The organism is Christensenella hongkongensis (assembly GCF_000981035.1).
Lineage (GTDB): Bacteria > Bacillota > Clostridia > Christensenellales > Christensenellaceae > Christensenella > Christensenella hongkongensis.
In genome coordinates this window covers 1-57671 of the sequence record NZ_LAYJ01000123.1, presented here as the reverse complement: position 1 = coordinate 57671, position 57671 = coordinate 1, and the positions used below count along the sequence as shown (strand labels likewise).

Genomic DNA, 57671 nt, shown 5'->3' with positions numbered 1-57671 from the left:
TATTTTGATTACAGCATATTAATTCATGGCGCCGTATGGCCAGGCAGCCGTAAAGGTTTGCCGCATAGCAGTTTCTAACAAAAGCCTGCTGCGCGATCATTTAACAAACCGCAATAAAGTTTGCTTGACAAGCTAGTGAATACTAGCTATACTGGGGCTAGTGATCACTAGCCTTGGAGGATGAAATGGAAAAACGGAATACAAAACAGGCAATACTGGACGAAGCACTGGGATTGTTTTCGGTTCATGGATATGACGGCGTATCTGTAAAGGATATTGCGAATGCCGTCGGCATAAAGGACAGCTCGCTTTACAAACACTTCAAAAGCAAGAATGAAATTTTTGAAACGCTGCTTGACGGCATGAACAAACGCTTTGAGCAGACTGTGACGTTTTACAGGCTTCCGCAGGGCGATATCGAAAAGGTATACAGGCAGTATGGCGAAAACGACCTGGACTGGCTGAAAAAGGCGGTGGACGCGATCTTCCTGTTTTTTGTTGAGGATGCGTACGCGGTTAAATTTTTACACCTCCTTATGATCGAGCAATACAAGAATAACGATGCGGCGAGAATGTTTGAGGAGTGGTTTATAGACGGCGCGTTATCGTTCCAGACGGCCTTGTTTGACAAAATGATGCAGGAGGGGTATTTCAGGAGGGCGAACCCCCGCGCGGTGGCAACACAATTTTACGGGCCAATTTTATTGCTGGTGCTGATGTATAATTCCAAGCCGGAACGGCAGGGAGAAGCGCTCGACCTGCTGCATCGCCACATTGAGGAATTTGCAAACAACTACCACATATCACATGGAGAATAAATATGGATTTGAATCGATTTATGAATCAGGGAATCGCCCAGCTTGTAAAGTCTGCGGGCCGCTATTATCTGAATAACCCAAAGGGAATTGCCTTTTTGGCAAAAATTGCCCCGGAGATCAAAAAGAGCGCGAAGCGAAGGCAAAGAAACGAAGAAACGGGCCTCCATGTACCGCCGCTGATCATCGCAAGTATTGCGTCTCGCTGCAACCTTCATTGCGCCGGGTGCTATTCGCGTGCGACGGGGGCCTGTTCCGAGCATACCGAAGAAGAGATGACAGCCGCGCAGTGGGAAAAAATACTGCGGGAAGTGTCTGGCCTGGGGGTGACGTTTGTGCTGCTGGCAGGTGGGGAACCGCTTATGCGCAGAGATGTGATGGAAGTGGCGGCAAGCTTCCGGAACATAGTTTTCCCGGTCTTTACCAATGCGACGATGATGGATCAGGAATATTTTGCGCTATTTGAGCAAAACAGGAATTTCATCCCTGTTTTTAGCATTGAGGGCGGGAAAGAGATGACGGATAAACGGCGCGGGGAAGGCGCATATGAGGTGGTGCATGATGTGATGTGGCATTTTAAGAAAAAGAAAATGCTGTTTGGGGCGTCCGTGACGGTAACGAAAGAGAATATGGACAGCGTCGTGAACGACGATTATGTGCAAAGCCTGCGAAACGACGGATGCGGCGTATTGTTTTTTGTGGAATACGTGCCTATAGAGGCGGGGACGGAGCACCTGATGCTGGATAAATTCGACATTGAACATATGCAGGAGAAGGTTGAACGATTCAAACAGGGATTTGACGACATGATATTTGTTTCGTTTCCGGGCGATGAGGAAATGATGGGCGGCTGCCTCGCGTCAGGCCGCGGCTTTTTTCACATCAACGCAAACGGCGGGGCGGAGCCGTGCCCGTTTTCGCCTTATTCCAAGCTGAACCTGAAAACGGATTCTATTGAAACCGTACTGCGTTCCGGATTTTTCGGGGAGCTGCGTAAAATTGCCGCGGACGCGGAACACCACGGCGGATGTACGCTATTTGACCATGAACGGGAAGTGGCGGCGTTGCTGAATGGAGAGCGGGATTTTTGAAAGGAAAGCGTTTGAATTACAGCGTTTCTGTTTTGACAGGCCTCCGGCAACTTATATATAACGCACGATAACATAATGACGGAGATGTAAACATGGAAATTGGTTTTGTAGCGAGCGTTATCATTCTTTTGGCGGGGATTGTACTGATGGGGATCGGCGGTATTGTTTTCAGATGGCGGGCCTTTACAAACCAGCGTGCATGGGAAGGGGCCACGCGTCCGATGCTGATCATTGGCCTCGTGACCTTTGCCGTTGGGATTGTGCTTGTTTATGTAATGTATCCATGGCGTTGAGAACTGCCGGTCAAAAAAACGAGAGCCTGATTTTCAGGCTCTTTTTTGTGTTGGAAAACGGTATATCACGCGTTGAGCATAAAGAAAAGGCCGGATGGGAAGAGTACAAAATACCCGTCCGGAGTATGTCGGGCGAATTCGCCTCCTGTTTTTGCTCGCTATCCCACCAGAATATCGCAGTCGTCCGGGTGTTCGTCAAACCAGCGTACTGCGTAGACGCAGCTCACCTCGGCTTTTTTACCTGTCTCACGGATTTGGTCTGTGGCGGCACGCACAAGCTTTGCCGCAACGCCCTGCCCGCGCAGCGAGGGATCGACAAAGGTATGGTCTATGATTACAGTATCGTCTGAAACGGGCGGGAAGGTGATCTCGGCAATCAGGTTACCGTTTTCGTCGTTTGCATAAATGCGGTTTTCTTCATATTCAAAATTCATCGTACGCCTCCCGAAATTTGATTATTATATTGATAACCATTCTATCATACCATATGCAAAATGAAACGACAAAATGATGCGAAAGCGTGATATAATAGTAACAAACGAACTTATTTGAGGAGGCTGCCAGAATGAGCAAGACGCAGGAAGTGCAAAAAGAAATGGTCGAGGCAATGAAGGCGAAGGACGCGCAGCGCAAGGAAACGTTGACGCTGCTTCTTTCAGCGCTGAAAGCAAAGGCAAAGGACAAACGGGAGGACCTCACAGAGGAAGAAGAAAACACGATTATACTGAAGGAAATCAAACAGGCGGAGGAAAGCCTTGCAGGAGCAGAAAAAGCGGGCAGGGAGGACCTTGTGGAAATGAACCGCAGCCGTAAAAAGGTTCTGAGCGAGTTTGCACCAAAGCAAATGGATGAAGCGGAAATTATGGCAATCATAAAGGAAGTACTCCAAAAGCTTGGGATCGAAAAACCAACCGCGCAGGATAAGGGAACGATCATGAAAAACCTGATGCCACTTGTGAAGGGTAAGGCGGACGGCGGGCTTGTGAACAGGCTCGTGGGCGAGGTTATGAAATAAGAATTATTTTTTGAGCAATGTAAAAAGGCTCCCACCGGAGCCTTTTTGTTTATTTTACGGTTGCAAGATGCTTTTTTATGAAAGAGACGATGAAGCTGGCCGCTGCGCCGAGCATCGCAAGGCCAATGCCGGTATACAGCATTCCCAGAACAATATGGGGCAGCAGGCCCGTCATCCTTAAAACAATGCCGAACGTGATCATACAGGCCATAATGATGTAGCCCTTTACGTCAAAAAAAGCAAACGCGCATATCTTTTCCTGCTCAAATGCGTCGATGCGCCCCATGTGTTTGCGAAACAGCCGGAAAAAGATAAATTTAAAAAACAAAAAGAAAACGACAGCGGTGATTAGCAGGGATATCCATGGGAGCTGCGCGTAATTGGAAACGAGCGCAGGAAGGCCGATGGATAAAACGGCTGTGCCTGCAATGCTCCATACAATCCCCGCGAGAAGCGGCAAATATTTTTTTCTGACGCGCGGCGCGTGCGTGCTTAGCGTACCCTGTTTTTGAGTCATCTGTTTACTCCGGTTCCTTATTTATTACTATATATAATAGTAACCTTTTTGAAAACGGAATATCAATCCGGTAATGATTCTTCGTCCGCACCGTCAAAAAAATGCTCTGTAAGCGTAAGTTTTCCGTCTTCATCGCGGCAATATGCCGTAAAAACATCCGCATCCAAAAGGGGAATAACAGCGGGATCGTAATGCGCCATCGTATTGAGCGGAAACGCGCTCATATTGCCGGGCGTATTCATGTAATCCGCATCTTCATCCCCGGCGAGGAATACCCAGCCTGAATCTGCGACGTCAGGAAGGGGCTCGTCCCGGTACATACACCCGATTTCATATCCTTCCACTGAGATTTTATTGCTGACAACGCATCCCAAATCAGGATTTTGAATTAAAATTTCGTCAATATTTTTTAAATCCGGGAAATAGTTTTTTTCCCCTGTTTTTTCGTTCTCTGTAAAAGCCATAAAAAGCCCTCCCTTACTGCTTTTAGGATACATCAAATGATGTGGGGGATCAAGACTGAAAAAGAAGCGTTTTAATAATAGTCATCCCTAAAAATATGTGAATTTATTGTAAAAAAGCTTGCCAATATGGAAAAGTTATACTATAATGCAAAAATAGTCTTTTGGAAAGTTGAAGGTGTTGAATGAATCGAATCATGAGAAGCATTACGGGAACGGTCCTTGCGGTCGTCGCCGTATGCGTTATCGGACTGACAGGAACAACGACAGCAAAAGCGGCGGAAATGCCGCGGGAGGACGCAGCACAGGAAACGGCAGGACAAGCGGAGGTAACGCCCGCTGAAGAACAGGAAGTCAATGAGCTGGCAATGGACGTCTCGGAGATTATTCTGGAACTATCACAGGAAAATGAGCAGCCGCCTTACAAATACGAGTATATGGGTGATTTGACTCAGGTCACAGGGTTTTCAGCAGAAGAGCTGGAAGCGCTGGTAGAAGGAACGGGACTTGAGGGCCTTGGTGCATTCTATGCAGAAAAGGAGCAGACACACGGAATCAACGCATTGTTCCTGATTGCCGTGGCAAAGCTGGAGAGCGGCTTTGGAAAGAGCAGCCTTGCAAGGAACAGCAATAACCTTGGCGGACTTAAGAACGGAAAAGGCGGATATATGAAATTTGACAGCAAGGAAGACTGTATCGAATATCAGGCAACCCTGCTGCGCGACAGATATCTCAGCGAAGGCGGAAAATACTATGCGGGAAAAACCACAAAAGCAGTCAGCAAACGCTACTGCGAGGGTTCCTCGTCATGGTACGGACAGGTGGAAAGCCTGATGGAAAAGGGATACAATAAAATCATAGAGCTGCGCGAAGCGGTTTAGGTAAAAGGCCCGGTAAATTTGCCGGGCCTTTTTTGTTGACAAAAGCACAAGGCGTATGTTACTATTTTTTTACAGTCAAACAAATATTCCGTGGGGGAGTAATTGGCATACGGCACTTTTGTATGCGGCACGTCAACATACTGACCGGAGACGGTCTGGCTTGCCTTAATTAATGAGACTCATGTATTGCTTCGCAAAGGAGCGTGCATGGTCTTTTTTATTGGATTTAAGACCCGGTACGGCTTTTGCGCCGCAACGGGTTTTTTGTTTGTAAAAAACATTGGGAGGTCTGGGAATGAAAGCGTTCATGGAGTCAGGACACGAAACGCTAAAGGAGCTTGGAGTAGACGAAGCCTGCGGATTAAGCGAAGCACAGGTGGAGGAAAATGCGCGCACCTATGGGAGGAACAGCTTTACGAGGGAAAAGCCCTTATCCCTTGGAAAGCGTATTGCACAGGCTGCGGCGGAGCCGATGATCATTATGCTGATCATGGCGGCAGCGATTGCGCTGATTGTTAATATCATCCGCGCCGTGACAGGTGGGGAAGCGGATTTTATCGAATGCGTGGGCATTTTCGTAGCGATTTTCCTGTCGGTTGTGATTACCGTTATTATGGAAGGAAAAAGCGCGAAGGCATTCGAAGCCTTAAACCGGATCAATGAAGATATCATGGTGAAGGTGGTGCGCGGCGGACAGGTACAGATGATCCTGCAAAAGGATATTGTGGTAGGAGACATCGTGTGTGTGGAAACAGGCGACAAAATTTCTGCGGACGGTAGACTTATTGAAAGCTGCGCCCTGCATGCGGACGAAGCATCGCTCACCGGCGAAAGCGAGCCGGCGGCAAAGGATGCCGACGTTGTGCTAGAAAAAGAGGATACGCCTGTCGCAGAGCGTTTGAATATGCTGTATTCAGGCTGCTTTATTACAAGCGGCAGCGGCAGGATGGTAGTGACTGCCGTGGGCGACAGGACGGAATTTGGGAAGATTGCACGGGAATTATCCGCAACAGAGAAATCGAGCACGCCCCTTCAGGAAAAAATGGCGAAGCTTGGCAAGCTCATTACGCTGCTCGGAGCGATTGCGGCAGGGATTGTATTCCTGATCCAGCTGTTTACGTTCCTTGCGAATGGAACCGCGTCCCTGGACACGATATCTGAAGCCTTTATTACAAGCATCATTCTGATTGTCGCGGCCGTGCCGGAGGGGCTTCCCACGATTGTGGCGGTCTCGCTTGCAATCAACATCATCAAAATGGCAAAGCAGAACGCGCTTGTGAAGAAAATGATCGCCTGCGAAACGGTAGGCTGTATCAACGTGATCTGCTCGGATAAAACAGGCACGCTGACCGAAAACCGTATGACTGTGACCGATATCGGCCTTGAAAGCGGAATGTGCGTACCGGATGAACTCCAAAACGAGCATCTGCTGTTTAACTTCTGTATTAACAGCACGGCAGACATATCATTGGAAGAGGAACCGATGAAATTTATCGGCAATCCAACGGAATGTGCGCTGCTGGTGGCGGCGTACAAGGCCGGGTGGGACTACAGGAAAATTCGTTGTGCAAACGAGCCGGAGTTTTCCTTCCCGTTCAGCTCGGAGACCAAGAATATGACGAGTATTGTCGTGAGGGACGGGGTTAAGACAGCCTATACAAAGGGCAGCCCGGAAAAGATACTCGCGATGTGCGGCATTGACGATTCGTTGAAAAAGGAGATAGAATCGGGAATCACCGGATTCCAGGAGAAGGCCTGCCGGGTGATTGCATTTGCACACAAGGAGATTGGGACGCCGTGCGGTTATGAGGACAACAGGGAAAAGATCGAAAGCGACATGGTCTACGACGGTTTTGTCGCAATTACAGATCCATTACGCGAAGATGTATTTGCCGCGGTGAAGCATTGCAGGAGCGCGGGCATTGACCTTAAGATGCTGACAGGGGATAATATTGTCACTGCGACGGCGATTGCAAACGACCTTGGTATACTGGATAATGGGCATATTGCCGTTGAGGCGGGAAGGCTCGAAAAGGCAACCGACGAGGAGCTTGCGCAAATGCTGCCCGGAATCCGCGTGATTGCCCGCAGTACGCCCGTGGTCAAGATGCGCGTGGTGAACGCGCTTAAAAAAATGGGAAATGTGGTTGCGGTTACGGGGGACGGCATCAACGACGCGCCTGCAATTAAAAATGCGGACGTAGGGATCGCAATGGGGATATCCGGAACGGAGGTTTCCAAGGAGGCCAGCGATATCGTGCTGCTTGACGATTCTTTTTCTACGATTGTAAAAGCGGTGCAATGGGGCCGCGGGATATACGAGAATTTTCAACGGTTTATCCAGTTCCAGTTGACGGTAAACCTGTCTTCTGTCATTGTGGTGCTTTGCTCGATCCTCGTGGGGTTCGCCTCGCCGTTTACCGCATTGCAGCTGTTGTGGATCAACATTATTATGGACGGTCCTCCGGCCCTTACGCTTGGGCTGGAACCGATCCGCGGGGACCTTATGGACAGAAAGCCAACCCGCAGGGATTCGAGTATCGTAACGAGGAGTATGCTTTCGCGGATTCTTTTTAACGGTATTTTTATCTCGATTGTGTTCCTGTGCCAGCATACGTGGAATTTTATGGGGGCTAGCGCCGTACAGGAACCCACCGTTCTCTTCACGCTGTTTGTGGTGTTCCAGCTCTTTAACGCGTTTAACAGCCGTGAGCTGGGCGATGGGAGTATGTTCCGCAATATCGGCAACAACAAGCTGATGCTGCTTGTATTCGCGGTAACATTTTCGCTTCAGGTCCTGATTACGCAGTTTGGCGGGGCGCTGTTTAATACGGTGCCGCTTCCGCTTGAAATGTGGCTTAAGATTATTGCAATCGCATTTACCGTTATTCTTGCGGCTGAGCTTGCGGGGCTTGTGAAGCGTACGGTAAAAAAACGCAAAAGAGAATAGTTCGAATGGCACGGGATTTGCTGCCCGCACGCCTGCGGGCAGCAAAAATTTAAGGATGGCAACCATAGACGAATGGCGTTTATCCTGTTACAATATAATTCTAAAAAGGTATGATATGGAGCTTGCATTTTTACAGTTTTTTACAGCAAATAAATGAAACGAATCACATAGCGCCGCGAATGCAATTAACGCATGTTGTACGAGGTGAATCGGCCCGAAAAGGCAAGTGGGGTTCTCTTGAGGGTAGCAGTTTCCTGCAAATGTTGCTTACGCATTCATTTGATAAACTGCGATAAAACGGAAGGTCGAAATCCAGCAGTGAAGGAAAAGAATATCACAGGCAGCGCGGCGCAAAGGCCGGCTGTGGTTTTAAAGGGAAAAACGAATATCGATTCAACGGGTATGATCAAAAATTTGCCGGTTGGAGTCTGCCGGATTTTGATGGATGAATTTTTTACCCTGGTTTTTGGCAATGAACGTTTTTACGCTATGTACCAGAGAACGCCTGAGCAAATAGAACGTGAGCTGCAAAACAGCATGATCGGCATGATTATGCCAGAGGATCTGCAGTTGGTCAATAAAACGGTCTGGGACGCAAAAGAGGCGGGACGCGGCGGCTTTCGTTCCGAACACCGGATTTTGTGCAGGGACGGCTCGGTGCGCTGGGCGCTTGTCGAGGGGAATTTTCTTTGTGTGGACGGGCTTGATATGGCGGACTGCATTGTTGTGGATATTACGGATCGCAAAAAGATAGAAGAAGAGCTCCGCATCAATGAAGAACGGTTTCGCCTTGCGCTTGCACAGACTGATAATACGATTTTTGATTATAATATCCAAACGCGTGTGATGATTCATGCGTACCGTTCGGCGGAAATGTATGGAATACCCAACCATATGGAAAATGTGCCGGATTCGCTGGTGGAAAACAGGACGATCCATCCGGATACCGTGGAGCCGTTTTTGGAGATGTACCGGAAGATACGCGAGGGGGCGCAATCTGCGTCGTGCGTTGTCAGGACGCGTCTCGTGAAGGGGCGCTACCTGTGGAGAAAAATCACGCTCACCAACATTTACGACGACGAAGGCAAAGCGGTACGTGCGATTGGAATCCTTGAAGATGTAGAGGAGCAAAAGCGGCGCGAGGAGCTCTTGCGCGACCAGCTGGAGCGCGATACCCTTACGGGCCTTTTCAACAGGGGAGGCATTGAAACGAAAATCCGCTCATTTCTGGCGGAACCGCCGGATCAAACTCCCAAGGCGCTTTTGGTGATTGATATCGACCTGTTTAAAAATGTAAACGACCATTACGGGCATCTTTTTGGAGATCATGTGCTTGCGGAAGCTGCGGGCAGGATATCAAAGCTTTTCCGCAGGGATGATATTGTGGGCCGGATAGGAGGAGACGAGTTTATCGTCTTTGTAAAATCCATCCGGGACGCGCAGGAGACAGAGAAAAGGGCGCGTGCAATCTGCACAGCGCTGTTTGAAAGCGAATTTGAAAACAACGGAATTTATGCAAACGTGACGTGCAGCGTGGGCGCCGCACTGTGGCCGGAGGATGGGGAAAGCTTTGAAGAGCTTTACCAGAAGGCAGATATCGCCCTTTACGAGGCCAAGAAAAAAGGCAGGAACCAGGCCTGCCTGTATGCACATGGTATGGGGGACGAAATGGAGTGGACTCCGTACAGCAGCACAAGGATTGACGGGTAAGAGACAGTAAAGCGCAACCCGCAGGCTGGCTTTAAGATTGCTGCTTTTTACGGAATTGCTCCAGAATCCATTCATTATCTACAAACTGAAAGCATGATGGGCGGTCGATGGCGAGCCGGTCCAGCTCGCCGAGCATCTGCTCATAGAGGCCCAAAGGCGTTTTCAGTATAAAATCATTTCCATCCTTTGCGAGCGCAAAAAAGCTGAGTGCATCCTCGCTTGTATCCGCAAGAAGAAGCACGTCCGGATCGTGCGCGTCAAAGCGTTCCGGATTTTGCTGGACGGTCAGTATTTTTAAAAGCTCGATTGCACGGTCGTCCATGCTGCGGTCAAAGATGAGTATTTTTTCACGGAGGCTATGGATCGAACGTACGTCGCGCAGGGTATCCTCGTCTTCGTTGTGGACGGGTGCGGCAGGAAGGTCGTATACCGTAAATTGATCCGGAATAAGCCGGATCATTATTTTTTTATCAGGATCGTGGTAAAAGCAGGGATAGGGAAACATCAAATCTGCCCCGCATTCACCGCATTTCACACGAAAAAGGGACAGATCCAGCGCCTGTTGCTTTAGGACAGGATGCTTTTTTACATCGATCACAGGGATACGTTCAAATGAAAATTCGTTTCCGCATTTTGGGCAGGTAACCAGTTCTTCCATAATAAAATTCCTTTGCTGTGTTTTGCGTCAGGTCGTCCCATTGCATTGAAAGCCTGCTTATTGCGTGCGCAAAGGCGTTTTCATACAATAGGCATCGTGACAATATTCTGAATCCGCTTTTGCCGTCTTGCCGCAGAGCATATAACCGCCGCTTACAGGCTGAGGTAAGCGACGCTGTTGCCATGTTCCCTGACAAGAGACTCCAAATCTGAAAAATCAAGGAACAGGGTAGCCGTATTTTCGCATGGATGCACGCCGATGTTTTTTTCGTTCTTGAAATCACTGTCAAAGATCACCTCGACAGCCGCGCTTTTGTCATAAAGTACGCCAAGCGGCGTGACGGAGCCTTTGGTGAGGTTTAAATATCTGGCAAGGCGTTCCTCAGATGCAAAGCTAAGCCGCGCGCCAATTTTTTCGCCCAGCTTTTTGAGATCAGCCGTTTTGTCTTTATGGATACACACCAAAAAATGCCGCTTGCCTTTTCCGTCGCGCAAAAACAGGTTTTTACAGACGTTTCCGTGGCTGCACACTCCGAGCCGCTCCATATCCTCAATAGTAAAGGCGGCCTCGTGCTCCACAATTTTATAAGCGACGCCCTTTTCATCGAGCAGGGCGCATACCTCTTCCTTTTTACTCATCGCCTAAAGTTTACCCTTTTCTTTCAATTTGCTACAAATATATCATATTTTCGGAAGAAAATCCAGAAACAAAACATATGAAAAGGGAGCGCCAAAGGCGCTCCCTTACAGATGCAATAGTATCACAGACGCTTATTCGCTGACACGTCCGTCGCTGATTGTTATGATGCGTTTACTCGCCTGTGCCACGGAAATATCATGGCTGATCATGACGATCGTATTTCCCGCGTCATTCAGCTCGCAGAACAGTTTCAGTATTTCCTTTCCGGTTGTGGAGTCAAGGGCGCCGGTTGGCTCGTCGGCAAGGAGCAGGGCGGGCTTTGTAACAAGTGCCCGCGCGATTGCTACGCGTTGCTGCTGTCCGCCCGAAAGTTCGCTCGGACGATGCCTGATCCTGTCTGTAAGCCCTACGAGCCGAATGCTTTCCTCTGCTTCCTCGATTGCCTGCGCGCGTGCGTAGCCGCGCAGCAAAAGAGGCATAATTACATTTTGCAATGAGGTATACTGCGGCACCAGATGGTATTTCTGGAAGATAAAACCGATCTTCCTGTTGCGGAGCAGGGTAAGCTCGTTGTCGCCTTGCTCGTGCACGGCCTCGCCATCCAGAAAATAGGTTCCGGAGTCGAGCGTATCCATACATCCAAGGATATTCATCAGCGTTGATTTACCACTGCCGGACGGACCGAGCACCGTCAGGTACTCGCCCCGTTCCACACAAAGTGTGATATCCTTTAAAACATGCAGGCTCTCTTCGCCGACCTTATAGGATTTATTTACATTCTCAACCGTCAAAAAGCGTTCCATTGCCTACTCCATGACGATGATGGACTCGATAGAGCCGTCCTCGCCCTGCATCACCATCAGCACATTACCCTCTTTTAAGTCGGACATTTTGATCTCCTTGCCTATAGAGTCGTAAATCTTCAGGCCTGCGGGAATGGTAAGTTCCTTTGTTTCTCCCGTGTATTCCAGCTCCAATTTGGGCATGTCCTCCGGATTTACCTGGATCATGTTGCCGTTTGAGTCTTCGGAAAAGTAGCCGATATGTGCCTCGCCACCTTCTCCTTCGCTTCCGCCCTCTTCGTCGCCGCCGGTAACGGTGACGCTTTTGCTGCTGCCTATAGACGCTTCGTATTCGTCCGCAGGTGCGCCGCCGGTATCCGGCACCGCGCCATCCGGTATGACCGTCGACGCATCGCCGCCCTCCGGCTGTTTGGCGAGGTCGAGCGTCAGGCTGTTGCCCACAAGGGATTTGACCTTACCGTACAGGGGCGTTACAGTCTGGGCGTTCGTGCCGTCGGCGCCTTCGGAGGGGGAAGCCTCGCCCTCTGCGGGGGCGCTGCTTTCGGAGGAAATGCCGGAAGCTTCCGGCGCAGCGGGCGCGGAGCACGCTGCGAGGGAGAGGAGCAACATGGCCGAGAGGGCCACCATAAGAATCTTTTTCATGTTTTTTGTTTTCCTTTCATGGTTGTTCATTCATAATTCAAAGCGTCGATCGGTTTTAAACGGGACGCTTTGTATGCGGGGTAAAAACCGAACAGGGTACCCGTCACCACCGCAAACAGCAGCGCGATGACCTGCCCGTCTATCGATGGCAGCACGGGGATGTCGGTGTAGTCCATCAGCGGCATGCAGGCATAGGATAAGGCCACGCCCACAAGCCCGCCGAACAAACTGATGATAACGGATTCCAACAGGAACTGCGTCATGATATCCTTTTTGGAGCTGCCGAGCGCCTTTAGAATGCCAATCTCTCTGGTGCGCTCTTTGACCGATACGAAAAGCACGTTCATAATTCCGATGCCGCCGACGATAAACACGATGGTTGCCACGGAGATCAAGAGCACGTTCATGGTGCGGGCGGATTCCATGGCCGCGTCTATACGGCTGCCCGCATCCTCGAGCATATAGGCGCTGCCGTCCTCCAGAATATAGTCGAGCGTGCCCTGCATTTGCTTCATGGCAGCCTGCACATGGCCTATATTATCCGCCATGGCGACGATCTGGGGAATGGTGTAATCGTCCCCCAAAAAGCGCTCGCCCGTAGAAAAGGGGATAAAGATGGTATCGTCCGGATTTACGCCCTGCATGCCGTCGCCTTTGCGTTCCAAAACGCCGATGATTTTGTATTGCTGCTCGCCGACCTTGATGGATTTGCCGATTGCGTCCTCCGGGCCTTTGAAATACTTTTGCGCCAGTCCGTCGCCGATGACGGCTACGCGGGCCTCGTTTTCTACGTCTGCGTCGGAGATGTTTACGCCCTGCGCGACAGCAAGGCTATTGATCTTTTCATAATTTTCGAGCACGCCCGTTATTTGCGAGGATGCTTTTTGGCCATTAATGACGGCTTCGGCATAATAGCTGGCGCGCAGGGTGATATCCTGCAAATAGCTGTTTTCGTCAAGCATTTGCTGCATATTTTCAAGCGTCAGCTTGGGGATTGCGGACATATCCATATCCGAACCAAACATCTTGCCGTAATCAGGATTGACATAGATGGTTTCTGCGGAAAGGCCTTTGAACTGTCCGGCGATTTCTGCTTCGCCGCCTTTGCCGATGGCAATGACCATAACGATGGTGACCGCGCCCACAATGATCCCAAGGGACGTTAACAGCACCTTGAATTTGTTCTGCATCAGGTTGATCCACACGATGCGCAGCGTTTCAATCAGTCTCATAATGTCAACCTTCCACGACAACGGTGTCGCCCTCGGAAAGGCCGCCGGTGATCTCGCTTACCTTGCCGTCTGAAAATCCCGTTTGGATTTCCACGTCGCGCAGGGTACCGTCGTCGTTTTTCATCTTAACGTATTGTTTGCCCTCGTGGACAAAGATAGCCTTGTTGGAAAGCTGCAATACGTCTTTTTGCTGCTTTAAGACGATGGTTGCGTTGGCGCTCATGCCGTCCAGCATTTCCGCCTCGTTTGGATCGACGGTAATTGTGACGTTATAGGAAATGGGATTGCTGTCCTTGATCGGGACAAGGTTGCGCGAGAGAACCTTGCCGGTGAATTTCTGGTCGCCGAACGCATCCAGCGTAAATTCCACAGCCTGCCCCTCCTCGATTTTGCCGATATCAGACTGTGAGATGGGAACAACGACTGTTTTCGCATTGGGATCGCCGATGACGGCGACAGGGGATTCAGGCTTTGTCTCAGCACCCGCCGCCGCGTCGAGGGAAAGGACAACGCCGTCCGTACTTGCGTAAAGGTAGGGATCGTCCTTGATTTGTTGCAGTTGGTCGACCTTCTTTTGCGCGGCGTCCACATCGAGCTGGGCGAGGTCAATGGCGCTGCTGAGGCTGCCGGAATTGGCGCCGGCGATCTTTTTGTCGATCGCCTCATTTTTGGCCTGCGCTTCCTCCTGCCTGCTTTTTGCGTCTTCCAGAGAAGAGCGGTTTTGCTGCGCGCTTTCAAGCTCCTGTCTGGCAGCTTCAAGCTCTGTTAAGAGGGCTTCGTGTCTGGCATTGAGCTCTGCGGACTGCGGATCGCCCTCGGGAAGGGCGGCTATCTGCGCGTCAAGCTCACCGACCTGTGAGGTCAGAGAATCGACCTTTTGCTGGAGAGAATCGACTGCGTTTTTGGCCTGCGTGAGCTGACCATCCGCTTCCGCGCTGCCTGCGTCCTGTGAGGCTGCCTCTTTTTGTACATTGAGTTCGCCCAACGTTTTTGCGCTTTTTGCCTGCTTCAAAGCAATGCGGGCTTTTTCAAGCTCGCTTTGCGCAGCTTCTACGGCTTCGTTTAATTTTTTCTCGTCCGCCACAGCGAGCTTGTCGCCCGCTTTGACGGTCTGCCCGGCCTTTACCAGGGCTTCGCCGATGGTGACGACGTCGCTGAAATTCTGTGGCGTGGAGTCGTAATGCAGCACGCCCTGTCCGCTGACGCCGGCGGTGATATCGCCGCGGGTAACGGGATATTCGCGTAGTATGGTCTCCGGCAGGTCGCTGCCGGCGGCGTTCGTTACGCCGAAGTAACTGGCGATACTGATCCCGGCGATGACGATTGCCAGTGCAACGATCATTTTTTTAGATGGTTTCTTTACTTTCATGCTATCCTCCAAAAGCTTTTCTTTGCTTATCATACAGCAGGGAGGATTAAGAAATGGTTAAGGGAAGGAGGCGAATCGTAAACAAATCATGTCCGCGAATACAGGCGCGCAGGGAAAACGCATCGCAATCCGCATATAAAAAGCATCCGGAACAATCCGAATGCTTTTGACGTTTGCCCGGTTAGGCTTTTATTCCTGTTCCTCGCGCAGTACGGGAAGCGTAACAGTAAATAGACTGCCGCCTTTTTCTGCGGAGGATACGTCCACCGTGCCGCCGTGCCTGTCGATAATATCCTTCGCGATTGCAAGCCCAAGTCCTGCGCCGCCCGCCTTGCGCGAACGTGAATGATCCGCGCGGTAGAAGGGCTTGAAGATGTGTTTTTGCTTTTCCTCAGGGATACCGATACCGCTGTCCGCAACCTTGATGATATAACGATGTCCGTCCTGCGCCATGGATACGTCGATGCTGCCGCCGTCTATATTATATTTGATGGCGTTTTCGATCAGGTTGGAAAACGCGCGGGTGAGCATGACGCAGTTGCCCTTTGTGGTATGGTTACAGCCGGCTNTATCAACGGACAGGTTTTTTCCACGATGCGCGGCTTTAATTGGCTGATGATATCGTGAAACATATCGTCAAAGAATATGGTGTCGTTGAAATCATAATCGCGCTGCGCGGACATGGTAAAGAGGTCGTCCACCAGACGGATCATTCGTCCGGTTTGCTTTTTCACAACCTCGATTGTCTCTTTGTATTCCGAGGAGGTTGGATCATCGTCAAGCTGCAATACGTCAATGTTGGTCTTGATTGCGGCAAGGGGCGTCTTTAGTTCGTGGGCAGCATCCGATGAAAATCGCTTTTGGTCGGAAAAGGCTTTGTCGAGCCGCTCAAGCATGGTGTTAAATGAACGTGCCAGCTGCCCGATCTCGTCGTTCCGGTCAGACTCCGCCACGCGTTCCGACAGCTCGTTTTCGGTGATGCCCTGTATCTCTTTGCTCAGCTCCCTTACAGGCGCAAGCGCCCGCCCCAGTAGAAAATAAGTGAGCAGGCCGCCTCCTGCGATTACGCCGAGCATAATAAACAGGCTCGTGTTATTAAACCGCGAAGCGGAAGCCGTGATCATCGATACGCTTTGGTCAAAGTCCATGGTGGATTCGTCCGGCGGTTGATAGGCGCCGCCCGGAAAAGAAGCTTCAGTGGAAGTGGAAGACGATATAGCCGCCTCGGGGAGCGCCTCCTGCGATTGACCGTCCGGCGGGACTGGAAGGTCCTGGTCTTTTATCGCAGCGCTGTATGTGATATAAGGGACGACAAAAGAAAGATTTGCGTTGTACATGGACGACAATGTGAAAACAATCGCAACGCAAGTGAGCAGCAGGATTGTAAACAGTGTGAGCCGCATCCGCAGCGACATTTTTTTCAACCTTGGTTCCTCCGTTTCAAAATTTGTTCCGGTTCAGCCTGGAAGCGATATCCTGCACGGGCTTCCTGATGCAGTAGCCCGCACCGCGCAGGTTTGTAATCAGCTCTTTATCGGTATGCGCCGCCAGCTTTTTGCGGAGCGCGCTGATGTGCACCTTGATGGCATTGGAAAACAGGTCGTTGTCACTCGCCCATATGTGCTCGATGAGCTCTTCGGCGCTGATGGCCTTGCCGCGGTTTAAAAGCAGGTATTCCAATATGGCATATTCTTTTGGGGTGAGGTCAACCGGTTCGTCCGCGTCGGTAGAAAGCCGGTGCGCGCATGTATCCAGCCGGAACCTGTCAAAAGACAGCACGACATTGTTTTGTGTGAAGCTGCGGCGCAAAAGGGAACGAACCCGCGCCTCCAGCTCGCCGAAATCAAACGGCTTCACAAGGTAATCATTCGCGCCAAGATCCAGTCCCTCAATGCGCTGGCCGTAATCGCTGCGCGCGGAAAGGATCAGCACCTTTTGCTTCAGGTCATACTCGCGTACTTTCTCTAAAATTTCCAGCCCGTCCATGCCGGGCAGGTTGAGGTCGAGGATAATAAGGTCGTAATTGTTGATGAACGCAAGCTCCAGCCCGTCCAGTCCGTCCGTCGCAATATCCACAATATAATCCTTTTTGCGAAATCCTGCGGCAAGCGCGTTTGCAAGATCCTCTTCGTCTTCTATAATCAATAACTTCATTTCAATCGTTCCTTTGCTGTTTATGATAATCATACACCTATATAACAGGTAACACCAATATAGCAAACGTAACGTTAAGAAAAGGTTAACTTTTGAGGATTTGCGGAAAAAACAGGTTTACAGGCTGCGCAGCTGCTTAAGAATAAAGAGTGAGAAAACTATTGACAGGAAAAAATGAGGGATTTATAATAAATCTAAATCAATAGGAAATCCGTAGAACAGAAGTAAGTAGCTGGCAACACGGTGTCAAGAGAGCGGGCGGTTGGTGTGATGCCCGTACATACGCTGACAGTGAATGGATCTGTGAGGAGCAGGGGGAAAGGCTTTAAGCCGAGTATACTTCGCCGTAATTCCTGCGTTAAAGGAAAGGATATAAGCGCTTTGCGCCGTATCTGGAAACGAGCGGATTTTTATTAATCCGGAATTTGGGTGGTACCACGAGCTTTTCGTCCCTTAGCGGGAGGAGAAGCTTTTTTTATTGGAAAAACGCCCGGACAGCCTGTACCAGGATATTGCCTGACGAGTTCTTCCGGAGGGTGCTCACTGTTGTTACTCTCTGCTTCGCATCCGCAAGCAGAGCGGCGTACGGAACAATAAAAGCGTTCCTGAGATCGCCAGGAATCAATTCGTTTTGCGAGGTGGAAACCGGCGCAAAACATCCTCTGGCAATGAGAGCCCGCGAGAGAAGCACAGTTTCTTTTGTGAAGCACCGAAGGTGCGCTATGCGGTGCGGGGAAGGCAATGCCTGTGCAGGCCGCCGCACAATTTTGCGAACAGACCGACCAAACAGAAAAGGAGAACGAAACCAATGCTATATCCCGACAGAAAAGAAACAGAAGCATATTTGGACGAATACGACGTCGTGCCGGTTTTTTATGAAATACTCTCGGACAGCTGTACGCCGATCAATATTTTTCACTCGCTGAAACAGGACGAGGAAAATTGCTTTATATTGGAAAGTGTGGATAATTCGCAGCAATGGGGGCGTTATTCCTTTATCGGAATCCATCCAAAAATGGAGATCAGGATCAAAAACGGCAGGGCTGTCACGCGTGAGGGAAAAGAGGAACGGGAGACTGAGATTAAAAATCCGATCACGTTTTTGTCGGGCATCATGGACCGCTACAAATCGCCGGTCTTCCCAAACAGGCCGAAAATGACGGGTGGCCTGATCGGGTATTTTGGCTATGATACAGTGCGTTACATGGAAAAAACGCTGGTGAACCCGCCGGAAGACGACCTCGATATGCCGGACTGCCACCTGATGATGTATGACGAAATTGTGGCGTTCGACCATCTCTCCAATAAAGCGGTGATTATCCTTAACATCTATAAGGACGGCGACATTGCACGGCAGTATGAAGCATGCGGGCAGCGTGCTGAGCAGATTGCAAAAAAGATCAATTCCTTCATGCCTGTGCAGCGCACGCCGCACAAGGGAGAGATCAGCGTATGCTCCAATATATCAAAAGAGCGGTACATGGAAAACGTGAAGACCGCAAAGGAATATATCCGCAACGGCGATATCTTCCAGGTGGTGCTTTCACAGCGGTTTGAAGTGGAAAATCCGCCGGATCCGTTTGACGTATACCGTGTGCTGCGCGCGGCGAACCCGTCGCCTTACCTGTTTTATTTCAAGCTGAAGGATTACAGCATCGCGGGCGCGTCGCCGGAAATGCTGGTGAACGTAACAAAGGGCATTGTGACGACCAAACCGCTTGCGGGAACCATCGTGCGCGGGAAGACGGAGGAAGAGGACGAGAGACTTGAGCAGGTGCTCCTTTCCGATCCCAAGGAGCGCGCGGAGCACACGATGCTTGTGGATCTTGGCAGGAACGACGTGGGAAAGGTCAGCAAATTCGGTACGGTGGAAGTGACAAAATTTATGCAGGTGGAAAAATATTCCAAGGTGATGCACATTATGAGCGACGTAAAGGGAATACTGCGCGAGGACATCACCGCGGTGGACGCGCTGATGTCCGTACTGCCGGCCGGCACGCTTTCCGGTGCGCCCAAGGTGCGCGCGATGGAGATTATTGACGAGCTTGAAAACAAAAGGCGCGGGCTTTACGGCGGCACGGTAGGGTACCTCGGCTTTGACGGCAACATCGATACCTGCATTGCAATCCGTACGATTCTGTTCAAAAATAATAAGGCTTACGTACAGGCGGGCGCAGGCATTGTGGCGGATTCCGAACCGGAAAAGGAATTCAGGGAGACGGAGAATAAAGCGCTTGGCGCGGTGAACGCAATCAGGGAGGCGGCGGAATTATGATATTATTGATCGATAACTACGATTCCTTTACCTATAATTTATACCAGGGCATCGGCCAGTTGTACGCTGATGTGAAGGTTGTACGCAACGACGAGATTACGCTGGATGAGATTGAAGCGCTGAAGCCGGAAGCGATCGTGATATCGCCCGGGCCGGGCTATCCGGATTCTGCGGGGATATCGGCCCCGGCGGTGCGGGCTTTCAGCGGAAGGGTGCCGATCCTCGGCGTGTGCCTTGGGCATCAGGCCATTGCGCAGGCGTTTGGCGGGAAAATTGTGCACGCAAAGCAGCTGATGCACGGGAAGGCGAGCATGGTGCGTATTACGGAACACAACCCGCTTTACTACGGTATGTCGGATGAAATAGAGGTGGCGCGCTACCACTCGCTGATCGCGCAGGAGCCGCTGCCGGAAAGCCTTGTCGTTACGGCGAGGGATGAAGCGGGGCAGGTGATGGGGATACGGCACAACGAGCATCCAACCTACGGCGTACAGTTCCACCCGGAGTCGATCCTTACCAAATGCGGCGAAAAGCTGATAGAGAATTTTCTTTCGCGCGTTGCCGGAATGAAGATCACACCGCTTGATTATGACGAGGAGCTTCTCCCGCCCGAGCAGCGTAATATTTTGAAACCGTATATTTTTAAGGTGATCGAAGGCGCGAACCTCTCGCAGGAGGAAGCTTACGAGGCGATGGACTGCATCATGAGCGGCGGGGCGACGGACGCGCAGATCGGCTCGTTTATTACCGCCCTGCGTATGAAAGGGGAGACCACGGACGAGATTACGGGCTTTGCCCGCGTAATGCGGAATAAGGCTGCGGTAATGCCGCACAGCGCGGTGGCGATCGATATCGTAGGTACGGGCGGAGACCTTGCAAATACGTTTAATATTTCCACCACGGCGGCGTTTGTGGTAGCTGGCTGCGGGCTTCCGGTGGCAAAGCACGGGAACAGGAGCGTATCCAGCAAAAGCGGCAGCGCGGATGTGCTGGAGGCCCTGGGAGTAAAAATCGGTATGACGCCGGGGCAGGCAAGCGAGTGCCTTGAAACGTGCGGGCTGTCCTTCCTGTTCGCGCAGAAGTTCCATGGCTCCATGAAGTTTGCCGCCATGCCGCGCAAGCAGATCGGCGTACGCAGCGTGTTCAATATCTTAGGGCCGCTCGCGAATCCTGCGTTTACACAGTATATGCTGATCGGCGTATACGACGAAGCACTCATGGAGCCAATGGCGATGGTGCTGCGTAATCTTGGGGTAAAAGGGGCGATGGTCGTGCACGGAAACGACGGGCTTGACGAAGTCACAATTTCAGATAAAACAAAAATTTGTGAGATAAAAGACGCGAAACTGATTAAATATGAATTGGATCCGCGCGATTATGGAATGGAGCTTACAGACCTTTCGGAGGTCGTCGGCGGGACTGCAAAGGAAAACGCGCAGATCACCCTTGATGTGCTCAGCGGAAAAGACAGGGGCGCGCGCAGAAACATTGTCCTGCTCAATGCGGCGTGCGCGCTTGTAGTCGCGGGCGTAGCGGAAAATGCAGGTGATGGGATCGAAAAAGCGGCAATGTCGATTGACAGCGGCGCAGCGCTTGAAAAGCTCGAGGAACTTAAGCGCATGACGAACCAGTTTGAATGAATCGCGGAAAACGCGGAACGGAAAGCGAGGAAACCAATATGATACTGGATGATATTTTGGAATACCGGAAGAAACAGCTTGCCTATGAGAAAGAGGTTCTGGGTGAAAAACAGATTATGGACAAAGCGGCGGAGGACGAGCGCATTCCTTACGACTTTGCAGCCGCTTTGCAGAAAAAGGGCCTGTCTGTGATTGCCGAGGTCAAAAAGGCGTCGCCTTCAAAGGGTGTAATCTGCGAAGATTTCACGCCGGTCGGCATTGCGCAGGAATATGAGAAGGCGGGCGCGGACGCGCTCTCTGTGCTGACGGAAGAGCACTACTTTAAAGGAAGCAGCCAGTATTTGCAGGCGATCCGCAGCAAGGTGCGTATTCCCATCCTGCGTAAGGATTTCATCATCGACGAGTACCAGCTGTACGAATCCCTGGTGATCGGCGCGGACGCGGTGTTGCTGATTGCGGCAATACTGGACGAATTTACCATCACGCGGTTTTTGCGTATCGCCGATACGCTTGGCCTGCAATGCCTTGTGGAGGCGCACAACAAAGAAGAACTGCAAAAGGCGGTGGACGCAGGCGGCAGGATTATCGGCATCAATAACCGCGACCTTAAAACCTTCGATGTGGATCTGCACACGACGCAGGAGCTCGCAAAGCTTGTGCCGGAGGGGCGGATTATCGTATCGGAAAGTGGAATTGTAACGAATAATGATATGAAGGAAGCCGCATCCTACGGCGCGGACGCGGTGCTCATTGGTGAAACGCTGATGCGCAGCGCGGATATCGGGCAGGAACTGAAAGCCCTGCGGCAGGGCGTATGAAGGTAAAGCTTTGCGGTCTTCGCCGGGAGGCTGATATCATGTACGCAAACCGCTACCTGCCGGACTATGCGGGGTTTGTTTTTGCGAAAAGTCCCCGGCAGGTAAGCGGGAAACAGGCGGCGGCCCTTATAGGAAAGCTGGACAGCCGTATTCGCAGCGTGGGCGTTTTTGTTAACGAGCCTTTGGACAGTCTCGAAGAGACTGCCCGGGTTGCGGGCCTTGACGTATTGCAGCTTCATGGGGACGAGGATGCGGCTTATGTAGCCCGTGCAAAAGAACTCGGGTATGAGGTTTGGAAGGCGGTGCGCGTGCGAAGCGGCGGGGATATCCAAAGGGCACAAACGCTTGGCGCAGACCTGCTGCTGCTTGACAGCTTTTCAAAAGAGGCCTACGGGGGAACGGGAAAAAAAGCCGATTGGGACGTGATTGCGCGCGTGGAATTAACGCAGCCGTTTTTTCTGGCGGGCGGGCTTAACAGCGCTAATATCAGCGAGGCGCTGCAAAAGGTAGCGCCGCTGGGATTGGATATTTCGGGCGGTATCGAAACAAACGGTTTTAAGGACGAAGCAAAGATCAGGGAAATCATGGGGGTACTGGGAAGGTTATGAGTGGAAAAGGAAGATTCGGAAAGCACGGCGGGCAATATCTGCCGGAGACGCTGATGAACGCAATTATAGAGCTGGAAGAGGCTTACAATCACTATAAGGACGACAAGGAATTCCAAAACGAGCTTGCGGATTTATTGAAAAATTACGCGGGGCGGCCGTCCCTGCTGTATTTTGCACGGCGTATGACGCAGGATCTCGGCGGGGCGAAAATCTATTTGAAGCGCGAGGATTTAAACCACACCGGTTCCCATAAGATCAATAACGTTTTGGGGCAGGTACTGCTCGCAAAGAAAATGGGAAAAACGCGCGTCATTGCGGAGACGGGAGCGGGACAGCACGGGGTGGCAACCGCTACCGCGGCGGCGCTCATGGGCATGGAATGCGAGGTGTTCATGGGCAGGGAGGACACAAAGCGGCAGGCGCTCAATGTTTACCGTATGGAGCTTCTGGGTGCGAAAGTGCACCCGGTGACAAGCGGGACAATGACACTCAAGGACGCGGTCAACGAGACGCTCCGCGAATGGACTTCCCGGATACTTGACACGCATTATGTGCTTGGATCGGTTATGGGGCCGCATCCCTTTCCCACGATTGTACGGGATTTCCAAAGCGTGATCGGCAAAGAGGTCAGGCAGGAAATACTGGAGCGCGAAGGAAAGCTTCCGGATGTGCTTCTTGCCTGCGTGGGCGGCGGAAGCAACGCAATGGGACTGTTTTACGACTTCATCGGGGAGGAAGGCGTAAAGCTTATCGGCTGCGAGGCGGCCGGATGCGGTGCAGATACGGATCAGAATGCCGCGACAATCGCAAACGGCACGCCTGGCATTTTCCACGGAATGAAATCATACTTCTGCCAGGATGAATACGGGCAGATCGCTCCCGTTTATTCGATTTCAGCGGGGCTCGATTATCCCGGCATTGGGCCGGAGCATGCGTACCTGCATGATACGGGAAGGGCGCAGTACGTTCCAGTGACGGACGACGAGGCCGTCGAGGCGTTTGAGTACCTTTCGCGTACGGAGGGGATTATCCCGGCCATCGAGAGCGCACACGCCGTCGCATATGCGAAAAAGCTCGCGCCGGAGATGGAAAAGGACAAGGTTATCGTGGTCAATCTTTCCGGCAGGGGAGATAAGGACGTGGCGGCAATCGCAAGATACCGGGGGGTGGATATCCATGACTAAAACAAGACAGGCGTTTGCAGACGGCAAGGCGTTTATTCCGTTTTTGACGGCGGGGGATCCCAATTTGGATATTACGGAAACACTGATACTGGAAATGGCGGCACAGGGCGCTGATCTTATTGAGATCGGCATCCCGTTTTCCGATCCGGTAGCGGAAGGCCCGGTGATCCAGAATGCAGACGAACGTTCGCTTTCCGCGGGGACTACGACAGATTTGATTTTTGATATGGTGGAGCGCGTGCGTCAGCGTACAGACGTGCCGCTTGCGTTTATGACGTATATCAATCCGGTCTTTACCTATGGCTCAGACCGGTTCGTAAAACGAAGCGCACAGCTTGGCGTGGACGCGCTCATTGTCCCGGATATGCCGTTTGAGGAAAAGGGGGAGCTGCAGCCTTACTGTACCGAATACGGCGTTGACCTCGTTTCGCTTATTGCACCGACCTCGAAGGAACGCATCAGGATGATTGCAGAGGAAGCCGAGGGCTTTTTATATTGTGTCTCCTCGCTGGGCGTGACGGGCGTACGCAGTGCGATTACAACAGACGTGGGGGAAATGATCTCGCTCGTGCGTGAGGTGAGCGATATACCGTGTGCGATCGGCTTTGGGATATCCACGCCGGAGCAGGCGGCGGATATGGCAGCCCGTGCGGACGGGGCGATTGTGGGCAGCGCGATCGTAAGGCTTGTGGCGGAGCACGGAAAGGCGTGCGGCCCGTATGTTTCACGGTATGTAAAAGAAATGGCGGATGCGGTACATAACGCAAAATAAGACAGCAAGATCGTCCATGACTTTTTCATGAAAACGTGATATAGTAAGGATAGAAATCAAAAAAGGGACGAGGAGGATCATTATGAAAAAATTAGTGGTAATTACGGGCGCAAGCTCGGGAATCGGCAGGGAATTTGCTAAGAGATTCTCGGGAATGGGGCATCCGGTGCTTTTACTGGCAAGGCGCCTTAAGAATATGGAAGAGTTGAATTTGCCGGATTCCATTTGCAGGTCTGTGGATGTAACGGACAAATATGCGATGGAAAAGGCAATCAGGGAAGCAGAGGAGAAATACGGCAAGACAGACTGCCTCATCAACTGCGCGGGCATTATGCTTCTTGGCAGCCCGGTGAAGCAAAGCTACGAGGAATGGGACAGGATGATCGATGTAAATGTAAAGGGTATCCTCACAGGCACGCATGTCGTGCTGCCGGATATGGTAGGGCGTAACGAGGGAACGATTATCAACATCAGCTCTGTGGCGGGAAGAAAGACATTTGACAGCCACTCGGTATACTGCGGCACGAAGTTCGCGGTGCACGCCATTACGGAGGCGATGCGCAAGGAAGTCTCGGGCAGCAACGTCAGGATTTCCGTGATCGCGCCGGCAATTACAGAAACAGAGCTGCTGACGCATACCACAGACGAGCAGATCGTTGCGGATTACAACGAGACGAAAAAGCAGATCGAGCGTGGAATGGATGTTTCCCAGGTGGCGGACTGCGCGGAATTTATTTACAATATGCCGCAGGAGGTTTGCATCCGCGAGATCGTTCTTGCAAAGACCAAACAGGCGGATTAAAACGCAGGGCAATAAGAAAAGCAGGGCAAGGGGCCGGCAGGCGGAGTCAGTATCCGTCAGCCGGCCTTTTTATGTGCAGGGCGGGGCTGTACCGACTGTCGCTTTGCCCCGCACGAGCGCGACCTTCGGTGCTTCGCGAAAGAAGCTGCGCTTCTCTAGCGGGCTCTCATTGCCAGAGGATGTTTTGCGCCGGTTTCCAACTCGCAAAACGAATTGATTCCTGACGATCTCAGGAACGCTTTTATTGTTTCGTACACTGCTCTGCTTCCGGGCAAAGAGCATTGATTTTCAAAGCAGACCGCGTTCTGCCGGCCCTCGGCAGGCTCATAGGCCTGCAAAATTCCGGGCCGGGAAAATGTCAGGAAAAAGGCGCAATTTGTTCATATAATGTTCATGCGGATGGCGTAGTATTTTAAGAAATGATATTGACAACCACCCCATGCGGTGGTATCTTTATATCAAGGAATTAGCACTCGAGCAAGGCGAGTGCTAACAAAACGGTTTAAGACCGGTTATTTGTGTATATGAATAAAACATATCATCGCGGGATGCGAAATTCGCAGGGAAGGAGTGAGCGAGTGACATGGAATTATCGGACAGAAAATTGAAAATACTCAAGGCGATCATTGACGACTATATCGATACGGGTGTTCCTGTCGGTTCGCGCACGCTTTCCAAAAAGCCGGGGTTTGATTACAGCTCCGCCACCATCAGGAATGAAATGGCAGACCTTGAGGAACTTGGGTTTCTGGATCAGCCGCATACGTCCGCTGGGCGCACGCCGAGCGATAAGGCATACCGCCTGTATGTGGATCGCCTGATGCACATAGACAGGATCACGAAGGACGAGGCAATCTTTATCCGCAATTATTTCGACGCGCGGGTAGGCGAGATCGGCGAGGTGCTGGAATCTGCCGCGAAGGCGCTTTCGGATGTGACGAAGCATATTTCCATGGTGACCGCCCCGCAGCTTGACAGCGTAAAGCTCAAGCGGATACAGATCGTAAAAATCACAGATACGAAGGCAATGCTTATTTTTGTGACGGATAACGGGCTTGTGCAGGATCAGATGATCAGCGTGCCGATCGGCATGGAGACGCAGCAGCTCGATATGCTCTCAAACATGCTGACTGATAAGGTGCAAAACGTTTCCCTCAAGGAAGCGGAAGAAATTATAAAAAAAGAATGTATGGACGTTCTGAAGGAACAGAAGGTCATTATGGGAGAAATTCTGGATGCGATCAACCTGAACCGCGAAAAAAAGGATCTCGTGTTTGGCGGAGCGCAAAATATTCTCAATTATCCGGAATACAGGGATATTGCAAAAGCAAGGCATTTCCTGCAGCTTCTGGAAACGAAGGATACGCTGTATAAGATGCTTTCCAACGCGACAGACCTTGAATTTTCGATCAAGATCGGCAAGGAAAACCCGTATGACGATTTTAAGGATATGAGTATTGTTACCGCAACCTATAAAATTGGCGGCGAAAAGATCGGCTCCTTTGGAGTGATCGGGCCGACACGTATGGATTACGGCCGTGTACTGTCCGTGCTCAACTACGTGGGGATGAGCCTTAGCGACATCCTTTCGTGTTTACTGGAAACAGATAAAAACAAATAAGGCAGGTAATTAAAATTGACACAAAACAAGAGTGAAGAAACGGAAAAGAAGGAACCGGTACAGGAACCGGAGGAAGTAAAGGAAGAAAAAACGGCAGAGGCGGCAGAACAGGAAGAACTGGAAGAAAAAACAGAGCAGCCGGAAGAAAAGCCCGATAAGAAGGAAGCGAAGCATAAATCCGCCAAAAAGGATAAAGCGGCGGAAAAGCTCAAAGTGCTTGAGGCAGAGAAGGAAGAATATTTGAGCGCCCTGAAGCGCGAGCGGGCAGATTTTGAGAATTATAAAAAGCGTAACGCTTCGCTTGCGGCGGCGTCTTTCCAAAACGGCGTGGCAGACACGGTTATGGTGCTGCTGCCGATTCTGGACAACTTTGAACGCGCGCTTATGGCTGATTGCGCGGACAAGGCGTTTTCCGAGGGAGTCGAAATGATTATGCGCCAGCTTAAGGACGCTATGAGCAATCTTGGAGTGGAAGAGATTGCGGCGGACGGGCAATTTGATCCGGAGGTTCATAACGCTGTCATGCAGGTGGAAGAAGAAGGGTTTGAATCCAACCAGATCGTTGAGGTTTTACAAAAGGGCTATAGCCTGAATGGAAAGGTGCTGCGGCACTCGATGGTTAAAGTGGCAAAATGAAGCGTTGCTTCATAAGAAATAAAAAGAATTGATAACATATTTAACAGGAGGTTGTTATAAATGGGTAAAGTAATTGGTATTGACTTAGGAACGACAAATTCATGCGTAGCGGTTATGGAGGGCGGCGAAGCCGTCGTAATTCCAAATGCCGAGGGCGGCAGGACAACCGCGTCGGTTGTTGCGTTTTCGAATAACGGGGAAAGACTGGTTGGGCAGGTTGCAAAGCGCCAGGCGGTAACAAATCCGGATCACACGGTTATGTCCATCAAGCGCGACATGGGCACGGACAGAAAGGTCACGATCGACGGGAAAACATATTCCCCGCAGGAAATTTCCGCGATGATCCTGCAAAAGCTGAAATCCGATGCGGAAGCATATCTTGGAGAGACGGTGACGCAGGCGGTAATTACGGTTCCGGCGTACTTCTCCGATTCGCAGAGGCAGGCGACAAAAGACGCGGGAAGGATTGCGGGCCTCGAGGTTCTGCGTATTGTGAACGAGCCGACGGCTGCGGCGCTTGCATATGGACTGGAAAAAGACAACAACCAGAAGGTGCTGGTATACGACCTTGGCGGCGGCACGTTTGACGTATCCCTGCTGGAGATCGGCGACGGCGTAATCGAGGTGCTGGCGACAAGCGGAAACAACCGCCTTGGCGGCGACGACTTTGACGATAAGGTGGTCGACTGGATGGTAGCCGAATTTAAAAAGAGCAACGGGATTGACCTTTCCAGCGACAAGATCGCGCTGCAGCGCCTGAAGGAGGCTGCGGAAAAAGCGAAAATCGAGCTTTCCGGCGTGATGCAGACAAACATCAACCTGCCGTTTATCACGGCAGACGCGTCCGGCCCCAAGCATCTTGACCTGAACCTTACGAGAGCAAAATTCGACGAGCTGACGGCTGACCTTGTCGCGGCGACGGAAGGACCGACTTCAAGCGCGATCAAGGATGCGGGCGTAAGCAGCAGCGAAATCGACAAAGTCCTTCTGGTCGGAGGTTCTTCGCGTATTCCGGCTGTTCAGGATATGGTAAAGAGGATTACGGGCAAAGAGCCCTTCAAAGGCATCAACCCGGACGAATGCGTTGCAATGGGCGCGGCAATCCAGGCGGGCGTTCTCGGCGGGGAGGTCAAGGACGTACTTCTGCTCGACGTAACGCCGCTTTCGCTCGGTATCGAAACAATGGGCGGAATCTGCACCAAGCTCATAGACCGGAATACGACTATCCCGGCAAAGAAGAGCCAGGTGTTCTCTACGGCAGCCGACGGACAGACAAGCGTGGAAATCCACGTATTGCAGGGCGAACGTGAAATGGCGGCGGCAAATAAAACGCTGGGACGTTTTACGCTTACAGGCATTGCGCCTGCCCCGCGCGGAGTTCCGCAGATCGAGGTTACCTTTGATATCGACGCAAACGGTATCGTAAACGTATCCGCAAAGGATATGGGCACGGGCAAGGAGCAGAAAATCACGATTACAGCGTCTACGAACCTGTCGGACGATGAGATCGATAAGGCAGTCAAGGACGCGGAGAAATTTGCGGCGGAAGACGAGAAGAGAAAAGAAGAGGTGGAAGCGCGCAACAATGCGGATTCGCTGATCTACCAGACGGAAAAGACCTTGAAAGACCTTGGCGACAAGGTGCCAAAGGAAGACCAGAAGAAGATCGAGGACGAGCTGGCGGCGACAAAGGAAGCGCTCAAGACCAACAATCCGGATACGATCAAATCCGCTACGGAGAAGCTGCAGAAGGTTTCATTCGATACGTTCGGTAAAATCTACCAGCAGGCGGGCGGAGATCCGAACGCTGCGGGTGGCGCAGGCGCGGCAGGCGGCGCTGGTTTTGATCCGAATTACGATCCCAACGGCGGCAAAAAAGACGACAACGTCGTGGATGCCGATTATGAGGTAGTAGATGAGGACAAGGACAAAGACGACAAAAAAGACTGAGCAGACTGAAAAATAAAAAAATAAGAACCCTTTTAAAGCCAGAGTATGATATTATGAATAATAGGTACTTTGGCTTTTAAGGGTTGGGATGAAGATTAGTTGGAAGAGGTATAGGAAAACTTGGCTAAGGATTATTACGAAACGCTGGGCGTTGACAAAAGTGCGTCGGCGGACGAAATCAAAAGTGCATACAGAAAACTTGCCAAACAATATCACCCTGATATGAATAAGGGAGATGAAGGAGCCGCGCAGAAGTTTAAAGAGATCAACGAGGCTTACCAGGTTCTGAGCGACGACCAGAAGCGCCAGCAGTACGATACCTTTGGCACCGCGGATGGCGCGGGCGGTTTTGGTGGACAGGGCGGCTTCGGCGGATTTGAAGGCTTCGGTGGTTTTGGCGATATATTTGATAACATCTTTGGCGGCGGGATGCGTAGCCGTCCGCAAAACGGGCCGCAGCGGGGAAATGATATCCGTGTCAGTATGCGTATCAGTTTTGAGGATGCGGCACATGGCATCAAACAGGAGGTCACGATCAACCGCCTGGAAAAATGCGAAGAGTGCGACGGAACCGGAGCGAAAAAGGGAACGGAGCGCAGGACATGCCCTACCTGTAACGGGACGGGCCAGGAACGCGTTCAGCAGCAAACGATGTTTGGCAGCTTTGTAAACGTACAGCCCTGCCGTACCTGCGGAGGAGAAGGGACGATTGTCGATTCGCCATGTGAAAAGTGCAAGGGAAAAGGAACGGTGCAGCAGCAGCGTACGATTTCCGTGAATATTCCTGCCGGTATCGATAACGGCCAGATTCTTACCATGCGCGGCGAAGGCCACGCGGGAAAGCGGGGCGGCCCTGCGGGAGACCTGCAGATTGTGATTTCCGTAAAACCGCATAAGCTTTTTGAACGGCTGGGATACGACCTGTATCTCGATATGGATATCAGTATGATACAGGCTGCCCTCGGCGACGAGATCGAGGTGCCGACGCTTGACGGCAAGGTGCGTTATAAGGTAGAGGCGGGAACGCAGCCGGGGACGGTATTCCGTCTGAAAAACAAGGGCGTACAGCATCTGAACAGCACGCGTATGGGCGACCTGTATGTGCGCGCCAATGTGCAGATACCAAAGAAGCTCAACGAGCGGCAGAAAAAAGTGCTGCGCGATTTTGAAGAGAAGATCAAAAACAAGGACAAGGGCACGACGTTCAACAAGCCGAACGACGCTTTTTAAGAGCTTGGAGAAAACGGTATCGCCATAGGGCTTTACCGTTTTTTATACCCGGTATTGGAGCGGGAAAGCGCTGGGTATCCGGGTGGCCTTGATATTTGAAAGGCGGGGTGAAAGTTGTTGCAAAACAGTGCTTTTGGTTGCAACCGAATTTGGTTTGCAGCTATAATGTTGATTACAGCTTTTCAAATGGTTGCGCAGGCAATATTTGCAGGGAACTGATATGCGGCAAACAATTTCATGCGCACAACGTGCGCTGCGATTTGTTACTATGCTGCAAGACAGAACAAATGTTGAAGGGGCATAGCATATGGACTGGTTAAAAATTGGGATACGTACGCAAAAGGAAGCGGAAGAGATTATCTCCGAGCTGCTGATGCAGGTAGGAGCGCATGGAGTCAGTATCGAGGGGGATAACGAGGCCTGCGCGAAGCAGGGGCTTCCCTGGGATTATCTTGACGAGAAGGTGCTGGAACGCGTGCCATTTTGCGTTGCGGCGTTTTTTCCGTGTGACGGCAGCGAAAAGGAGATACTGGAGCATGTGAGGCAAAAGCTTGCAAAGCTGCGCCATATGAGCATTGATGTGCCGCTCGGAAGCCTTGAGGTGATTACGCAGGTGGTGCATGAGGAGGACTGGGAGAATGCCTGGAAGGCATATTTTAGTCCGGTCAAAATATCCGATTATGTGGTGATCAAGCCAACCTGGGAGGATTATACGGCCGGCAACGACGAGATCGTGATCGAGATAGATCCGGGCATGGCGTTTGGCACCGGCAACCATGAGACAACCAAGATGTGCGTGCATCTGCTCGAGGAATATATCGAGCCGGGAATGCAGGTGATTGACGCGGGCTGCGGCAGCGGGATATTGTCAATTTCCTCTGCAAAGCTCGGCGCACAGAAGGTATACGCGCTCGATCTTGATCCTGTTGCGGTGCAGGTAACGGCAGAGAATGCGCGGGGCAACGGCTGCGGAGATATGATTGAAGTAAAGAAATCAGATTTGCTTTCAGCGCTGCCGACGGATTTGAAGGCGGACATCGTGGTCGCCAATATTATTGCGGATGTGGTAATCAAGCTGAACGGCATTGCGAAAAATTATATGAAGCCGGGCGGGATGTATATTTGTTCGGGTATCATTGATGCGCGTGTGGACGAGGTAAGGGCCTCGCTGGAGCAGGAAGGATACCGTGTGATCCAGATTCTTGAGGACGGAGAATGGCGCGCCCTTGCCTGCAAGTACAGGGGATGAGGCGTTTTTTCAAGGAAGACATCACGGGAGACACCGTGAAGGTCAGCGGGAGGGAGGCAAAGCATATAGCCCGTGTGCTGCGGATGCAGCCTGGCGACGAGCTTATTTTATTTGATGGAAGCGGCGTGGATTATTTGTGCGCGGTCAGCGCGGTCGGCGAACAGGAGGTAACGGTTCTGGTAAAGGGAAGCAGCGTCTCAAAATGCGAGCTCCCCGTGAAAATTACGCTTTTCCAGGCCGTTATCAAAAGCGACCACCTCGACTACGCAGTGCAAAAATGCACGGAGGCGGGCGTTGACGCTTTTGTTCCGTTCCTGAGCGAACGCTGTGTGAAGCGGCCTGACGCAAAGTCTGCGAAAAAGCTTGTGGAAAAGGAGCGAAGGATTGCGCTGGAAGCGGCAAAGCAGTGCGGGCGTTCACGCATTCCGGATGTAAGCGGCCTTTGTTCGTTTCGCGAGCTTGTAGATTTCGTAAGGCATACGGATGGGCTTGTTCTGCTTGCGTATGAAAATGAAAAACAGACGACGATCAAAGAGGTTTTGCAGCAAAATCTCCGCAGAGAAAAGGGCATTTGCGTGATCGTAGGCCCGGAGGGCGGTTTTGCGGAACACGAGGTCAGCGCGCTTGTGGATGCGGGAGCGGTGGCGTGCACGCTTGGAACGCTTATTTTCCGTGCGGAAACAGCTGGAGTTGCGGCTGCTGCGATGATCGGATACGAGTTTATGGGGAAATAGAATGAAAGTAGCGGCGTATACGCTGGGGTGCAAGGTAAATCAATATGACACAAACGCCATGGTGGAAATGCTTGAGAAAGAGGGCTTTATTCGCGTATCTTTTCATGAGGCGGCGGATGTATACCTGATCAATACGTGCACAGTCACCAATATGGCGGACAAAAAATCGCGGAATATGATCCGGCGGCTCCATCATCAGCATCCGCAGGCTGTGATATGCGTGTGCGGATGTCTTGCCCAGCGCGACAGTGAAAAGGTTATGGAGATTGAGGGTGTGGGCGCGGTCATTGGCACGGAGAACCGCTCGCGCATCGTGGAAATTGTAAATGAGGCGCTTTTGGGCAGGCGCGTCAACTGGGCCCGTGATATTTCAGGGACAGATGAATTTGAGGAAATGACCGTAAGCTCCGGCGGAGAGCTTACGCGCGGATATATCAAAATACAGGAGGGATGCAATAACTTTTGCAGCTATTGCATCATACCCTATGTGCGCGGACGCGTACGTTCGCGTGCGGAGGAAAGCATACTTGCTGAGGCAAGGAAGCTTGCGCAAAATCATATCAGGGAAATTGTACTCACGGGGATACACATTTCGTCTTACGGGCAGGACGGCGGCGGGGAGTTGCTTTCCATGCTGCGGGGATTAAATGAAGTCGAAGGACTTGAACGCATCCGTCTCGGATCGCTCGAGCCGCATATTTTAGAGCCTGGTTTCCTAAGGGAACTCGCTGCGCTTGAAAAAATATGCCCTCACTTCCATGTGTCTTTGCAAAGCGGCAGCGACGATGTTTTAAGGCGGATGAACCGCAAATATACCAGCGGGCAGTTTGCAGGGTATCTTGAAAATATACGTTCGGAATTCAACCTTCCGGCAATCACCACGGATATCATAACCGGTTTTCCGGGCGAGACGGACGAAGCGTTCCGGCAGACGTGTGATTTTGCGCGGGAACAGAGGTTTTCGCGTATTCATGTATTTCCGTATTCTGAGCGGGAAGGAACGCCTGCTGCATCCATGAAGGGCAGCGTACCCGTAAAAGTGCGCAGGGAGAGGGCAAACATCCTCATTGATATCGCCCGGGAGCTTGAACAGGCTTTTGCAATGCAGTTTATAGGGACGCGGCAGGATGTGCTGTTTGAGCAAAAAACAGGGGACGGCCTTATGGAAGGATATACGGACCGTTACCTGCGCGTACATGCCTGTGCACAGGAAGGCGCATTGAAAAACGTTTTGCTGGGCGAATACAAAAATGGTATACTATACGCAAAATAGAGGCGCGGATTTTTAAATAAGATTGTATGGGATATTAACATACTGTACGCTTGATTTCACGCCGCATCAGTCCATTGCATTCAAAGCCTGCTTACTGCGTGCGCAAAGGCGTTTTCATGCAACAGACTGACACGGCGCTGGCATACGCTCTATAAAGCGGAGTGCGTAGCCTGGCAAACTTCTATGTCTGCCGGCAGGCACATAAGGCGCTGCAATGAGGAGCTTCAGAAGCCGTTACCACGTTGTACCGCTTATGCTTTAATAGGCGGATGCAGCGCGCCGTACACGGTTTTGATTTTTGAACTGTACGGCGCGTCTCCGAAGGGCGGTGCCTTATGCGCCTGCCTCCACGTCAGTGTACAATGCCCATACAATAAAAATAATCAGGCGCGCGAATCGCGCCGGAACAGGAGTTTGCAATGGAAGATTGTTTGTTTTGCAAAATCATCGCGGGAGAGATTCCGGGTAATAAGGTATATGAGGACGATATGGTTTATGCTTTTTACGATATCGATCCGAAAGCGCCCGAGCATATCCTGATCATTCCCAAAAAGCATATCAAGAGTATTTTGGAAGTGGGAGAAGGAGATTTTTGCTATATTGAGGCAATGATCAAAGCCGCGCAAAAGTTAGCGGCGGAAAAAGGCTTTGCACAGGACGGTTTCCGCCTGGTGTTCAACACGGGCGCAAACGGCGGACAGACGGTTCACCACCTGCATCTGCACCTTCTTGGCGGGCGCGAATTTGGATGGCCGCCGGGCTGAGCGCAATCTCAGGAAAAGGGCATGCAGCGACGGTATAGCGGCATAAAATGCCTGTAGCTGAAACATTTTGCGCCTCGCAAGTTGAAATAGATATTGACAGAGCGCAAGGATTTTACTATAATACAGTGGTATGAAATAGCTCCCAGTTTTTACGTTGTAAAAACAGAGTACGGGAGGAGGGGAGATCAATGTCTGAAATACGCGTAGGCGAAAATGAGACGCTGGAAAGTGCTCTTCGCAGATTTAAGCGTAAATGTGCGCGAGCAGGGGTTTTGGCTGAAATTCGGAAACGTGAGCATTATGAAAAACCCAGCGTGAAGAGAAAGAAAAAAGCGGAAGCTGCCAGAAAGAGAAAGCATTGATTTTTTTGGTGACTTCATGGGAAGGCTCTTTTTGAGAGCTTGTTCGTTTGATACGAAGCATGATCAAGGTTTTGGCGCGTTAAGTGACAAAACCTTGTTTTTTATCAGGTATTTTGTATAAAATATCACAATAGAGGTATTAAATGGTATTGTCGGAAGAAAAACTGCGGGAGATTTACACAAGGATGTGTCTGGCCCGTGAGTTTGAGTGGTGTGTTGCGCGGATGTTTCGCGACGGCAGGATGCACGGTACAACGCATCTTGGTGTGGGGCAGGAAGGCAGCGCAATGGGCGTAGTAAGCGTCCTTCGCCCGGAGGATATTGTCTTTGGCAGCCACAGGGGACACAATTTGTGCATTGCAAAGGGCATGGACGCAAAAGCGATGATGGCGGAAATGCTCGGCAGGGAAACCGGCTGCTGCAAAGGGCTTGGCGGCTCGATGCACATGGCGGACATCAAAAAAGGAAATTATGGCACAAACGGTGTTGTAGCGGGATCGATCCCGCTTGCGGCAGGCGTTGCGCTTGCCTTTCAAAAGGATCAAAAATCAAATATCGCGGTCAGCTTTTTTGGCGACGGCGCAACGAATGAGGGAGTCTTCCATGAGACGCTTAATATGGCGTCGCTTATGAAGCTGCCTGTTATTTTTGTATGCGAAAATAATTTTTACGGGATGTCTACGCCGGTGGAAAAGAGCACGGCGGTGCCGCAGATTGCAAAACGCGCTGTGGCGTATGGGATTCCGGCAGCGACGGTTGACGGGAACGACGTGCTTGAGGTCGCCGCGGCAGCGGACGAAGCTGCCCGGAGGGCGCGCAGCGGCGGCGGGCCGACACTGATTGAGGTGGTTACATACCGCTGGCTGGGGCACTCAAAGAGCGACAAGCGCGTATACCGGACGCGCGAGGAAGAGAACGAATGGAAAGAACGGTGCCCAATCAAACGGTTTTACGGATATTTATGTGAAAATGGATTCAGCGCGAGTGAGCTTGACGCGATTCGACAGCAGGCTGTGCACGAGGTGGAAGAGGCTGTTGCGTTTGCGGAACAGTCGGAAGAGTATTCGCTTTGTGAAGCGGAAAAGCTCGTGTACGCTGATTGAGGTGGAATAAAAAATGGCAGTGATTACAGTAAAGCAGGCCATCGCAGACGCGCTGCGCGAAGAGCTGCGCAGGGATGAAAAGGTGTTTTTGATCGGAGAGGACATCGGCCTTTATGGCGGAGGCTTTGGTGTGACGAGCGGATTGATCGAAGAATTCGGCGAGTCGCGCGTGATGGATACGCCTATCTCGGAGGAAGGTTACACGGGAATAGCGGTAGGCGCGGCAATGATGGGCTACCGGCCTGTAGTGGAGTATATTTTTTCTGATTTTATCATGCAGGCAATGGATCCGATTGTCAACCAGGCCGCAAAAATGCGTTATATGCTGGGCGGGCAGGTAACCGTGCCGATTGTATTCCGGATGCCGGCGGGCGCCGGAACGGGCGCTGCGGCGCAGCATTCGCAGAGCATTGAGGCGTGGTTTTGCCATGTCCCCGGGCTGCAAGTGGTTGCTCCGGGAACCCCCTGCGACGCAAAGGGGCTTTTAAAGTCCGCAATCAGAAGCAACACACCGGTCTTGTTTTTCGAGCACAAACTGGGGTATCATACAATGGGAGAGGTGCCGGAGGAAGAATATACCATTCCGATTGGAAAAGCAGACGTAAAACGCGAAGGAAACGATCTGACGATTATCAGCTATTCACATATGCTGCAAAAGGCTCTTGAAGCTGCGGAAATGCTGGAAAAGGACGGGGTGAACGCACAGGTGCTGGACTTGCGAACCCTGAGCCCGCTTGATACGCAGGCGATTATCGACAATGCAAAAAAGACGGGGCGCGTGCTTATCACGCACGAAGCTACGGCAGAATGCGGCGTGGGCGCGGAGGTGCTTTCCGTGATCTGTGAAAGCGACGCATGCCTTTCACTCAAAAAGCCGGTGAAGCGGCTCGGCGGGAAAGCCATGCCGGTGTCATTTACAAAGACGATCGAGCAGGCCGCCGTTCCACAAACGGAAGCTGTTTACGAGGCGGCGAAGGAGCTGCTGCAATAGCAAATTCACGAAAAGGTGCAGGAGGAAGTATATACTTTGACAGTAACACAGTTACAAATCGATGTTTCGTTTGACAGTATGGAGCAGATGGCCGGGGTGTTTGGCAGCTTTGACGAAAACATTAATATTATTTCCGCGGAAACGGGCACGACGATCCGTGCTACGGAAGAAGGGATCAGCGTTACAGGGGAAACGGCAAAGGTAAAGACAGCGGCTGACGTAATCGAGGTCCTGAAAAAGATGTATGGGAAGAACGAAACGATTAATCCGGATTCGGTGAATTATGCGCTGGACCTTGTTCGCGACGGGCACCAGCATATGGTGACGGAAATGATGTCCGACATCGTTGCGATTACAGCCAAGGGCAAGCAGATTAAGTGCAAGTCCTATGGGCAGAAGGAATATATCCAGGCAATCAAGGATAACACGGTTACGATCTGTATCGGCCCGGCGGGGACGGGAAAAACCTATCTTGCAATGGCGATGGCGGTCGTGGCGCTCAAAAATAAACAGGTGTCGCGCATCATTTTAACGCGTCCGGCGGTGGAAGCGGGGGAAAACCTTGGCTTTTTGCCCGGAGACCTGCAAAACAAGGTTGATCCATATCTGCGCCCGCTTTACGACGCGCTTTATGATTTCATGGGTGCGGAGGCATACGCCCGCCTTTCGGAGAAGGGCGTAATCGAGGTCGCGCCGCTTGCCTACATGCGCGGCAGGACGTTAAACGATGCGTTTATTATCCTGGATGAAGGGCAAAATACGAGCATAGAGCAGATGAAGATGTTTCTTACGCGGTTTGGCGAGGGCTCCAAGGTGGTCGTGACAGGGGACGTGACGCAGATCGATCTGCCGAGTAACCGGCAGTCCGGGCTCAAGAAAACCGCAGATATCCTGTCCGGAATCGACGGCATCGAGGTGATTTACCTCACGCAAAAGGACGTGGTGCGTCACCGTCTTGTGAAAGCGATTGTAAAAGCATTCGATAAATATGAAAAAGTGCACGAAAAAAAGCCGCCTTCACAGCAAGGCCGCACTCCGGCAAAGAGATAGAATTGATAACGTCCGCAGGTTGCCGCTTAATGGCTCCCGTGCGGGCAATTTTTTTTCGTGAATGGAAGCGTATGGCTCGCGTAAGGATAAAAAAACACATAGCCGCGGGGTGTATTTTAGTGTATAATGCAAGTAACGTTTGATCAATGTTGAGGTAACCTGTATGAGGGCGTTCAAGGATGTTTTCCGCAAAAAGGCGGCGCTGAATCTGCTGATGGCAATCGGATCGCTTGCAATCTGCATACTGATTGCGCTTTTTTCCGTTATGCCGGAAACCTTTGATATCAGCGTAGGGGAGATATCGAACCAGACGATTACAGCGCCTACCGACGTTGTGGATAAAGCTGCGACACAGCGTATTATCGATGAGGAACAGGCGAAAATAGGGCCGGTTTACAAGCAGGATGCGAATATTACGCAGCAGATCATCAAGAAGATCAACGAGGATTTTGCAGGGTTTGAAAAAGCGCGCGCCGCTGCGGAAGAGATGTATAATGCAGACCAGCAGGCAAAGCAAAAAGAGGTTGCAGACCAGATCGCTTCGGTAGAGCAGGGAAATGCAAGCCTTCTTGAGCCGGCTCCCGTGCCGACGCAATACGCGCTGCAGCCCTTCAATCCTGCTTCAACCGCGTGGGATAAGCTTCTTACGGATGAGAATGTTAAGACATTGCAGGATATGCTGCCCGATTATATTACGCCGGCACAGACGTACGATGTGATCAGCCTTACCTCAAACCAGCTGACAGAGCTGCGGGATTCGATTTTAAAGCAGGTTCAGAACGTGCTTTACGAGGGCGTTTCAAACGACGATATCGACGAGGTCAAAAGTAGCGTTGCAAAGGCCGTTTCAGACCAGACAGATATGAGCAAAGCGGTGGAGGAGCTAACGGCGGCGGTTATTTCGAACGACCTTTATCCAAACAAGGTGTTTGATGAAGAGGCGACGCAGGCCGAGCGCGACAGGGTTGCGGCGATGGTAACGCCCATTGAATATAAAAAGGGACAGAATATCGTCGTTAAGGGCGAGATTGTAAAAGAAGACAACTATGAAGTATTGAAAAGCCTGGGGCTTTTGGCGTCTGAGTCGACCTCCATAAAGCCGTATATCGCGGTTGTGGCGTATATCATACTGATATTTGTGTTGTATGCGGTATTCCTTGCGGTATTCAACCGTAAGCTTTTGATGAATGTCAAAAAGATAGCGATCCTTGCGATACTGACGGCTGTGGCCTACGGGGCGACGTCTCTTGCGCAGCTTCTGGCGCTTCATTTTATGCCGGCCTTTTTATTCGTCATTCTGGGAGCGATTTTGCTGTCGCCCAAGAATGCAATCGTATACAGCGTATTTTTGTCGTTGCTTCTGATGAGCGTGACCACGGGTGGGCAGGATTTGTTTGGCCCGGTTTCCCTGATGCTGCTTTTGATTATGCTTACGGGCAGCTTTTTTGCGGTTTACAGTCTCAAGGACATGCGTTACCGTTCGCGGCTTGTGCTGGCGGGGCTGACGGCGGCGATCCCCGGCGTGGTGATTTCGCTAATCGTATGGCTATTGCAGGTGCCGCTTATGCAGGACCAGCCTGCGGGCCTCGAGCAGACGCTGTACAGTATGCTGATGATTACCGCAAGCGGTGTGATGTGCGGTATTGTAAGCATCGGCGTATTGCCGATTATGGAAAACGCGTTTAAGCTTACCACTCCGACAAAGCTTCTGGAGCTTTCCGATCCGACGCATCCGCTGACAAAGCGTTTGATGCTTGAGGCGCCCGGAACCTACCATCACTGCATCCTGGTGGCAAACCTTGCGGAAGCGGGATGTAATGCTGTGGGGGGATTTTCGCTTTTGGCGCGGGTGGGCGCTTATTTCCACGACGTAGGCAAGGTGGAAAACCCTTTATATTTCAAGGAAAACCAGCGGAATAATATCAATCCGCATGATGCGCTCACGCCAAAGCAGAGTGCGGCGATCATTCGCAGGCACGTTCCTGCGGGCGTGGAAATGATGCACAAGCAGGGTATGCCGAAAGAAATCATCGATATCGTACGCAACCATCATGGGAGCGGTACGGTCGGGTATTTCTATTATGAGGCGCAGAAGGAAAATCCGGATGTGGACGTTGCGGATTTCACTTATGAGGGGAACCCGCCGGAAACCAAGGAACAGGCGATCGTAATGCTTGCGGATATTGTGGAAGCAGCGGTGCGCAGTCTTGACAATCCCTCGCGCGAGGAAATTTCTGAAATGGTGCACAAGCTGATTAAAGCTCGCTACGACGAAGGGCAGCTTGATCACGCACCGCTTAACAGGCGTGATCTTAAGTTGATTGCGGAAGCGTTTATCAATATTTTTGACGGGGTATACCACCAGAGGATCAAGTACCCGGATATCAAAATACACGGAGCAGACGATGGAGATAACGTTCTTTGACGAACAGGATAAAATAGAATTGACACAGCAGATGAAGGAAGCGGTCAAGGCGGCGCTGGGCGCTGCGGAGCGTGATGCGGGCGTCGCTGCGTGCGTAAACCTTCTTTTTACGGACGATGAGGGGATATGTGCGCTCAACAGGGAGTTCAGGGGGATAGACAGCGCGACGGATGTGCTGTCTTTTCCGGCTTATGAGCTTGGGGAATTGCTTGAGGACAGCCTGGATGAGATAGACGCGGAGTATATCGACGGCAGGCTTTTCCTTGGCGATATCGCGGTATCGCTCGAGCGCGCTGTGCGGCAGGCGGAGGAGTACGGGCACGGGCTGGTGCGCGAGACTGCGTTTCTCGCGCTGCATGGAACGCTTCATTTATTGGGGTACGATCATATGACAGAGCAGGACGAGCGGCAAATGACAGGAAAACAAAGGGAGCTTCTCGATTCTGTAAGCATTGGCAGGGATATGGATGGCTGATCAGGAAAAGAATAAAAAGTTCAGGCCGAAGAAATCGTTGATGAGCAGTTTTAACCATGCGATTAACGGTTTTTTGCAGTCCTTTAAAATGGAACGCAATATGAAGATTCATGTTGCGTTGGCGGTGGTTGTAACGGTTACGGCGGTTATTTCACAGGTAACCCGTTTTGAGATGATCGCACTTGCGATGTCGATTGCCTTCGTTTTTTTTGCGGAGCTTTTCAATACCGCGATCGAGGCGACGGTAGACCTCGCGACGCGCGGGGAATATAACGAGCTGGCGCGCCTTGCAAAGGATGTTGCGGCGGGGGCTGTACTGGTGGCAGCCGCAAGCGCGCTCGTCGTAGGGTATATGGTGTTTTTCCGAAAACTCTATACGCTTTCCTACGCGTCGGTCAGCTTTATCAATAATCTTCCGGCGTATATCACCTTTGCGGCGCTGATGCTTGTTTTCATTGCGGTTATCTTCATGAAATCAAGGTTTATGAAAAAAGGCGGTAACTATGTGCAGGGCGGTATGCCAAGCGGGCATACGGCTTTTGCATTTGCGCTTTTTACTGCAATCGCTTTTGTTTCCGGAGATCCGGTGACCTCGACCTTTGCTGCGGTACTTGCGCTGATCGTAGCGGAGAGCCGTATGGAAACGAAGGTACATACCTTTGCGGAGGTATTGGTTGGCGCGCTTTTGGGCGTGGTTATTACAGTACTCATGTTTGAAATCAGTGAAATGTTTGTTTTCTGAGCATCGGGGTATTGGAAAAGAAATGGATCAACGCAATGGAGGGAAACAGACAATGAATTTTAAATCAGGTTTTATTGCCCTGATGGGCAGCCCCAACGTGGGCAAATCAACGCTTTTAAATACGCTGGTAGGTACGAAGGTGGCCATCGTATCCAAAAAACCGCAGACGACCAGGAACCGTATCACAGGAGTGCTGACACGCAGCGACTACCAGATGATTTTTATGGATACGCCGGGCCTGCAAACGCCCAAAAACAAGCTTGGGGAATTTATGCTAAAAACGGCGGAGCAGACGGCGCGAGATGTGGATGCGGTGCTCTTTATTGCGGATGCGCGGGTGGGCGTGCGCGAAAGGGACCAGGAGGTATTGGAGCGCCTTTCAAAGCGTGACATTCCGCTTGTGATCGCACTCAATAAGATCGATGCGACGGATGCGGAGCGTATTGCAGAGGTGGAAGAAACGCTCCGGCAGTACGGCAGCGAGATATTCAGGATTTCGGCCAAGGAGACTCTTGGCGTGAAGGAGTTGGTCGAGCACCTGAAAAAATACCTTGTAGAAGGCCCGATGTATTATCCGGCGGACATGATTTCCGACCAGCCCGAGCAAGTGATTGCAGCGGAGCTGATCCGCGAAAAGGCGCTTAAGAGCCTTGGCAAGGAAATACCGCACGGCATCGGCGTTGAGGTAGAGAAGCTCGAACGCGAGGAAGACAGGGATCTCACGAATATTGACGCGGTGATATACTGCGAGAAGGAATCGCACAAGGGAATCATTATTGGCGCGGGTGGGCGGATGCTCAAAAAGATTGCTTCCGCGGCGCGCGAGGATATGCAGATGCTGTTTGGCGGCAAGGTTTTTTTACAGGTATGGGTAAAGGTGAAGCCGGACTGGCGCAATAAAACGTCCATTTTGCATACGCTGGGCTACAGGGAAAATTAGAGAGTGGAAAAGCATTATTGCATTGTACTGCGTACAACGGATTACAAAGATTACGACAAAATACTGGCATTGTTTTCACGTTCACACGGAAGGATCGACGCGCAGGCGCGCGGCGCGCGCAGGCTGAAAAGCGAGTTTGGGCCAATCGCGCAACCCCTTGCGTGCGGAGAATTCGAATTTTATAAAAAAAATGATAAATTGTTCCTGACAGGCGCGCTCATCCGTCAGGAATTTTATCATATCCAGAACGATTACGACAAATATATGTCTGCCTGCGTTATGCTGGAGCTTACCGACAAGCTGCTGCAAAATGCGGACGAATATGAAGACCTTTTTTTGACGCTGATTTATGCGTTGTTTGCAATGGAGCAGGGAAAACTTTCATATTTACAGGCGCTCGCCTATTTTTTAGCGCGCGTGGTGGAGATGATGGGGATTTTCCCCGCAATCGGCAGCTGCGCGGTGTGCGGTTCGCCTGCGCAGGGGCCGGTGGCGGCGTTTTCCTTTGAGGAGGGAGGGGAGATATGCCCGCAATGCAGCCCTCATGTGAAGGCGGTAAAGGTGCCGCGCAGCGTGCTTCTGGGGCTTATTATCCTTGCGAATACAAAACCGAAAGAGGCAAACGGGATTACTCTTGAGGAAAGGGATGCGCGCGGCGTGGTTAAGCTTTTGGAACGCTATCTTGACGCCATGATGGAGATTAAGCTGAAAACAATGAAATGTTTTCACACAAATGCGGAGCGAAAATGAAATCTTTGGTTGTTTTCCTGCATTCATTCATGTATAATATACGTGGTATTCTGCAAAGAAATCACTAGCATTGTAAATCATTTTAAATAATATAAATTCAGGAGGAGTTTTTAGAATGTCAAAAAAGTATGTATACCTTTTTAAAGAGGGCGATGCTTCCATGAGAAACCTTTTGGGCGGCAAAGGCGCGAACTTGGCTGAAATGACCAATCTCGGGCTGCCGGTTCCACAAGGTTTTACTGTTTCTACGGAAGCTTGCACGAAGTACTACGAAGACGGCAAGAAAATTGCCGATGAAGTCATCGAGCAAATTTACGACGCAATGGCAAAAACCGAGGAGATCGCAGGGAAGAAATTTGGCGACCAGGAGAACCCGTTCCTCGTATCTGTCCGCAGTGGCGCAAGGGCATCCATGCCTGGCATGATGGACACGATTTTGAACCTCGGCCTTAACGATGTTGCTGTAGAAGCTATGGCGAAAAAGTCCGGCAATCCGCGCTGGGCGTACGACAGCTACAGAAGATTTATCCAGATGTTCTCGGATGTCGTTATGTGTATCGATAAGGAAAAGTTCGAGCACGAGCTGCAGGCTATGAAGGACGCCAAGGGCGTTAAAATGGATACAGAGCTGAATGCAGACGACCTGAAGGCGCTTGTTGGAAAGTACAAAGAGATTTACAAAAAAGAGATGGGCAAGGAATTCCCGCAGGATGCAAAAGAGCAGCTTCTGGAATCCGTTACGGCAGTGTTCCGCTCGTGGGATAACCCAAGGGCGATTGTTTACCGCCGCATGAACGATATCCCGGCAAGCTGGGGTACGGCTGTTAACGTACAGGCGATGGTATTTGGAAACATGGGCGACGACTGCGGTACAGGCGTTGCATTTACAAGAAACCCCTCCACAGGTGAAAAGAAGCTGTATGGCGAATACCTGATGAACGCACAGGGCGAAGACGTTGTTGCGGGTATCAGAACGCCGCAGCCGATCTCGCATCTGAAAGACCAGATGCCAGAGGTATACACACAGTTTGCAAATATCGCGCAGTCCCTCGAGGATCACTATAAAGATATGCAGGATATGGAGTTCACCATCGAAGGCGGAAAGCTCTATATGCTGCAGACGAGAAACGGTAAGAGAACGGCTCCGGCGGCTCTCAAAATTGCTGTTGACCTCGTAAACGAAGGAAAACTCAAGAAAGAAGAGGCTATCCTGAAGGTTGAGCCCAAACAGCTTGATTCGCTGCTTCATCCGCAGTTCAACGCTGCCGCGCTGAAATCTGCAAAGCCGATTGCAAAAGGCCTTCCGGCATCCCCGGGCGCTGCGTGCGGTAAGCTTTACTTCACAGCGGAAGCTGCTACCGAAGCTGCTGCAAACGGCAACAAGGTTGTTCTTGCACGTCAGGAGACTTCGCCGGAAGATATCGAAGGTATGTATGCGTCCGAGGGTATCCTTACGGCTCGCGGCGGTATGACTTCTCATGCGGCTGTAGTTGCGCGTGGCATGGGAACCTGCTGTGTTGCGGGCGTTGGCGAACTGAGAATCGACGAAAAAGCAAAAACGATGACGACAGAAGACGGCACCGTTTATAAAGAAGGAGACTGGGTTTCCCTTGACGGTTCCACCGGTAACGTATACGGTGAAGCGATCGAGACGGAGGAAGCGCAGGTTTCCGGCGACTTTGCTACCGTTATGGGCTGGGCTGACGAGCTGAGAAGATTGAAGGTTCGCACGAATGCCGATACGCCCCACGATGCAGAGCAGGCAATGGCGTTTGGCGCGGAAGGTATCGGCCTGTGCCGTACGGAGCATATGTTCTTTGCGGAAGACAGGATCGCGGCTATGCGCGAGATGATCGTTTCCAAGACGGTTGAGCAGAGGGAAAAAGCGCTTGCTAAGCTTCTGCCGATGCAGAAGGAAGACTTCAAGGGCATTTACAAGGCAATGAAGGGCAACCCGGTTACGATCCGCTTCCTGGATCCGCCGCTGCACGAGTTCCTGCCTACGGCTGCTGACGATATCGCAGCTCTTGCAAAAGAGATGAACATGAGCGTTGATGCACTTCAGGGCGTGATCGACAGCCTGCATGAGTTCAACCCGATGCTGGGACACCGCGGCGTTCGCCTTGCGGTTACATTCCCGGAAATCGCTGTGATGCAGACAAGAGCCGTTATGGAAGCTGCAATCGAAGTGATTGAAGAAACCGGCTACGACATTGTTCCTGAAATCATGATCCCTCTCGTTGGAGATCAGAAGGAACTGAAATATGTAAAAGATTTTGTTGTCGAGACAGCAGAAAAGGTAATGGAAGAAAAAGGCAAGAAGATCGATTACAAGGTTGGTACGATGATCGAAGTCCCAAGAGCTGCCGTTGTTGCCGACGAGATTGCAAAAGAGGCGGAGTTCTTCTCCTTTGGTACGAACGACCTTACGCAGATGACGTTTGGTTTCAGCCGCGACGACGCGGGCAAGTTCCTCGACGACTATTACACGAAGAAAATCTACGAATCCGATCCGTTTGCTAAACTCGATCAGGACGGCGTAGGCAAACTCGTGAAGATGGCTGTAGAGCTTGGCCGCCAGACAAGACCGGATATCAAGCTTGGTATCTGCGGCGAGCACGGCGGAGATCCGTCCACGGTTGAGTTCTGCGACAGCATTGGTCTCAACTATGTGTCCTGCTCACCGTTCCGTGTACCGATCGCGAGACTGGCTGCAGCACATGCGGTTGTTAAATCAAAATAAATTTTCAATACGATTAAAAATAAACAGGCATATCCGGATAACCGGGTGTGCCTGTTTTTGTTTTATGGATTTATCCTGAACACGATGGAACTACCGCGGGTATTATCTCACAATGCAGGCAACAAAGCTTTTTCTTTTTTCCACATGACGAGACTGACGGCGGTGGCGCATATATCGGTAGCGAGCTGGGTAAGGACGAGGCCTGTTATACCCATAAGCGGCGTAAGAAGGAACAGGAAGGGAATAAAGAACAAACCCTGCCGGCAGATACTCAGCAGGCCGCCCTGTTTTGCCTTGCCGATGGACAGGAAATAATTTCCGATTACAATCTGTACGCCAAGCGTCATATAGGAAACGGCGTCAACGGTCAGAGCAAGCCGTCCGATCTGCAAAACCTGTGCGGATTCCTGATTGAATAAATGAATCAACTGAGATGAGAAAAGAATACACACAATACCAAAAACGATATTTGAAACTGTGCTCCAGCGCAGCGCTGTATTGGTGGCGTCCCTGACGCGCACGAGGTTGCCTGAGCCGTAATTATAGCCTGCAAGGGGGGAATAGCCTTTTAGAAAGCCATAGAGGGCGTTGGACTCCAGAGACATCAGGCGGTTTACGATTCCCATTGCGGCGATCGCAGATTCGCCGAATGGGCTGGCAGCAATATTGGTTAGCATAATTGCGCCGCCGGTGAGGAACTGGAAGATGCACACAGGAAGGCCAATCTTGAAGATTTCTCCAAATAAAGGGCGGGAGGGCTTGAAATAACGTAGGGACAGCTTGAGGTAGCTTTTTCCCTTTGTAAGATATACAAGGTAAAAGACAGCGGAGATGGTTTGCGAAATCAGCGTTGCAATGGCAGCGCCCTGAACCCCCATGCCGCATCCGAAGATCAAAATGGGATCCAGCACGAGGTTTGCACCGCCGCCAATCAGCATCGCAGCCATGCTGAAGGAGGAAGCGCCCTCAGCTACAAGCATATTATTGACCATGATGTTAAACACATTAAACACCAATCCGAGAATATAAAATTTTCCATAATCCAGCGCATATGGAATGCTGGCGTCCGTTGCGCCGAACAGTCTCATCATCGGTTCTAAAAAGAGAAGCATTCCACCGGTGGCTGCAAGGATCGTAAGGACGCCTGAAAAAATTGCAGTGCTGCTGCAGGCCGATGCCTTGTCATACTCCTTGCGCCCCAATAATCGCGAAATATAAGAGCCTGCGCCGCTTCCGAACAGTAGGCCGATACCAAGCCCGATCATTGTGACAGGATAGACGATGGATACTGCGGCTGTTTGAGAGGTGCCCAGTTTGCCGACAAAAAAGGTGTCCACAATATTATAAAGCGCTGAAACCAGCATCCCGATCATTGTGGGAATACCAAGCCGCAGCAGGGCGGTTTTTACATTTTCCGTTTCCAAAAGGTATCTTCTTTTCTGCTTTTCATTCATTGGATTTCCTTCTTTCTGTTTTACTGTTATATAATATAGTAACAAAACTATATAGTAACTATACCAACTGGACAAAAGAAACGCCGTCAATAACGACGGCTTATTTACAAGGCGGTTTTTCGCTACTCGTTTAATCTTTTGTCAATACTCCGCTCAAATACAGATAAAAGCTCAGTCAGTTGGTCGTAAAGCGGCTGGGGAATATCTCTTAGCATGATAAGGATTTCATCGTTTGTCTGGCGGTGGTATTCCCTGTGCATTTCATAATTGATCTGTCCTTGCTCTGTAAGATTTAATACGACTTCACTGTCAGAATCCGGAGACACTCTTTTTTCTACAGCTCCTTTATCCACAAGCTTGTAGATCATTTGGGATGCTGCCCCCTTGGTAATGCCAAGAACCACTGCCAGCGTTGTGATATTGATGTTGGGATGATCGCCAACCGCTGCTATCGTGTGGATTTCCGCACGTGATAAGGGGACAGAAGTACCATAAGTACGCTTTTTGCTTTCCCACTGGTTGTATTTGTGGATCACACGTTCCATAAGTGAAGACAGCTTGACATAATCATTCATTGCAATTACTCCGAATCAGTTTAATACAACTACTGTATAGCAGCTATACATAATATAATCCTTATGGACATTTTTGTCAAATATATTTTGCCGTTCAGTACTGTTTTTTTATAATCACACATTTGTCACACTCTGCCTGTGGTATGTGCCTATAGGAATTGGGCTCTTTTCCAATATCTGATATAAATAAATTAGAGACAAAAACAGAGCGGAAAACAGTGCAGAATCCCGATTTGAAACACATGATTTGTCAATTTGCATTCCTGATAAAAATCAAGTCGCCGCCAAAAGATCAGCCATTCTTTGGAATGCGCTGCTGGTCGGTTCTTGTGGTCTGTAATTACGCTTCCAGAAAGGATAAATATCTATGAAAATAATGTCACAAAAGTTTAGTAAGTTTTTTGCAATATGTATTGCGTTGCTCATGGTTGTTGCAGTTCTCGTGCCAACGACTTCCGTCATGGCATCTGACGATACAAATAATGTAATGGAAGAATCTATGGAGTCGGAGATTCAAAGTGACGCATCAGAGAAGGAAACGGAACAGCAGGAGGAACAGGAAAAAGGCAACGATAACGATACGCAGGAAGATCCCGATGAGAAATCCGGCGATAATTCTGTCGTGATAAAGGACTCCGCTGATAGCGGCATGGCGGAACAAAATAAAACTCCGCAGGAAAATGCAATCGTGCAAGAAGCCGAGCAGGAAATGAGCTTGTTCAGCGATGTTGGAATATTAAATGCAAATGCGATTTTAGACGCGGCAGAGTTGCAGCAGGAAATCGACAACGGCAGTGTTGATCTTGTATTGGCGGACGATACCGCTGATTTTGTGATTGATATTCCAATTACGGTACCGGCAGGAAAGCAGGTTTCGATCGACATCAATGGACGCACGGTCAAACAGCAAAAGGGAATCAGCATAGCCGGAGGGCTGACGCTCAAAAATTCGAAATCCACAGGAATGATCATTCGTGATACAGGATATACGGCGAGTATGCTGGCGGTTACCGGCTCGCTCAGGACAAGTGACATCGTAATAGACGGCGGAGCTGTGTGGACCGGAAGTGAGAACACTTATTTGAAGCGGGGGACCACGAACAGCGGCATCGCTGCATCCGCCAGTATTGTTGCAGTCAGCAATGCTGCGGCAACATTCAATATGAACGCCAATACAACCTTACAGAATAATATTGCGGGCGCCGGCGGCGGAATCTCTGTAAGCGCAGGCACCGTTGTGATGGAAGGCGGAAAGATCACGCAGTGTGCTGATAATGGTAACAACAATGGCGGCGCGGTTTATATGACAGGGGGAAGCTTCACCATGAATGGCGGCGAAATGACTTCCAACAGTGCGCTGCGCGGCGGGGCGGTTTCTGCAGGGGGAAGTTTTACCATGAACGGTGGTACGATCAAAAATAACGCAACCTTCTCGAGCATTAAAAATGCGACAAATGCAGGAGGAGTTCTGGTTGCTTCGGGGGGCAGCCTGACCATGAACAGCGGTACGATCGGCGATAATTACGCGAAGGATGCCGGCGGCGGCGTGAGCATATCAGACGGGCGTTTTACGATGAACGGAGGCACGATCTCCGGTAATAAGGGAACAAACGGCGGCGGAGTCAGTACGGCGAAATCGCCGGGCAATGCGGCGTTATTCCTGATGAAGGGCGGAACGATAGAGGACAACTCAGCCAGTTATGGCGGCGGGGTTCAAAATAACTCCATTTATTCAGCGGGATATACCCATGATGGAACGACCTATTATGCGGGGACGATTATCGCAGGCGGTACGATCAAAAACAATACCGCAGCATACCAGGGCGGCGGAGTACATGCGGACACAGTTTATGCGGCTTCGCAGGTTGCTTTGGTTGGCGGAACAATTTCCGGGAATAAGACAACCTCTACCTTTACCGGAGGGGGTGGCGGACTGTATCTGGAAAGGGGAACAAGCGGCGCAAACGTCGTAAACGGCGGGACATTCCGCGAAAACACCTCTGCAAATGCCGGAGGGGCGATCTATGTTGAATATAGTGAAAACCTGCTGGAAGACCTGACAATGTCAGGTAATACGGCGAAAAACGGCGGCGGGGTTTATGTGGTCGGAAATGCGTCAAAGCCCGCGGTGGTTACATTGAAGGGCTGCGAAGTCACAGGTAATACGGCGACCAATTCCGGCGGCGGTATCTACCTTAATAAAAGCGGAAGCACAGGGAAAGCTGAATTTATCATGTCTACCGGCAGTAAAATATATGATAATGAAGCCACTGCATCAGGAAATGATTACACTGCGGTGGCGGGCTGCACAACTACTTTGCTCCCGGCGGCCGACATGAATCTTCCGGGGCGTGACAACTGGTTTGAGGACAAGGCCGGGGCACGGTATATCACTTCTGAAAGTCCGGTAGTCTATCCGGTTGTAGGCGGCGATACAAGCGCGCTTGATTTAACGCTTGGGATCGTTCATGTGGTTACCTATAAGGATGGCCTGGAGGGCGTCGCGTTTGCGGACGATGTCCATGAGAATTTGCCGCATAACAGCGTTACGCCAGACTATACCGACGGAACTCCCACGCATGAAGGACATACCTTTACCGGCTGGGATTTGGCGATTGCCCCCACGGTAACGGAAGATGCGACCTATACGGCACAATGGGAGAAAAACAAACATACTGTAACATATAACGACGGCGTGGATGGCGAAGAAGTATTTCCGGACGACGTACACGCGGATATCCCGTATGGGGAAGCGACGCCAGCGTTTGTCAGCGGAACACCCGTGCGCGAGGGTTATGCGTTTACAGGCTGGACGCCGGATGTCGCTGATACGGTAACAAAAGACGTTACATATAAAGCAGGATGGAAATCGGATCCAACCCCTACGCCTACGCCAACACCGGATCCAACTCCGACGCCGGAACCGGATCCGACGCCCCCGGCAGACAACGGAAACGGTACGGGCGGCAATGGACAAACTGTTAACTCAAGCGTAAAAACAGGGGATCATGTCAATATGGCAATGTATGTTGCGATTGCCGTTGTGTGCGGAGCCGTACTTACGGGAGTCAGGGTTTACATGATGAAAAAACGCGATAAGAAGGGTTAATGCAAAATAGTATTTAGCCAAAAACGACATTGAAAAACGGTATCCATATTTATGGATACCGTTTTTTTGAATCAGGCTGCCCTCAATTTTCTTTTGCTGTTTTTTTCATGGTTGCGTTATCAAGGTTCTTCTGCGCTTTCCGCAAATGCTGGCGCATGAGCTTGGAAGCGTTAACGGAGGAACCCTCGATGATTGCGTGTGCGATGCGCGTATGGTCCTCGAGCGTTTTTGCGGGCTGGTCCGGAAGGTCCATCGTTGCCTCGCGGCTCTTGGTCAGGAGCTCGGAGCAAAGCTCGCAGATCAGGGAAAGGGCGCTGTTCTGTGCAATCTCTGCGATGAGATTGTGAAACTCGTCATCCCCGTTGATACCGCTCTTTCCTTTTTTGATCTCCTTGCGCATGTTTTCAATCGATTTCAGAAGGCGGTCCGCGTACTCGGGCGTGATATTTTTCGCTGCAAGGGAAGCGGCTTCGGTTTCCAGAAGTTCGCGTACATGGATCAACTCGCGAATCAGCTTTTCATCCTGTGAAAGCATCACTGAAAAAGGCGAAATCACATTATCGAGCGTAACGGAACGGATGTAGGTACCTCCGCCAACCTTTGAATCAAGATACCCCAGGCTTTCCATAGACCGCAGGGCCTCCCTGATCGCCGTGCGGCTTACGTGCAGCTCCTCGGCGAGCTGGCGCTCGGAGGGCAAACGGTCGCCCGGCTTTAAGGAACCGTTTTTGATCAGTTCCAGAAGTTGGTCGATGATATCCTCGTATAGTCTCGTCTTTTTCAATGGTTCCAGTATGGGCATAAGTCTCACTCTTCCTTTTATTATTCAATGCAAACCCCCTGTGCAAAAGGCCGAAGGGGTACTTTTTTATTCTGTTAACAAAATACATATTGTCTATTGGTATGATCATAACACATTTTGCAGCTAAAATGCAAATTATATATTGACATTACGATCGTGGTATATTAGTATAATGGTAAGACCAATAATGGTTAGACCAATTTAAGGCAATTCAACGAATATCTCAAAGGGAAAATGGAAAACAAAATAATAGGAGGGGCCGTTTTAAATGGATTATGCAAAAGTAAGCTTAGAAAAGCATTATGAATGGAAGGGAAAGATTGAAGTGATCGCCACAGTGCCGGTGGTTGACAAGGAAGACCTCTCGCTTGCTTATACGCCGGGCGTGGCCGCGCCCTGCATGGAAATCAACAAGGACGTAAACAAAAGCTACGACCTCACGCGCAGGTGGAATATGGTTGCCGTCGTAACGGACGGGACTGCAGTACTGGGCCTTGGGGACATCGGACCGGAAGCGGGAATGCCCGTTATGGAAGGAAAATGCGTATTGTTTAAATCCTTCGGCGATGTGGATGCTTTTCCGCTGTGCGTTCAATCCAAGGATGTAGATACGATTGTAGAAACGGTTTATCAGATCAGCGGAAGCTTTGGCGGAATCAATCTGGAAGACATCGCAGCTCCGCGCTGCTTTGAAATAGAGAAAAAATTAAAAGAACGCTGCAATATTCCGATTTTCCACGACGACCAGCACGGTACGGCGGTGGTTACGGCGGCGGCGATGATTAATGCCCTTAAGCTTACCGGCAAAAAGCTGGAAGAGCAGGTGTGCGTAGTTGCGGGCGCAGGCGCGGCTGGCGTTGCGTGCACGAAGCTATTGATGAGTATGGGCCTCAAAAATGTGATATTGTGTGACCGCAAGGGCGCTATTTATGAAGGCAGGGACGGTCTTAACGAATCAAAAGAAGAAATGGCAAAAATCTCCAACCGCGAGATGATCAAGGGCGGCCTCGAGGATGTAATAAAAGGAGCGGATATCTTTGTTGGCGTTTCCGGCCCCGGCATCCTGACAAAGGAAATGGTGGAAACGATGAACGAAAAGCCGATCATCTTTGCAATGTCCAATCCCACGCCGGAAATTATGCCTGACGACGCGAAAGACGCGGGCGCTGCGGTTGTTGGAACGGGCAGGAGCGATTTTGCGAACCAGATCAACAACGTACTTGCATTCCCCGGTATCTTCAGGGGAGCGCTCGACGCGCGGGCAAGCGATATCAACGACGAAATGAAGATCGCGGCAGCTTACGCGATTGCAGACCTCATCGGCAATGAAGAGCTTTCGGCAGAGTACGTAATTCCCGCACCGTTTGATAAGCGCGTGGGAGACGCAGTTGCAAAAGCAGTTTATGATGCAGCCGTAAAAAGCGGCGTTGCAAGAATATAATAGGACTAAGGGTAATCCAAAGGAGAAAAAATGATGGAAGACGCAATGTTAATTGACCAGTTGGTGGAACGCGCTAAAAAAGCGCAGGCAGAACTTGCAACCTATTCGCAGGAAAAAATTGACTCGATCGTAAAAATGTTTGGTAAAGTTATTTTTGATAATGCAGTAGAGCTTTCCAAAATAGCGATTGAAGAAACGAGAATGGGCGTTTACGAAGATAAAGTGGCTAAGTGCCAGGGGAAATCCAGAATCATCTGGAACAACCTCAAAGGCAAAAAATCGGTTGGAATCCTTGAAGAGGACGAAGAGGCGGGCCTTGTAATCATGGCAAAGCCAATGGGCGTTGTCGGCGCCGTTACGCCGTGCACGAACCCGATCGTTACGCCGATGTGTAATGCAATGTTTGCAATCAAAGGCGCAAATGCGATTATCATCGCGCCGCATCCGCGCGGCAAAAAGGGCGCAAAGAGGATTGCGGAGCTGTATTATGAACAGCTCGACAAAATGGGCGTTCCGCGCGACATATTCCTCGTTATTGAAGAACCCTCCATCGAGCTTACAAACGAGTTGATGAAGAAAGTAAACGTTGTTATCGCAACGGGCGGCGCGGGTATGGTAAAGGCTGCTTATTCCAGCGGAAAGCCGAGCTTTGGCGTTGGCCCCGGAAACGTACAGGGAATCATCGACAGGGATGTGGACATCAAGCAGGCGGCTTCCAATATGATCGCATCCAGGATTTTTGACAACGGCGTTATTTGCTCCGGCACACAGACGATTATCGCGCCAAGAGAAAAATTTGACGAAGTAATCAATGAATTCAAGAGCCAGGGCTGCTATTATGTATATGATCCGGAACGCGTTGACGTATTCAGGAAGGCAATCTTCCCGAATGGCGTAATCAACAAAGATGCCGTAGGCCAGTCCGTTCAGAAAATTGCGGAGCTCGCAGGAATTGACGTTCCGGAAGGAACAAAGGTTATCATCTTAAAGCCTGACGCATATGGCAAAGACGACCTGCTGAGCAAGGAAAAAATGTGTCCTGTTATGACGGCATATGAATATGACGAATGGGAAGACGCGGTAGAGATCGCTTACCAGAACCTGATGTACGAGGGCGCCGGCCACTCTGTTGATATCCAGTCCAACGACGACGAGCATATCAATTACGCAGGACTTAAGCTGCCGCTTTCGCGCCTGGTGGTCAACCAGATTTGCGCAACGATGGCAGGCGGTGCATTCGCAAACTCGTTGTCGCCTACGACAACGCTTGGTTGCGGAAGCTGGGGCAACAACTCCATCAGTGAAAACCTTTCCTATTTCCACCTGTTCAACAAATCGCGTATTGCTCGCGTAAAACCGGGCTGGAAACAGCCGTCTGATGCTGAAATCTGGGAATAATGCAATAAATATGACTTTGCCGGGCGGGATTTCCGCCCGGCAGATGATAAAAAGGATGCCGAATGAGCATCCGAAGCAGCAAAGCACAAAGTGTATAACGGGCATACAGCCCGTATCAAAAAGGGAGGGACGGTTCATCCGCTGTTATGAAATTACTCGAATATCAAGCAAAAGCAATTATGGAAAAATTTGATATCCCCACAATGAAAGGCGTTGTGATCGATAATCTGGAGGGGATTCCTGAAAAAATAGAGACGGCAAACCTCAGCTATCCTGTGGTAATTAAGGCACAGGTACAAATCGGCGGGCGCGGAAAAGCGGGCGGCGTGAAGTTCGCAGACGATGCACAGCAGGCGGCAGAGCTTTGCGAAAAGATGCTGTACATGGATATTCGCGGATTAAAAGCGAATGAGCTGATGATTGTGGAAAAGGCAAGCCCGGTCAAGGAATGGTATGTGTCCATTATGCTGGACAGGCTTTCCAAATCACCGCTTCTGATTTTTTCGCCAATGGGCGGCATGGATATCGAGGAAACCGCGCGTACCAATCCGGATAAAATCGCGAAGGTTCCGATGGATCCGTTCCGCGGCGTACAAAACTATACGATCGATTACGCAATGGATAAAACCGGCGCGGACAAACAATATAAAGACCAGTTAAAAAAGATTGTTGAAAAGCTATTGGAGGCGTTTTACGCTTACAACACAATGTTGATCGAAATCAATCCGCTTGTGGTGGATGCAAGCGACCAGCTGATCGCCCTCGACGGCAAGATTGAGATTGACGACAGCGCGCTTTACAAGCTGCCTGACGTTGTGGAATACCGCGACAAGATGCAGGACGACCAGCGCGTGATTGACGCAAGGGGCTATGGGCTTCATTTTGTTCCGGTTGAGGAAGAAGGAACGATTGGCGTTATGTCGAACGGCTCCGGAATGCTGATGAGCTGTATCGACCTCATTTCAAAAAAGGGAATGACAGTGGGCGCAGCGCTTGACCTTGGCGGCGGCGCAACTGCTGAAAAGATTAAAAAAGCCGTACAGATTATGATGTCCGGCGATAAAATCGATAAAGTGTTTATCTGCATCTTCGGCGGCATCACAAGGTGCGACGAGGTTGCAAAGGGCGCGATTATGGCGCTCGAGGAAGAAAAGGGAAATAAAAAGGTTGTCCTGCGTATGGAAGGCACCAACAGAGAGCAGGCGGCTGAAATCATTGCAAGCTCCGATTTGCCGATCGAAAAAGCTGACACCCTTCTGCACGCGGTCGACGTGCTGTGGAATATGGAAAAGGAGGCATAACAATGAGTATTCTGATTGATAAAGATACAAAGCTGCTGGTGCAGGGAATGACAGGAAGGGAAGGCTCTTTCCATACACAGACGATGATCGACTACGGTACAAATGTCGTGGCGGGTGTTACGCCCGGCAAGGGCGGCACAGAGCTGATGGGCGTTCCGGTGTTTAATACCGTAAAAGAAGCCGTGGAAAAAACAGGAGCAAACGCATCGGTTGTATTTGTACCCGCGAAGTTTACGCCTGCGAGCGTATGCGAAGCGGTGGACGCGGGAGTTCCGGTTGTGATGACGATTTCCGAGCACACGCCTGTGCATGAGATGATGAAATGCTACTATATTGCCCGTGAAAAGGGTACGAGGCTCTTTGGACCAAATTCATTTGGAGTCATTTCACCGGGTAAATGTAAAGCCGGATTTATGCCGCACAAGTACTTCATTGAAGGAAACGTGGGCGTGATGAGCAGAAGCGCGACAAACTGCTATGAAACGGTTATGATGATGTCGCAGGAAGGAATCGGCCAGTCAACCTGCGTGGGGATTGGCGGAGATATGATTCCGGGTTCTACGTTTATCGATTTGCTGCCGGATTTTGAGGAAGACGAAGAAACGGAAGCGATTGTGATGATTGGAGAAATCGGCGGCAGCGAGGAAGAACTGGCTGCGGAATATATCAAGAAATATGTGACGAAACCTGTGATTGCACTGATTGCAGGGAAGAACGCGCCGAAAGGCAAAAACATGGGCCATGCGGGAGCGATTGTTTCTGCTGACGGAACGGGAAGCGCACAGAGCAAGGAAAGCGCACTTCTGGACGCCGGCGCTTACATTGCCGAGAGTACGAGCCACATTGTTGAACTGCTCAAGAAGATTCTGTAACAGGAGGGTTTAAGGAAATGGAAAAAGAGCGGGCATTAAAGATCTACCAGACGATGAATGAGATACGTGCGTTTGAGGAGAAGGCATACAAGCTGTTTGAGGAAAACAAGCTGAGGGGCTCGGTGCATCTATGCACAGGAGAAGAAGCGATTGCGGCAACAGTATGCTCGAGCCTGGACGACGAGGATTACATAGCAAGTACGCACAGAGGGCACGGGCACTGCATAGCAAAGGGAGCGAAGCTTGACCTTGCGCTGGCAGAGCTGATGGGCAAGGCGACGGGCTACTGCAAAGGGCGCGGGGGCTCGATGCACATAGCAGACCTGACGAAGGGAAACCTGGGAGCAAACGC

The 57671-nt window shown here is 50.8% G+C and carries 53 protein-coding genes and 1 other annotated feature; of the genes, 38 read left to right on the top strand and 15 right to left on the bottom strand.

Translation table 11 applies throughout. The annotated features are described in order from the left end of the window. Positions 1 to 185: 185 nt before the first annotated feature. The 3 genes from CHK_RS13415 (at position 186) to CHK_RS13405 (ending at position 2199) form a co-directional block, all read left to right on the top strand. The gene (locus tag CHK_RS13415; protein WP_046444586.1) at positions 186 to 818 is read left to right on the top strand and encodes a TetR/AcrR family transcriptional regulator; all 633 of its coding nucleotides are present in this window, start codon (positions 186 to 188) and stop codon (positions 816 to 818) included. Positions 819 to 820: 2 nt separating this feature from the next. Then, a complete protein-coding gene (locus CHK_RS13410) occupies positions 821 to 1906 on the top strand; it encodes a radical SAM/SPASM domain-containing protein (protein ID WP_046444585.1) in 1086 nt (361 codons plus the stop codon). 92 nt (positions 1907 to 1998) lie between these two features. After that, positions 1999 to 2199, top strand: coding sequence for a hypothetical protein (locus CHK_RS13405; RefSeq protein WP_046444584.1), 201 nt, complete (start codon positions 1999 to 2001; stop codon positions 2197 to 2199). Positions 2200 to 2357: 158 nt separating this feature from the next. On the opposite strand, the gene CHK_RS13400 is transcribed toward CHK_RS13405, so the two are convergent. Further along, a complete protein-coding gene (locus CHK_RS13400; protein ID WP_046444583.1) occupies positions 2358 to 2633 on the bottom strand; it encodes a GNAT family N-acetyltransferase in 276 nt (91 codons plus the stop codon). A 131-nt stretch (positions 2634 to 2764) separates the two neighbouring features. Between CHK_RS13400 and CHK_RS13395 the strand changes: the two genes are divergently transcribed. After that, positions 2765 to 3214, top strand: a complete 450-nt coding sequence (locus CHK_RS13395) for a GatB/YqeY domain-containing protein (protein WP_046444582.1) — start codon at positions 2765 to 2767, stop codon at positions 3212 to 3214. A 49-nt stretch (positions 3215 to 3263) separates the two neighbouring features. Here CHK_RS13395 and CHK_RS13390 read toward each other — a convergent pair whose 3' ends face one another. Both CHK_RS13390 and CHK_RS13385 read right to left on the bottom strand, forming a co-directional pair. Continuing rightward, positions 3264 to 3731, bottom strand: a complete 468-nt coding sequence (locus CHK_RS13390; protein WP_046444581.1) for a hypothetical protein — start codon at positions 3729 to 3731, stop codon at positions 3264 to 3266. Between the two features lie 62 nt (positions 3732 to 3793). Continuing rightward, the gene (locus tag CHK_RS13385) at positions 3794 to 4195 is read right to left on the bottom strand and encodes a DUF2185 domain-containing protein (RefSeq protein WP_052740605.1); all 402 of its coding nucleotides are present in this window, start codon (positions 4193 to 4195) and stop codon (positions 3794 to 3796) included. Between the two features lie 182 nt (positions 4196 to 4377). On the opposite strand from CHK_RS13385, the gene CHK_RS13380 reads away from it, so the two are divergent. The 3 genes from CHK_RS13380 to CHK_RS13370 all read left to right on the top strand — a co-directional run bounded on the left by CHK_RS13380 (position 4378) and on the right by CHK_RS13370 (position 9733). After that, positions 4378 to 5073 (top strand): glucosaminidase domain-containing protein, encoded by a 696-nt coding sequence (locus CHK_RS13380; RefSeq protein WP_082103570.1) that lies wholly within the window; start codon positions 4378 to 4380, stop codon positions 5071 to 5073. 295 nt (positions 5074 to 5368) lie between these two features. Further along, complete coding sequence (locus CHK_RS13375) at positions 5369 to 8023, top strand: calcium-translocating P-type ATPase, PMCA-type (protein ID WP_046444579.1); 2655 nt, start codon at positions 5369 to 5371, stop codon at positions 8021 to 8023. A 318-nt stretch (positions 8024 to 8341) separates the two neighbouring features. Continuing rightward, positions 8342 to 9733, top strand: coding sequence for a sensor domain-containing diguanylate cyclase (locus CHK_RS13370; RefSeq protein WP_046444578.1), 1392 nt, complete (start codon positions 8342 to 8344; stop codon positions 9731 to 9733). Positions 9734 to 9764: 31 nt separating this feature from the next. Here the strand turns inward: CHK_RS13370 and CHK_RS13365 are convergent, their stop codons facing one another. From CHK_RS13365 to CHK_RS13330, 9 genes are all read right to left on the bottom strand, one after another. After that, positions 9765 to 10391, bottom strand: a complete 627-nt coding sequence (locus CHK_RS13365) for a CpXC domain-containing protein (RefSeq protein ID WP_046444577.1) — start codon at positions 10389 to 10391, stop codon at positions 9765 to 9767. A 152-nt stretch (positions 10392 to 10543) separates the two neighbouring features. Next, entirely contained in the window at positions 10544 to 11029 is a 486-nt protein-coding gene (locus CHK_RS13360) for a prolyl-tRNA synthetase associated domain-containing protein (RefSeq protein ID WP_046444576.1), read from the bottom strand. A gap of 132 nt (positions 11030 to 11161) precedes the next feature. After that, entirely contained in the window at positions 11162 to 11833 is a 672-nt protein-coding gene (locus tag CHK_RS13355; RefSeq protein ID WP_046444575.1) for an ABC transporter ATP-binding protein, read from the bottom strand. A 3-nt stretch (positions 11834 to 11836) separates the two neighbouring features. Next, positions 11837 to 12475 (bottom strand): hypothetical protein, encoded by a 639-nt coding sequence (locus CHK_RS13350; RefSeq protein WP_046444574.1) that lies wholly within the window; start codon positions 12473 to 12475, stop codon positions 11837 to 11839. 26 nt (positions 12476 to 12501) lie between these two features. Then, on the bottom strand, positions 12502 to 13707 hold the full coding sequence (locus tag CHK_RS13345) for an ABC transporter permease (RefSeq protein ID WP_046444573.1): 1206 nt from the start codon (positions 13705 to 13707) through the stop codon (positions 12502 to 12504). 4 nt (positions 13708 to 13711) lie between these two features. Further along, complete coding sequence (locus tag CHK_RS13340; RefSeq protein WP_046444572.1) at positions 13712 to 15076, bottom strand: efflux RND transporter periplasmic adaptor subunit; 1365 nt, start codon at positions 15074 to 15076, stop codon at positions 13712 to 13714. A gap of 189 nt (positions 15077 to 15265) precedes the next feature. Beyond that, on the bottom strand, positions 15266 to 15607 hold the full coding sequence (locus CHK_RS15865) for a sensor histidine kinase (RefSeq protein WP_052740604.1): 342 nt from the start codon (positions 15605 to 15607) through the stop codon (positions 15266 to 15268). Then, on the bottom strand, positions 15580 to 16152 hold the full coding sequence (locus CHK_RS17210; protein ID WP_461949959.1) for a histidine kinase dimerization/phospho-acceptor domain-containing protein: 573 nt from the start codon (positions 16150 to 16152) through the stop codon (positions 15580 to 15582). Before CHK_RS17210 ends, CHK_RS15865 begins: the two co-directional genes overlap by 28 nt. A gap of 364 nt (positions 16153 to 16516) precedes the next feature. Then, positions 16517 to 17230, bottom strand: coding sequence for a response regulator transcription factor (locus CHK_RS13330; protein WP_046444601.1), 714 nt, complete (start codon positions 17228 to 17230; stop codon positions 16517 to 16519). A gap of 205 nt (positions 17231 to 17435) precedes the next feature. Beyond that, positions 17436 to 17687: a binding site (T-box leader), on the top strand. Between the two features lie 351 nt (positions 17688 to 18038). On the opposite strand from CHK_RS13330, the gene trpE reads away from it, so the two are divergent. The 25 genes from trpE to ppdK all read left to right on the top strand — a co-directional run bounded on the left by trpE (position 18039) and on the right by ppdK (position 46367). Continuing rightward, complete coding sequence (gene trpE, locus CHK_RS13325; RefSeq protein ID WP_046444571.1) at positions 18039 to 19505, top strand: anthranilate synthase component I; 1467 nt, start codon at positions 18039 to 18041, stop codon at positions 19503 to 19505. Beyond that, positions 19502 to 21145, top strand: a complete 1644-nt coding sequence (locus CHK_RS13320) for a bifunctional anthranilate synthase component II/anthranilate phosphoribosyltransferase (RefSeq protein ID WP_046444570.1) — start codon at positions 19502 to 19504, stop codon at positions 21143 to 21145. Before trpE ends, CHK_RS13320 begins: the two co-directional genes overlap by 4 nt. Positions 21146 to 21183: 38 nt before the next feature. Further along, positions 21184 to 21963, top strand: coding sequence for an indole-3-glycerol phosphate synthase TrpC (gene trpC / locus CHK_RS13315; RefSeq protein WP_046444600.1), 780 nt, complete (start codon positions 21184 to 21186; stop codon positions 21961 to 21963). Beyond that, positions 21960 to 22571: a phosphoribosylanthranilate isomerase gene (locus tag CHK_RS13310; RefSeq protein WP_046444569.1), complete on the top strand. Its 612-nt coding sequence runs from the start codon at positions 21960 to 21962 to the stop codon at positions 22569 to 22571. The genes trpC and CHK_RS13310 overlap by 4 nt, the downstream gene beginning before the upstream one ends. Continuing rightward, positions 22568 to 23755: a tryptophan synthase subunit beta gene (gene trpB / locus CHK_RS13305; protein ID WP_046444568.1), complete on the top strand. Its 1188-nt coding sequence runs from the start codon at positions 22568 to 22570 to the stop codon at positions 23753 to 23755. The genes CHK_RS13310 and trpB overlap by 4 nt, the downstream gene beginning before the upstream one ends. Next, a complete protein-coding gene (trpA, locus tag CHK_RS13300; RefSeq protein ID WP_046444567.1) occupies positions 23748 to 24527 on the top strand; it encodes a tryptophan synthase subunit alpha in 780 nt (259 codons plus the stop codon). The genes trpB and trpA overlap by 8 nt, the downstream gene beginning before the upstream one ends. 82 nt (positions 24528 to 24609) lie before the next feature. Beyond that, positions 24610 to 25329 carry an SDR family oxidoreductase gene (locus CHK_RS13295; RefSeq protein ID WP_046444566.1) on the top strand — a complete coding sequence of 240 codons (720 nt, stop codon included), beginning with the start codon at positions 24610 to 24612 and terminating at the stop codon, positions 25327 to 25329. Between the two features lie 583 nt (positions 25330 to 25912). Further along, positions 25913 to 26950, top strand: coding sequence for a heat-inducible transcriptional repressor HrcA (hrcA, locus tag CHK_RS13290; RefSeq protein WP_046444565.1), 1038 nt, complete (start codon positions 25913 to 25915; stop codon positions 26948 to 26950). 15 nt (positions 26951 to 26965) lie between these two features. Beyond that, positions 26966 to 27586: a nucleotide exchange factor GrpE gene (gene grpE / locus CHK_RS13285; RefSeq protein WP_046444564.1), complete on the top strand. Its 621-nt coding sequence runs from the start codon at positions 26966 to 26968 to the stop codon at positions 27584 to 27586. A gap of 60 nt (positions 27587 to 27646) precedes the next feature. Next, positions 27647 to 29536 carry a molecular chaperone DnaK gene (gene dnaK / locus CHK_RS13280; RefSeq protein ID WP_046444563.1) on the top strand — a complete coding sequence of 630 codons (1890 nt, stop codon included), beginning with the start codon at positions 27647 to 27649 and terminating at the stop codon, positions 29534 to 29536. A gap of 120 nt (positions 29537 to 29656) precedes the next feature. Continuing rightward, entirely contained in the window at positions 29657 to 30766 is a 1110-nt protein-coding gene (gene dnaJ, locus CHK_RS13275; protein WP_046444562.1) for a molecular chaperone DnaJ, read from the top strand. 307 nt (positions 30767 to 31073) lie between these two features. After that, the gene (gene prmA / locus CHK_RS13270; protein WP_046444561.1) at positions 31074 to 32015 is read left to right on the top strand and encodes a 50S ribosomal protein L11 methyltransferase; all 942 of its coding nucleotides are present in this window, start codon (positions 31074 to 31076) and stop codon (positions 32013 to 32015) included. Beyond that, on the top strand, positions 32012 to 32749 hold the full coding sequence (locus tag CHK_RS13265; protein WP_046444560.1) for a 16S rRNA (uracil(1498)-N(3))-methyltransferase: 738 nt from the start codon (positions 32012 to 32014) through the stop codon (positions 32747 to 32749). Before prmA ends, CHK_RS13265 begins: the two co-directional genes overlap by 4 nt. A 1-nt stretch (position 32750) precedes the next feature. Beyond that, positions 32751 to 34022 (top strand): tRNA (N(6)-L-threonylcarbamoyladenosine(37)-C(2))-methylthiotransferase MtaB, encoded by a 1272-nt coding sequence (gene mtaB, locus CHK_RS13260; protein ID WP_046444559.1) that lies wholly within the window; start codon positions 32751 to 32753, stop codon positions 34020 to 34022. A gap of 419 nt (positions 34023 to 34441) precedes the next feature. Next, on the top strand, positions 34442 to 34786 hold the full coding sequence (locus CHK_RS13255; protein ID WP_046444558.1) for a histidine triad nucleotide-binding protein: 345 nt from the start codon (positions 34442 to 34444) through the stop codon (positions 34784 to 34786). Positions 34787 to 34974: 188 nt separating this feature from the next. Beyond that, positions 34975 to 35148 (top strand): 30S ribosomal protein S21, encoded by a 174-nt coding sequence (rpsU, locus tag CHK_RS13250; RefSeq protein WP_046444557.1) that lies wholly within the window; start codon positions 34975 to 34977, stop codon positions 35146 to 35148. A gap of 143 nt (positions 35149 to 35291) precedes the next feature. Then, on the top strand, positions 35292 to 36251 hold the full coding sequence (locus CHK_RS13245; RefSeq protein ID WP_046444556.1) for a thiamine pyrophosphate-dependent dehydrogenase E1 component subunit alpha: 960 nt from the start codon (positions 35292 to 35294) through the stop codon (positions 36249 to 36251). Between the two features lie 13 nt (positions 36252 to 36264). Continuing rightward, positions 36265 to 37242, top strand: coding sequence for an alpha-ketoacid dehydrogenase subunit beta (locus tag CHK_RS13240; RefSeq protein ID WP_046444555.1), 978 nt, complete (start codon positions 36265 to 36267; stop codon positions 37240 to 37242). 78 nt (positions 37243 to 37320) lie between these two features. Next, positions 37321 to 38292, top strand: a complete 972-nt coding sequence (locus tag CHK_RS13235) for a PhoH family protein (RefSeq protein WP_046444599.1) — start codon at positions 37321 to 37323, stop codon at positions 38290 to 38292. Positions 38293 to 38431: 139 nt separating this feature from the next. Continuing rightward, positions 38432 to 40717, top strand: a complete 2286-nt coding sequence (locus CHK_RS13230; RefSeq protein ID WP_160295682.1) for an HD family phosphohydrolase — start codon at positions 38432 to 38434, stop codon at positions 40715 to 40717. Then, on the top strand, positions 40698 to 41192 hold the full coding sequence (gene ybeY / locus CHK_RS13225; RefSeq protein ID WP_046444553.1) for an rRNA maturation RNase YbeY: 495 nt from the start codon (positions 40698 to 40700) through the stop codon (positions 41190 to 41192). Before CHK_RS13230 ends, ybeY begins: the two co-directional genes overlap by 20 nt. After that, a complete protein-coding gene (locus CHK_RS13220; protein WP_046444552.1) occupies positions 41185 to 41934 on the top strand; it encodes a diacylglycerol kinase in 750 nt (249 codons plus the stop codon). Before ybeY ends, CHK_RS13220 begins: the two co-directional genes overlap by 8 nt. A 52-nt stretch (positions 41935 to 41986) precedes the next feature. After that, positions 41987 to 42874, top strand: a complete 888-nt coding sequence (gene era, locus CHK_RS13215; RefSeq protein WP_046444551.1) for a GTPase Era — start codon at positions 41987 to 41989, stop codon at positions 42872 to 42874. A gap of 3 nt (positions 42875 to 42877) precedes the next feature. After that, a complete protein-coding gene (gene recO, locus CHK_RS13210; RefSeq protein WP_046444550.1) occupies positions 42878 to 43624 on the top strand; it encodes a DNA repair protein RecO in 747 nt (248 codons plus the stop codon). A gap of 115 nt (positions 43625 to 43739) precedes the next feature. After that, on the top strand, positions 43740 to 46367 hold the full coding sequence (ppdK, locus tag CHK_RS13205; protein WP_046444549.1) for a pyruvate, phosphate dikinase: 2628 nt from the start codon (positions 43740 to 43742) through the stop codon (positions 46365 to 46367). Positions 46368 to 46474: 107 nt separating this feature from the next. Here the strand turns inward: ppdK and CHK_RS13200 are convergent, their stop codons facing one another. Both CHK_RS13200 and CHK_RS13195 read right to left on the bottom strand, forming a co-directional pair. Beyond that, complete coding sequence (locus CHK_RS13200) at positions 46475 to 47821, bottom strand: MATE family efflux transporter (RefSeq protein ID WP_046444548.1); 1347 nt, start codon at positions 47819 to 47821, stop codon at positions 46475 to 46477. 122 nt (positions 47822 to 47943) lie between these two features. Beyond that, the gene (locus tag CHK_RS13195; RefSeq protein WP_052740602.1) at positions 47944 to 48396 is read right to left on the bottom strand and encodes a MarR family transcriptional regulator; all 453 of its coding nucleotides are present in this window, start codon (positions 48394 to 48396) and stop codon (positions 47944 to 47946) included. A gap of 424 nt (positions 48397 to 48820) precedes the next feature. On the opposite strand from CHK_RS13195, the gene CHK_RS13190 reads away from it, so the two are divergent. Then, positions 48821 to 51505, top strand: a complete 2685-nt coding sequence (locus CHK_RS13190) for a hypothetical protein (protein ID WP_160295681.1) — start codon at positions 48821 to 48823, stop codon at positions 51503 to 51505. A gap of 82 nt (positions 51506 to 51587) precedes the next feature. Here CHK_RS13190 and CHK_RS13185 read toward each other — a convergent pair whose 3' ends face one another. Then, on the bottom strand, positions 51588 to 52307 hold the full coding sequence (locus tag CHK_RS13185) for a FadR/GntR family transcriptional regulator (protein WP_052740601.1): 720 nt from the start codon (positions 52305 to 52307) through the stop codon (positions 51588 to 51590). A 268-nt stretch (positions 52308 to 52575) separates the two neighbouring features. On the opposite strand from CHK_RS13185, the gene CHK_RS13180 reads away from it, so the two are divergent. The 5 genes from CHK_RS13180 to CHK_RS13160 form a co-directional block, all read left to right on the top strand. Then, positions 52576 to 53748, top strand: coding sequence for an NAD(P)-dependent malic enzyme (locus CHK_RS13180; protein WP_046444546.1), 1173 nt, complete (start codon positions 52576 to 52578; stop codon positions 53746 to 53748). A 33-nt stretch (positions 53749 to 53781) separates the two neighbouring features. Next, on the top strand, positions 53782 to 55146 hold the full coding sequence (locus CHK_RS13175; RefSeq protein WP_082103566.1) for an aldehyde dehydrogenase family protein: 1365 nt from the start codon (positions 53782 to 53784) through the stop codon (positions 55144 to 55146). A gap of 146 nt (positions 55147 to 55292) precedes the next feature. Next, entirely contained in the window at positions 55293 to 56447 is a 1155-nt protein-coding gene (gene sucC, locus CHK_RS13170; protein WP_046444545.1) for an ADP-forming succinate--CoA ligase subunit beta, read from the top strand. A gap of 2 nt (positions 56448 to 56449) precedes the next feature. Continuing rightward, positions 56450 to 57319, top strand: a complete 870-nt coding sequence (gene sucD, locus CHK_RS13165; RefSeq protein WP_046444544.1) for a succinate--CoA ligase subunit alpha — start codon at positions 56450 to 56452, stop codon at positions 57317 to 57319. 17 nt (positions 57320 to 57336) lie between these two features. Beyond that, positions 57337 to 57671 (top strand): thiamine pyrophosphate-dependent enzyme (locus CHK_RS13160; RefSeq protein ID WP_046444543.1); only part of this gene is annotated, 335 nt, incomplete at its 3' end.

Excerpts from the sequence above, each read along its gene's own strand:
- CHK_RS13390 (WP_046444581.1), bottom strand. The coding sequence starts at position 3,731 with ATGACTCAAAAACAGGGTACGCTAAGCACGCACGCGCCGCGCGTCAGA.
- CHK_RS13195 (WP_052740602.1), bottom strand. The coding sequence starts at position 48,396 with ATGAATGATTATGTCAAGCTGTCTTCACTTATGGAACGTGTGATCCAC.
- CHK_RS13330 (WP_046444601.1), bottom strand. The coding sequence starts at position 17,230 with ATGAAGTTATTGATTATAGAAGACGAAGAGGATCTTGCAAACGCGCTT.
- CHK_RS13265 (WP_046444560.1), top strand. The coding sequence starts at position 32,012 with ATGAGGCGTTTTTTCAAGGAAGACATCACGGGAGACACCGTGAAGGTC.
- sucD (WP_046444544.1), top strand. The coding sequence starts at position 56,450 with ATGAGTATTCTGATTGATAAAGATACAAAGCTGCTGGTGCAGGGAATG.
- CHK_RS13180 (WP_046444546.1), top strand. The coding sequence starts at position 52,576 with ATGGATTATGCAAAAGTAAGCTTAGAAAAGCATTATGAATGGAAGGGA.
- CHK_RS13185 (WP_052740601.1), bottom strand. The coding sequence starts at position 52,307 with ATGCCCATACTGGAACCATTGAAAAAGACGAGACTATACGAGGATATC.
- CHK_RS13415 (WP_046444586.1), top strand. The coding sequence starts at position 186 with ATGGAAAAACGGAATACAAAACAGGCAATACTGGACGAAGCACTGGGA.
- CHK_RS13175 (WP_082103566.1), top strand. The coding sequence starts at position 53,782 with ATGGAAGACGCAATGTTAATTGACCAGTTGGTGGAACGCGCTAAAAAA.
- CHK_RS13355 (WP_046444575.1), bottom strand. The coding sequence starts at position 11,833 with ATGGAACGCTTTTTGACGGTTGAGAATGTAAATAAATCCTATAAGGTC.
- CHK_RS13320 (WP_046444570.1), top strand. The coding sequence starts at position 19,502 with ATGATATTATTGATCGATAACTACGATTCCTTTACCTATAATTTATAC.
- CHK_RS13350 (WP_046444574.1), bottom strand. The coding sequence starts at position 12,475 with ATGAAAAAGATTCTTATGGTGGCCCTCTCGGCCATGTTGCTCCTCTCC.
- CHK_RS13235 (WP_046444599.1), top strand. The coding sequence starts at position 37,321 with ATGGAGCAGATGGCCGGGGTGTTTGGCAGCTTTGACGAAAACATTAAT.
- mtaB (WP_046444559.1), top strand. The coding sequence starts at position 32,751 with ATGAAAGTAGCGGCGTATACGCTGGGGTGCAAGGTAAATCAATATGAC.
- CHK_RS15865 (WP_052740604.1), bottom strand. The coding sequence starts at position 15,607 with ATGCTCACCCGCGCGTTTTCCAACCTGATCGAAAACGCCATCAAATAT.
- rpsU (WP_046444557.1), top strand. The coding sequence starts at position 34,975 with ATGTCTGAAATACGCGTAGGCGAAAATGAGACGCTGGAAAGTGCTCTT.
- CHK_RS13365 (WP_046444577.1), bottom strand. The coding sequence starts at position 10,391 with ATGGAAGAACTGGTTACCTGCCCAAAATGCGGAAACGAATTTTCATTT.
- CHK_RS13310 (WP_046444569.1), top strand. The coding sequence starts at position 21,960 with ATGAAGGTAAAGCTTTGCGGTCTTCGCCGGGAGGCTGATATCATGTAC.
- hrcA (WP_046444565.1), top strand. The coding sequence starts at position 25,913 with ATGGAATTATCGGACAGAAAATTGAAAATACTCAAGGCGATCATTGAC.
- CHK_RS13240 (WP_046444555.1), top strand. The coding sequence starts at position 36,265 with ATGGCAGTGATTACAGTAAAGCAGGCCATCGCAGACGCGCTGCGCGAA.
- CHK_RS13295 (WP_046444566.1), top strand. The coding sequence starts at position 24,610 with ATGAAAAAATTAGTGGTAATTACGGGCGCAAGCTCGGGAATCGGCAGG.
- trpB (WP_046444568.1), top strand. The coding sequence starts at position 22,568 with ATGAGTGGAAAAGGAAGATTCGGAAAGCACGGCGGGCAATATCTGCCG.
- CHK_RS13400 (WP_046444583.1), bottom strand. The coding sequence starts at position 2,633 with ATGAATTTTGAATATGAAGAAAACCGCATTTATGCAAACGACGAAAAC.
- CHK_RS13405 (WP_046444584.1), top strand. The coding sequence starts at position 1,999 with ATGGAAATTGGTTTTGTAGCGAGCGTTATCATTCTTTTGGCGGGGATT.
- era (WP_046444551.1), top strand. The coding sequence starts at position 41,987 with ATGAATTTTAAATCAGGTTTTATTGCCCTGATGGGCAGCCCCAACGTG.
- CHK_RS13255 (WP_046444558.1), top strand. The coding sequence starts at position 34,442 with ATGGAAGATTGTTTGTTTTGCAAAATCATCGCGGGAGAGATTCCGGGT.
- CHK_RS13360 (WP_046444576.1), bottom strand. The coding sequence starts at position 11,029 with ATGAGTAAAAAGGAAGAGGTATGCGCCCTGCTCGATGAAAAGGGCGTC.
- dnaK (WP_046444563.1), top strand. The coding sequence starts at position 27,647 with ATGGGTAAAGTAATTGGTATTGACTTAGGAACGACAAATTCATGCGTA.
- CHK_RS13380 (WP_082103570.1), top strand. The coding sequence starts at position 4,378 with ATGAATCGAATCATGAGAAGCATTACGGGAACGGTCCTTGCGGTCGTC.
- trpE (WP_046444571.1), top strand. The coding sequence starts at position 18,039 with ATGCTATATCCCGACAGAAAAGAAACAGAAGCATATTTGGACGAATAC.
- CHK_RS13190 (WP_160295681.1), top strand. The coding sequence starts at position 48,821 with ATGGTTGTTGCAGTTCTCGTGCCAACGACTTCCGTCATGGCATCTGAC.
- ppdK (WP_046444549.1), top strand. The coding sequence starts at position 43,740 with ATGTCAAAAAAGTATGTATACCTTTTTAAAGAGGGCGATGCTTCCATG.
- sucC (WP_046444545.1), top strand. The coding sequence starts at position 55,293 with ATGAAATTACTCGAATATCAAGCAAAAGCAATTATGGAAAAATTTGAT.
- CHK_RS13220 (WP_046444552.1), top strand. The coding sequence starts at position 41,185 with ATGGCTGATCAGGAAAAGAATAAAAAGTTCAGGCCGAAGAAATCGTTG.
- CHK_RS13385 (WP_052740605.1), bottom strand. The coding sequence starts at position 4,195 with ATGGCTTTTACAGAGAACGAAAAAACAGGGGAAAAAAACTATTTCCCG.
- trpA (WP_046444567.1), top strand. The coding sequence starts at position 23,748 with ATGACTAAAACAAGACAGGCGTTTGCAGACGGCAAGGCGTTTATTCCG.
- CHK_RS13345 (WP_046444573.1), bottom strand. The coding sequence starts at position 13,707 with ATGAGACTGATTGAAACGCTGCGCATCGTGTGGATCAACCTGATGCAG.
- CHK_RS13395 (WP_046444582.1), top strand. The coding sequence starts at position 2,765 with ATGAGCAAGACGCAGGAAGTGCAAAAAGAAATGGTCGAGGCAATGAAG.
- prmA (WP_046444561.1), top strand. The coding sequence starts at position 31,074 with ATGGACTGGTTAAAAATTGGGATACGTACGCAAAAGGAAGCGGAAGAG.
- trpC (WP_046444600.1), top strand. The coding sequence starts at position 21,184 with ATGATACTGGATGATATTTTGGAATACCGGAAGAAACAGCTTGCCTAT.
- CHK_RS13410 (WP_046444585.1), top strand. The coding sequence starts at position 821 with ATGGATTTGAATCGATTTATGAATCAGGGAATCGCCCAGCTTGTAAAG.
- CHK_RS13340 (WP_046444572.1), bottom strand. The coding sequence starts at position 15,076 with ATGAAAGTAAAGAAACCATCTAAAAAAATGATCGTTGCACTGGCAATC.
- CHK_RS13245 (WP_046444556.1), top strand. The coding sequence starts at position 35,292 with ATGGTATTGTCGGAAGAAAAACTGCGGGAGATTTACACAAGGATGTGT.
- CHK_RS13200 (WP_046444548.1), bottom strand. The coding sequence starts at position 47,821 with ATGAATGAAAAGCAGAAAAGAAGATACCTTTTGGAAACGGAAAATGTA.
- ybeY (WP_046444553.1), top strand. The coding sequence starts at position 40,698 with ATGGAGATAACGTTCTTTGACGAACAGGATAAAATAGAATTGACACAG.
- CHK_RS13375 (WP_046444579.1), top strand. The coding sequence starts at position 5,369 with ATGAAAGCGTTCATGGAGTCAGGACACGAAACGCTAAAGGAGCTTGGA.